The 57,426-nt window shown below is 71.8% G+C and carries 55 protein-coding genes (2 of these 55 running past the window's edge); 36 read left to right on the plus strand and 19 right to left on the minus strand.

Annotation, left to right across the window (positions count from 1 at the left end; all coding sequences use genetic code 11):
* The 10 genes from MED01_RS14765 to MED01_RS14810 form a co-directional block, all read left to right on the plus strand.
* Positions 1-96: the 3' portion of a glycosyltransferase family 4 protein gene (locus tag MED01_RS14765; protein WP_238669135.1), read on the plus strand. 951 nt of this gene lie to the left of the window's left edge; only the last 96 of its 1,047 coding nucleotides appear in the window; its start codon lies off the left edge, out of view; it ends in the stop codon at positions 94-96.
* Positions 93-911 (plus strand): class I SAM-dependent methyltransferase, encoded by an 819-nt coding sequence (locus tag MED01_RS14770; protein WP_238669136.1) that lies wholly within the window; start codon positions 93-95, stop codon positions 909-911. Before MED01_RS14765 ends, MED01_RS14770 begins: the two co-directional genes overlap by 4 nt.
* A gap of 66 nt (positions 912-977) precedes the next feature.
* A complete protein-coding gene (locus MED01_RS14775; RefSeq protein ID WP_238669137.1) occupies positions 978-1,916 on the plus strand; it encodes a lysylphosphatidylglycerol synthase transmembrane domain-containing protein in 939 nt (312 codons plus the stop codon).
* 58 nt (positions 1,917-1,974) lie between these two features.
* Positions 1,975-2,676, plus strand: coding sequence for a GTP cyclohydrolase II (locus MED01_RS14780; RefSeq protein ID WP_238669138.1), 702 nt, complete (start codon positions 1,975-1,977; stop codon positions 2,674-2,676).
* Positions 2,673-3,398 (plus strand): RibD family protein, encoded by a 726-nt coding sequence (locus MED01_RS14785; RefSeq protein WP_238669139.1) that lies wholly within the window; start codon positions 2,673-2,675, stop codon positions 3,396-3,398. The genes MED01_RS14780 and MED01_RS14785 overlap by 4 nt, the downstream gene beginning before the upstream one ends.
* Before the next feature lie 119 nt (positions 3,399-3,517).
* Positions 3,518-4,069: a DinB family protein gene (locus MED01_RS14790; protein WP_238669140.1), complete on the plus strand. Its 552-nt coding sequence runs from the start codon at positions 3,518-3,520 to the stop codon at positions 4,067-4,069.
* Positions 4,070-4,111: 42 nt separating this feature from the next.
* The gene (locus MED01_RS14795; protein ID WP_238669141.1) at positions 4,112-4,924 is read left to right on the plus strand and encodes a TetR/AcrR family transcriptional regulator; all 813 of its coding nucleotides are present in this window, start codon (positions 4,112-4,114) and stop codon (positions 4,922-4,924) included.
* A 10-nt stretch (positions 4,925-4,934) separates the two neighbouring features.
* Entirely contained in the window at positions 4,935-5,393 is a 459-nt protein-coding gene (locus MED01_RS14800; RefSeq protein WP_238669142.1) for a GNAT family N-acetyltransferase, read from the plus strand.
* 102 nt (positions 5,394-5,495) lie between these two features.
* On the plus strand, positions 5,496-8,186 hold the full coding sequence (locus MED01_RS14805) for an Hsp70 family protein (protein WP_238669143.1): 2,691 nt from the start codon (positions 5,496-5,498) through the stop codon (positions 8,184-8,186).
* Between the two features lie 37 nt (positions 8,187-8,223).
* Positions 8,224-8,796: a nucleosidase gene (locus tag MED01_RS14810; protein ID WP_238669144.1), complete on the plus strand. Its 573-nt coding sequence runs from the start codon at positions 8,224-8,226 to the stop codon at positions 8,794-8,796.
* Between the two features lie 10 nt (positions 8,797-8,806).
* Here MED01_RS14810 and MED01_RS14815 read toward each other — a convergent pair whose 3' ends face one another.
* Entirely contained in the window at positions 8,807-9,991 is a 1,185-nt protein-coding gene (locus MED01_RS14815; protein ID WP_238669145.1) for a low temperature requirement protein A, read from the minus strand.
* Positions 9,992-10,135: 144 nt separating this feature from the next.
* Positions 10,136-11,317: a low temperature requirement protein A gene (locus tag MED01_RS14820; RefSeq protein ID WP_238669146.1), complete on the minus strand. Its 1,182-nt coding sequence runs from the start codon at positions 11,315-11,317 to the stop codon at positions 10,136-10,138.
* 172 nt (positions 11,318-11,489) lie between these two features.
* Here MED01_RS14820 and MED01_RS14825 point away from each other — a divergent pair, with 172 nt between their 5' ends.
* The 4 genes from MED01_RS14825 to MED01_RS14840 all read left to right on the plus strand — a co-directional run bounded on the left by MED01_RS14825 (position 11,490) and on the right by MED01_RS14840 (position 18,160).
* The gene (locus MED01_RS14825) at positions 11,490-12,353 is read left to right on the plus strand and encodes a S1 family peptidase (RefSeq protein WP_238669147.1); all 864 of its coding nucleotides are present in this window, start codon (positions 11,490-11,492) and stop codon (positions 12,351-12,353) included.
* 163 nt (positions 12,354-12,516) lie between these two features.
* Positions 12,517-13,473, plus strand: coding sequence for a sugar kinase (locus tag MED01_RS14830; protein WP_238669148.1), 957 nt, complete (start codon positions 12,517-12,519; stop codon positions 13,471-13,473).
* A 67-nt stretch (positions 13,474-13,540) separates the two neighbouring features.
* Positions 13,541-14,149 (plus strand): bifunctional 4-hydroxy-2-oxoglutarate aldolase/2-dehydro-3-deoxy-phosphogluconate aldolase, encoded by a 609-nt coding sequence (locus MED01_RS14835; protein ID WP_238669149.1) that lies wholly within the window; start codon positions 13,541-13,543, stop codon positions 14,147-14,149.
* Between the two features lie 297 nt (positions 14,150-14,446).
* A complete protein-coding gene (locus MED01_RS14840; RefSeq protein ID WP_238669150.1) occupies positions 14,447-18,160 on the plus strand; it encodes a S8 family serine peptidase in 3,714 nt (1,237 codons plus the stop codon).
* A 60-nt stretch (positions 18,161-18,220) separates the two neighbouring features.
* On the opposite strand, the gene MED01_RS14845 is transcribed toward MED01_RS14840, so the two are convergent.
* The 4 genes from MED01_RS14845 to MED01_RS14860 are packed head-to-tail and all read right to left on the minus strand — an operon-like array spanning position 18,221 to position 23,266.
* A complete protein-coding gene (locus tag MED01_RS14845) occupies positions 18,221-20,278 on the minus strand; it encodes a penicillin acylase family protein (protein WP_238669151.1) in 2,058 nt (685 codons plus the stop codon).
* Entirely contained in the window at positions 20,275-21,099 is an 825-nt protein-coding gene (locus MED01_RS14850; protein WP_238669152.1) for an ABC transporter ATP-binding protein, read from the minus strand. Before MED01_RS14850 ends, MED01_RS14845 begins: the two co-directional genes overlap by 4 nt.
* 29 nt (positions 21,100-21,128) lie before the next feature.
* Entirely contained in the window at positions 21,129-22,157 is a 1,029-nt protein-coding gene (locus tag MED01_RS14855) for a FecCD family ABC transporter permease (protein WP_238669153.1), read from the minus strand.
* Positions 22,154-23,266 (minus strand): FecCD family ABC transporter permease, encoded by a 1,113-nt coding sequence (locus MED01_RS14860; RefSeq protein WP_372493666.1) that lies wholly within the window; start codon positions 23,264-23,266, stop codon positions 22,154-22,156. The genes MED01_RS14855 and MED01_RS14860 overlap by 4 nt, the downstream gene beginning before the upstream one ends.
* A 73-nt stretch (positions 23,267-23,339) precedes the next feature.
* Here MED01_RS14860 and MED01_RS14865 point away from each other — a divergent pair, with 73 nt between their 5' ends.
* From MED01_RS14865 to MED01_RS35730, 6 genes are all read left to right on the plus strand, one after another.
* On the plus strand, positions 23,340-24,371 hold the full coding sequence (locus MED01_RS14865; RefSeq protein ID WP_238669154.1) for an ABC transporter substrate-binding protein: 1,032 nt from the start codon (positions 23,340-23,342) through the stop codon (positions 24,369-24,371).
* Positions 24,372-24,451: 80 nt separating this feature from the next.
* Entirely contained in the window at positions 24,452-25,990 is a 1,539-nt protein-coding gene (locus tag MED01_RS14870; protein ID WP_238669155.1) for a pyridoxal phosphate-dependent decarboxylase family protein, read from the plus strand.
* A gap of 35 nt (positions 25,991-26,025) precedes the next feature.
* Positions 26,026-27,303 (plus strand): lysine N(6)-hydroxylase/L-ornithine N(5)-oxygenase family protein, encoded by a 1,278-nt coding sequence (locus tag MED01_RS14875; protein WP_238669197.1) that lies wholly within the window; start codon positions 26,026-26,028, stop codon positions 27,301-27,303.
* Positions 27,300-27,908 (plus strand): GNAT family N-acetyltransferase, encoded by a 609-nt coding sequence (locus tag MED01_RS14880; protein ID WP_238669156.1) that lies wholly within the window; start codon positions 27,300-27,302, stop codon positions 27,906-27,908. Before MED01_RS14875 ends, MED01_RS14880 begins: the two co-directional genes overlap by 4 nt.
* A complete protein-coding gene (locus tag MED01_RS14885) occupies positions 27,905-29,752 on the plus strand; it encodes an IucA/IucC family protein (protein WP_238669157.1) in 1,848 nt (615 codons plus the stop codon). Before MED01_RS14880 ends, MED01_RS14885 begins: the two co-directional genes overlap by 4 nt.
* A 48-nt stretch (positions 29,753-29,800) precedes the next feature.
* Positions 29,801-29,932 (plus strand): hypothetical protein, encoded by a 132-nt coding sequence (locus MED01_RS35730; protein ID WP_274525736.1) that lies wholly within the window; start codon positions 29,801-29,803, stop codon positions 29,930-29,932.
* Between the two features lie 34 nt (positions 29,933-29,966).
* Here MED01_RS35730 and MED01_RS14890 read toward each other — a convergent pair whose 3' ends face one another.
* Complete coding sequence (locus MED01_RS14890; RefSeq protein ID WP_238669158.1) at positions 29,967-30,440, minus strand: MarR family winged helix-turn-helix transcriptional regulator; 474 nt, start codon at positions 30,438-30,440, stop codon at positions 29,967-29,969.
* 137 nt (positions 30,441-30,577) lie between these two features.
* Here MED01_RS14890 and MED01_RS14895 point away from each other — a divergent pair, with 137 nt between their 5' ends.
* The gene (locus MED01_RS14895; protein WP_112672976.1) at positions 30,578-31,138 is read left to right on the plus strand and encodes an NADPH-dependent FMN reductase; all 561 of its coding nucleotides are present in this window, start codon (positions 30,578-30,580) and stop codon (positions 31,136-31,138) included.
* Between the two features lie 55 nt (positions 31,139-31,193).
* On the opposite strand, the gene MED01_RS14900 is transcribed toward MED01_RS14895, so the two are convergent.
* Positions 31,194-32,132, minus strand: a complete 939-nt coding sequence (locus tag MED01_RS14900; protein WP_274525737.1) for an SDR family NAD(P)-dependent oxidoreductase — start codon at positions 32,130-32,132, stop codon at positions 31,194-31,196.
* Positions 32,133-32,284: 152 nt separating this feature from the next.
* Between MED01_RS14900 and MED01_RS14905 the strand changes: the two genes are divergently transcribed.
* Complete coding sequence (locus MED01_RS14905; protein WP_238669159.1) at positions 32,285-33,190, plus strand: LysR family transcriptional regulator; 906 nt, start codon at positions 32,285-32,287, stop codon at positions 33,188-33,190.
* A 16-nt stretch (positions 33,191-33,206) separates the two neighbouring features.
* Here MED01_RS14905 and MED01_RS14910 read toward each other — a convergent pair whose 3' ends face one another.
* Together MED01_RS14910 and MED01_RS14915 are read right to left on the minus strand one after the other, a co-directional pair.
* Positions 33,207-34,124, minus strand: coding sequence for an RNA polymerase sigma-70 factor (locus tag MED01_RS14910; protein ID WP_238669160.1), 918 nt, complete (start codon positions 34,122-34,124; stop codon positions 33,207-33,209).
* Positions 34,121-35,323 (minus strand): NAD(P)/FAD-dependent oxidoreductase, encoded by a 1,203-nt coding sequence (locus MED01_RS14915; protein WP_238669161.1) that lies wholly within the window; start codon positions 35,321-35,323, stop codon positions 34,121-34,123. The genes MED01_RS14910 and MED01_RS14915 overlap by 4 nt, the downstream gene beginning before the upstream one ends.
* A 125-nt stretch (positions 35,324-35,448) precedes the next feature.
* On the opposite strand from MED01_RS14915, the gene MED01_RS14920 reads away from it, so the two are divergent.
* Entirely contained in the window at positions 35,449-36,732 is a 1,284-nt protein-coding gene (locus MED01_RS14920; RefSeq protein WP_238669162.1) for an MFS transporter, read from the plus strand.
* 151 nt (positions 36,733-36,883) lie between these two features.
* Here MED01_RS14920 and MED01_RS14925 read toward each other — a convergent pair whose 3' ends face one another.
* Entirely contained in the window at positions 36,884-37,369 is a 486-nt protein-coding gene (locus MED01_RS14925; RefSeq protein WP_238669163.1) for a GNAT family N-acetyltransferase, read from the minus strand.
* 133 nt (positions 37,370-37,502) lie between these two features.
* Between MED01_RS14925 and MED01_RS14930 the strand changes: the two genes are divergently transcribed.
* Positions 37,503-38,165 (plus strand): fasciclin domain-containing protein, encoded by a 663-nt coding sequence (locus MED01_RS14930; protein WP_238669164.1) that lies wholly within the window; start codon positions 37,503-37,505, stop codon positions 38,163-38,165.
* Between the two features lie 52 nt (positions 38,166-38,217).
* Here MED01_RS14930 and MED01_RS14935 read toward each other — a convergent pair whose 3' ends face one another.
* Both MED01_RS14935 and MED01_RS14940 read right to left on the minus strand, forming a co-directional pair.
* Entirely contained in the window at positions 38,218-39,237 is a 1,020-nt protein-coding gene (locus MED01_RS14935; RefSeq protein WP_238669165.1) for an aminoglycoside phosphotransferase family protein, read from the minus strand.
* Entirely contained in the window at positions 39,234-40,307 is a 1,074-nt protein-coding gene (locus MED01_RS14940) for a LacI family DNA-binding transcriptional regulator (protein WP_238669166.1), read from the minus strand. Before MED01_RS14940 ends, MED01_RS14935 begins: the two co-directional genes overlap by 4 nt.
* A 93-nt stretch (positions 40,308-40,400) precedes the next feature.
* Here MED01_RS14940 and MED01_RS14945 point away from each other — a divergent pair, with 93 nt between their 5' ends.
* The 9 genes from MED01_RS14945 (at position 40,401) to MED01_RS14985 (ending at position 48,731) form a co-directional block, all read left to right on the plus strand.
* A complete protein-coding gene (locus tag MED01_RS14945; protein WP_091398731.1) occupies positions 40,401-40,745 on the plus strand; it encodes a cupin domain-containing protein in 345 nt (114 codons plus the stop codon).
* Positions 40,738-41,454 (plus strand): cupin domain-containing protein, encoded by a 717-nt coding sequence (locus MED01_RS14950; RefSeq protein ID WP_238669167.1) that lies wholly within the window; start codon positions 40,738-40,740, stop codon positions 41,452-41,454. The genes MED01_RS14945 and MED01_RS14950 overlap by 8 nt, the downstream gene beginning before the upstream one ends.
* A gap of 169 nt (positions 41,455-41,623) precedes the next feature.
* Positions 41,624-42,592 carry an ABC transporter permease gene (locus tag MED01_RS14955; RefSeq protein ID WP_238669168.1) on the plus strand — a complete coding sequence of 323 codons (969 nt, stop codon included), beginning with the start codon at positions 41,624-41,626 and terminating at the stop codon, positions 42,590-42,592.
* Between the two features lie 23 nt (positions 42,593-42,615).
* The gene (locus MED01_RS14960; protein ID WP_112672984.1) at positions 42,616-43,620 is read left to right on the plus strand and encodes an ABC transporter substrate-binding protein; all 1,005 of its coding nucleotides are present in this window, start codon (positions 42,616-42,618) and stop codon (positions 43,618-43,620) included.
* 43 nt (positions 43,621-43,663) lie between these two features.
* Positions 43,664-44,419: an ABC transporter ATP-binding protein gene (locus MED01_RS14965; protein ID WP_247669117.1), complete on the plus strand. Its 756-nt coding sequence runs from the start codon at positions 43,664-43,666 to the stop codon at positions 44,417-44,419.
* 38 nt (positions 44,420-44,457) lie between these two features.
* The gene (locus MED01_RS14970) at positions 44,458-45,609 is read left to right on the plus strand and encodes a Gfo/Idh/MocA family protein (protein WP_238669170.1); all 1,152 of its coding nucleotides are present in this window, start codon (positions 44,458-44,460) and stop codon (positions 45,607-45,609) included.
* Positions 45,606-46,757, plus strand: a complete 1,152-nt coding sequence (locus MED01_RS14975) for a dihydrodipicolinate synthase family protein (protein WP_238669171.1) — start codon at positions 45,606-45,608, stop codon at positions 46,755-46,757. The genes MED01_RS14970 and MED01_RS14975 overlap by 4 nt, the downstream gene beginning before the upstream one ends.
* A complete protein-coding gene (locus MED01_RS14980; protein ID WP_238669172.1) occupies positions 46,754-47,557 on the plus strand; it encodes a sugar phosphate isomerase/epimerase family protein in 804 nt (267 codons plus the stop codon). The genes MED01_RS14975 and MED01_RS14980 overlap by 4 nt, the downstream gene beginning before the upstream one ends.
* Entirely contained in the window at positions 47,550-48,731 is a 1,182-nt protein-coding gene (locus tag MED01_RS14985; RefSeq protein WP_238669173.1) for a purine-cytosine permease family protein, read from the plus strand. Before MED01_RS14980 ends, MED01_RS14985 begins: the two co-directional genes overlap by 8 nt.
* Here the strand turns inward: MED01_RS14985 and MED01_RS14990 are convergent.
* Both MED01_RS14990 and MED01_RS14995 read right to left on the minus strand, forming a co-directional pair.
* The gene (locus MED01_RS14990; RefSeq protein ID WP_238669174.1) at positions 48,728-49,252 is read right to left on the minus strand and encodes a hypothetical protein; all 525 of its coding nucleotides are present in this window, start codon (positions 49,250-49,252) and stop codon (positions 48,728-48,730) included. The two genes, MED01_RS14985 and MED01_RS14990, sit on opposite strands and share 4 nt — an antisense overlap.
* Positions 49,239-49,676 (minus strand): MarR family winged helix-turn-helix transcriptional regulator, encoded by a 438-nt coding sequence (locus MED01_RS14995; RefSeq protein WP_196923344.1) that lies wholly within the window; start codon positions 49,674-49,676, stop codon positions 49,239-49,241. Before MED01_RS14995 ends, MED01_RS14990 begins: the two co-directional genes overlap by 14 nt.
* A gap of 126 nt (positions 49,677-49,802) precedes the next feature.
* Here MED01_RS14995 and MED01_RS15000 point away from each other — a divergent pair, with 126 nt between their 5' ends.
* Positions 49,803-49,985: a hypothetical protein gene (locus MED01_RS15000; protein ID WP_238669175.1), complete on the plus strand. Its 183-nt coding sequence runs from the start codon at positions 49,803-49,805 to the stop codon at positions 49,983-49,985.
* 292 nt (positions 49,986-50,277) lie between these two features.
* A complete protein-coding gene (locus tag MED01_RS15005) occupies positions 50,278-53,349 on the plus strand; it encodes a S8 family serine peptidase (RefSeq protein ID WP_238669176.1) in 3,072 nt (1,023 codons plus the stop codon).
* 161 nt (positions 53,350-53,510) lie between these two features.
* Here the strand turns inward: MED01_RS15005 and MED01_RS15010 are convergent, their stop codons facing one another.
* The 3 genes from MED01_RS15010 to MED01_RS15020 are packed head-to-tail and all read right to left on the minus strand — an operon-like array spanning position 53,511 to position 55,130.
* Positions 53,511-53,882, minus strand: a complete 372-nt coding sequence (locus MED01_RS15010) for a hypothetical protein (RefSeq protein ID WP_238669177.1) — start codon at positions 53,880-53,882, stop codon at positions 53,511-53,513.
* A 34-nt stretch (positions 53,883-53,916) separates the two neighbouring features.
* Complete coding sequence (gene pyrE, locus MED01_RS15015; protein ID WP_238669178.1) at positions 53,917-54,441, minus strand: orotate phosphoribosyltransferase; 525 nt, start codon at positions 54,439-54,441, stop codon at positions 53,917-53,919.
* Positions 54,442-54,485: 44 nt separating this feature from the next.
* Positions 54,486-55,130: an alpha/beta fold hydrolase gene (locus MED01_RS15020; RefSeq protein ID WP_238669179.1), complete on the minus strand. Its 645-nt coding sequence runs from the start codon at positions 55,128-55,130 to the stop codon at positions 54,486-54,488.
* A gap of 190 nt (positions 55,131-55,320) precedes the next feature.
* Between MED01_RS15020 and MED01_RS15025 the strand changes: the two genes are divergently transcribed.
* Positions 55,321-55,788 carry a nuclear transport factor 2 family protein gene (locus tag MED01_RS15025; protein ID WP_238669180.1) on the plus strand — a complete coding sequence of 156 codons (468 nt, stop codon included), beginning with the start codon at positions 55,321-55,323 and terminating at the stop codon, positions 55,786-55,788.
* 196 nt (positions 55,789-55,984) lie between these two features.
* On the opposite strand, the gene MED01_RS15030 is transcribed toward MED01_RS15025, so the two are convergent.
* Positions 55,985-57,426 carry the final stretch of a ThuA domain-containing protein gene (locus MED01_RS15030; protein WP_238669181.1) on the minus strand. It continues 2,017 nt past the right edge of the window, so only the last 1,442 of its 3,459 coding nucleotides appear in the window; the start codon falls outside the window, past its right edge — the gene reads right to left on this strand; its stop codon occupies positions 55,985-55,987.

Here is a 57,426-nt window from a genome sequence, read left to right on the forward strand (position 1 = left end):
CTGCGGCGTGCCGCTCTCGCCCGGCGCGACACCCTGACCGACTGGCCGGTGACCACCGCGTTGCTGGCCGGCGTGCTGAAGGAGGTGGCGGAATGACCGCCGAGGAGACCCTGCCGTTCGCCGACTGGCTGCGGTTGCGTGAGCCGGCCGACGCGGCGGCACGCGCCGAGGACCTGCTCGATGCCGTCCGGGCCCGGCTGACCGGTGACGGCCCGACGGTGATCCACGACCTGGGCAGCGGCACCGGGTCGATGAGTCGTTGGCTGGCCGCCCGGCTACCCGGACCACAGCACTGGGTGCTGCACGACCGGGACGCCGACCTGCTGGCCCGTGCCGCCGAGGGCATGAGGGGGGTGACCGCCGCCGACGGCGCCCCGGTCACCGTCCACACCCGCTGCGGCGACCTCACCCGGCTGACCGCCGCCGATTTCGCCGACGGTTCCCTGGTCACCGCGTCCGCGCTGCTGGACATGCTCACCGCGGAGGAGATCGAACGGGTGGCGGCGGCCTGCGTCGGCCGACCCGCCCTGTTCGCCATCTCGGTGACCGGGCGGGTCCGGTTCACCCCGGCCGACCCGCTCGACGAGGCGGTCGAGGCCGCGTTCAACGACCACCAGCGGCGTACCGTCGAGGGCCGGCGGCTGCTCGGCCCGGATGCCGTCGCCGCCACCGCCGCCGCGTTCGTCCGGCGCGGCGTCGACGTGCGGGAACGGCCCAGCCCGTGGCGTCTCGGCCCGGAGCAGGCCGACCTGACCGCCGAATGGTTTCGAGGGTGGCTCGCGGCGGCCTGCGAGCAGCGCCCCGACCTGGCCGACCCCGCCCAGGCGTACGCCCGCCGTCGGTTGGATGACGCGGCGGCCGGACGACTCACAGTGCTTGTCGAACACACTGACCTCCTCGCCGGTGGATGAACCGTTCACGCCCTGGGTACGTGCACTAGGGCAAGTGGACGATCTTCAAAGGGGAGGCCGGCGCCGATGTTCTGGGCCTGGGCACGAGTGGTCGGCGGGGTGGGTCTGCTCGCCGTCCTGCTGTGGCAGGTGGGCAGCGGCCCGTTCCTCGCCGGAGTGCGACTGATCGACGCGCCGGCGTTGGCCGCGGCGCTGGTCATCGGGGTGCTCACCACCGTCTGCGCGGCGTGGCGGTGGAGCCTGGTCGCCGGCGGCCTCGGCGTACGCCTGCCACTGGCGACGGCTGTGGCGCACTGCTACCGGGCCGTGTTCCTCAACGCCACACTGCCTGGCGGGATGCTCGGCGACGTGCACCGGGCGGTACGCCACGGCCGCGACGCCGGTGACGTGAGCCGGGGCATCCGCGCGGTGGTCTGGGAGCGTGCCGCCGGGCAGGTGGTCCTGGTCGGGGTCGCGCTGGTGGTGCTCGCCGCCTTCCCGTCCCCGGTACGGCGGTACCTGCCGGTCGCCGCCGCGCTGCTCGTCGCCGGCGGGTTGGTCGTCGTGCTGGTGGCCAGGGTCCTTCCCAACGGTGGCGGGTCGCGTTGGGCGACGGCGCTGCGTACCGCCGTGGCGGACGTGCGGTCGGGGCTGCTGGCGCGGCGCACCTGGTTCGGTGTGCTGGTCGCCTCGGCCGTGATGGTCGCCGGTCACCTGGCCACCTTCCTGGTGGCGGCGCGCACCGCCGGATCGGACGCCCCGCTGTCCCGACTGCTGCCGTTGACGCTGCTCGCACTGCTCGCCATGGGCCTGCCGCTGAACGTGGCCGGCTTCGGTCCTCGCGAGGGGGTGGCAGCATGGGTGTTCGGTGCAGCCGGTCTCAGCGCGGCCGAGGGCGTCGCCACCGCCACCGTCTACGGTGCACTGGTGCTGGTGGCCAGCCTGCCCGGGGCCGCCGTGCTGCTGGCCCGGCGGCGTCGAACTCCGGTCGCCGCCCGGGAAGCCGCCTCCGGCGGCGGATGTTGAGTCGGTTGTGAGACGGTACGCGTCGCCGGACGACGGTGACGCCGGACGAAGGAGTCCCATGCCCGAAGCATTGCCGGTTGCCACGATCCGCACGCAGGTCACGGTGCCGCTGGCGTTTCCGGATGGCTACACCACCACCGCCCGGGTGTTCACCTTCAAGGGCCTGGTGGACGGTCGGGAGCACCTGGCCCTCGGCCTCGGCGACTGGGCGGGCGCCCTGGACCGGCTGGCCGCCGGGGGAGCAGCCCCGCTGGTCCGTCCGCACAGCGAGTGCCTGACCGGCGACGTGTTCGGCAGCCAACGCTGCGACTGCGGGCCGCAACTGCGCGAGGCGGTGCAGCGGATCGCCGAGACCGGCGGTTTCCTGCTCTACCTCCGGCAGGAGGGCCGTGGCATCGGCCTGTACGCCAAACTCGACGCGTACGCGTTGCAGGACGCCGGGTTGGACACCTACCAGGCCAACGTCGCGCTGGGCCGGGGCGAGGACGAGCGGGACTACACGGCCGCCGCGCAGATGCTGGCCACGTTGGGCGTGCCGCGGGTTCGACTGCTGAGCAGCAACCCGGACAAGGCCGAGCAGTTGACCCGGCTGGGCGTGGACGTTGTCGAACGGGTGCTCACCAGCGTCTTCCTCTCGCCGGCCAACGCCGACTACCTGGCTGCCAAGGCGGCCAAGGCGGCGGAGGTCGAGGCGGCCGAGGCGGTCGAGGCGGCGGATGTGCTCGCGGGTCGTGCTCCTGAGCGGCCCGTCTCCCGATGAGTTGGCGGCCGGGGCCGGCGCGGCCGTACGTGCTGCTGAGTTGTGCCGCCTCCATCGACGGGTACATCGACGACGCCTCCGAGCAGCGGTTACTGCTGTCCAACGAGGAGGACCTGGACCGCGTCGACGCGGTCCGGGCCAGCTGCGATGCCATCCTGGTCGGCGCCGGCACCGTCCGACGAGACGACCCTCGGCTGCTGGTGCGCTCCCCGAGTCGACGGGCCGAGCGGGTGGCGGCCGGTCGGCCGGCCTCGCCCACCAAGGTCACCCTGACCGCCCAGGGTGACCTCGATTCGACCGCCCGCTTCTTCACCGCCGGTGATTCGGCCCGGCTCGTGTACTGCGCCACGGGCGCGCTGGAGAAGACCGAGGAGCGGGTCGGCCGACTGGCCACAGTGATCGACGCGGGTGAGCCCGTCGACCCGGGGTGGATGCTGACCGACCTGGCCGCGCGGGGTGTTCAGCGGTTGATGGTGGAGGGCGGCGGGACGGTGCACGCGCAGTTCCTCGCCGCCGGTCTCGCCGACGAACTGCACCTGGTGGTCGCCCCGTTCTTCGTCGGCGACGGCCGGGCGCCCCGGTTCGTCGGCGAGGGTCGCTTCCCCTGGCACCCGGGCCGCCGCGCCCGCCTGGCCGAGGCCCGCCAGATCGGTGACGTGGTCCTGCTCCGTTACGCCCTCTCCGCCCGCTGCCCGGCCGACCCTGCCCGCCCTATCGGTTGATCATGGGTTTGGCGGGTGATTCGATTTCCGCGGAACCCGCCAACCCGGGATCACCCCGACCGCTGGGTGGGTGGGGTTATTTCGTGGACGGCAGTGCCGTGCCCCGACAGAATCTCCGGATGTCCGTAGCGCCCCTGGCCATCCTGCGCTCGCAGTTCGACCTGACGTGGTCGCTGTTCGAGTACCACCTTGAGCGACTCGATGCCGCTGACTTCCTCTGGGAGCCGGCCGACCACTGCTGGTCGGTGCGGCAGAGCACCGACGGCACGTGGACCCCGGACTGGGCCGACACCGAACCCGACCCGGTCCCGGTGCCGACGATCGGCTGGCTCACCTGGCACGTCGGCTGGTGGTGGACAGTGGCGATGGACCATCTCCGGGGTGGACCAGTCCGGCAGCGCACGGCCGTTGTCTGGCCCGGCCCGGGCGAGCCGAGTGTCGTCTGGCTGCGGGGCCTGCGCACCGAGTGGCTGGGTCTGCTCGACCAGCTCGGTGACAGCGACCTCGACCGCATCGCGACGTTCCCCTGGCCGGACGGGACCGACCACACGGTCACGCACACGGTCGGTTGGGTCAACTCGGAGCTGATGAAGAACGTCGCGGAGATCGGTCAGCTCCGGCTGCTCCGCGCCGCACGGACCGATCGGGGCGGCCCGGCTGCTCGCCCGTAGTACCTTCGTCACTGGCAGTGCCGTGACGAGGCTGGAGGCGGCGTGCTCAGTGTCCGGTGTGTCGAGTGCGAGGCGGAGCTGCCCGCCGGCGCCGGCCGGGGGCGCCCACGCCGCTACTGCTCCCGGCGCTGCCAGGCCCGCGCGTACCGCAGGCGTCGTGAGCACGGCCCCACCAGCACCCCGCGTCGATTGCCGGACCTGCCCGCGCCGACCGGCGGCGACCCGCGTCACCGGTTTGTCGCCCTCGCTGTCGAGCTGGCGGACGCCGGCGGCCTGGACGCCGTCTCCCTGCGGGTCCTCGCCCAACGCGCCGGCCTGCCCGCCCACGCCGTGTACCGGCACGTCCGGAACCGGGCCGACCTCCTCGCCGCCATGGCCGAGCAGATCACCGCGACCCGCCCGCCGGGCGCCGCGCCACTACCGCCTGATCCTCGACAACGGCTCGAACGGCTGGCCGAGGACGAGTGGGCGATGTACCGCCGCCATCCCTGGCTGCTGGCCATCCTCGCCACCGACCGACCGCCGACCGGGCCGGCGGTACTCGCCATGGTCGACCGGGTGGTCGCAGCGTTCAGCAGCGCCGGATACGACCCGGCCGAGGCGTTCCGTGCCTACCTGGCGCTCAGCGGCTACATCCAGGGCATGGCCCTGCTCATCCGGCGCGATCCCGTCGACAGCACCTACCACGCCTGGTGGTCGGCGACCCGCACCCGGCTGGAACGGACCGGTCGTACCCGCAACCGACAGTGGCTGGTCGCGGCCGGGCAGACCAGACCCGACACCGACCTGGACGCGTGGTTCCAGTTCGGCCTGCGCGGGCTGCTCGACGGCCTGTTGCGCGGCCCGTCTCGGTAGGGTTGCCGGCGTGCCGCGACTGGTGAAGGTCACGCAAGACAATGTGGATGCCGCGTGCCGGGTGAGCGTGCGGCCCGACCAGGAGAAATTCGCCTCTCCGGTCGCCTGGTCCCTCGCCGAGGCGTACGTGCAGCCCGAGATCGCGTGGCCGCGTCTGATCGTCGAGGATGACGAGATCGTCGGCTTCCTGATGGGCTTCTTCGACATCGTGTGGGATCCCGCCCACCCGGACGACAGGCGCTCGGGGCTGTGGCGGCTGAACATCGCCGCCGAGCACCAGGGTCGGGGGTATGGCCGCTTCGCGGTGCAGGCCGTCCGCGACGAGGCCCGCCAACGTGGGCACTACCGCGTCTACACGACCTGGAAGCCGGGGCCGGACGGCCCGGAGCGGTTCTACCTGAAACTCGGGTTCCAGCTGACCGGGGAGACCAGCGAGGACGAGGTGGTGGGCGTCCACTCCACCCACTGATCGGACGCCGTCGACCACCCCGGACCGAGTGATCAGCAGTGCGGCGGGGCCTGCGTACGATGCGGGGTCGAGTTCCCCTCGTCGCGGCGGAGGTATCGGGCAATGGCAGGCCAGCACGAGGGTTTCGCTCTCGGCATCGACCTCGGTACGTCCAACACGGTCGCGGTGCTGCGCTGGCCGGACGGGCGGACCCGTCCGCTGCTGATGGACGGTCAACCGCTCAGTCCGTCCGCTGTCTACGCCGACCCGGACGGCACCCTGCACACCGGCTGGGACGCGCGCCGGTTGGCGCAGGCCGACCCGGCCCGGTTCGAGGCGAACCCGAAGCGTCGGGTGGACGAGCCGACAGTGCAGCTCGGCGACCGCGCGTACCCGCCGGCCGACCTGCTCGCCGCGGTGCTGGCGACGGTCGGCCGCGCGGCGGTGGGCGCTGTGGGTTTCCTGCCGCCGGCCGTGGTGACCTGCCCGGCCGCCTGGGACGCGACGCGGCGGCAGGTCCTCGCCGACGCGCTGCTGCGGGCGGGCTGGCCGCAGGCGGCCGAGCACACCCTGGCCGGGCCGACGCCGCCGGGCACCCGGTTGCTGCGGGAGCCGGTGGCCGCCGCCCGCTACTACACGCAGGTGCTGCACCGTCCGGTGCCGGTCGGCGGGGCGATAGCGGTCTTCGACTTCGGTGGCGGGACGCTCGACGTCGCGGTGCTGCGCAACGAGGGCGCCGACCCCTGGGGGGACTCCGGCTTCAGCGTGGTCGCCGACGGTGGCCTGCCCGACCTGGGCGGCCTGGACCTCGACGCCGCGTTGGTGCGGCGGGTCGGTGAGTTGGTCGGGGAGCGGCACGCCGCGCAGTGGGCCCGGCTCACCCGGCCGGTGGATCCGGCACAGCGCCGCGACCAGGTCCGGCTCTGGGACGAGGTACGTGGTGCGAAGGAGACCCTGTCCCGGTCTGCTGTCGCCCCGGTGGCGATGCCGGGAGTGGCCGAGACGATCCAGCTGACCCGGGCGGACGTCGAGCGGGTGGCCACACCGCTGCTGCGCCGGGCGGTGCAGCGGGCCCGGGAGGTCATCGCCGCCGCCGGGCTGCGCCCCGATCAGCTCGACGGGCTGTTCCTCGTGGGCGGGTCGTCGCGAATCCCGCTGGTGGCCCGCATGCTGCACGCCGAGCTGGGGATCGCGCCGACGGTGCTGGACCAGCCCGAGTTGCCGGTGGCCGAGGGCGCCCTGACCGACCTGCCGCTGCGCAAGCCGCTGCCCGCCCCGGCGTACGCGGGATCGCCACTCGCACCACCCGCGCCTGCTCCGGTGAGCCCGCCGGCCCCGGCCGGAGCGCCCGCGCCGGTGGTACCGTCGCAGCCCTGGCCGGGATCCACCCCGCCGGCGGGCCCGCCCCCCGGGCCGGGCCTGGCTGGCGCCACCCCGACGCCACCTGTCGGTGCGACCCGCTGGCGGAGGGCGCGCTGGGTGGTGCTCGGCGCGGTGCTGGCCCTGGCCGGGGTGGCCACCGCGGCGACGCTCTACCTGACCCGGGACCGCTACCCGGATCTGGAGTTCGCCTCGCTGCGCGAGCTGTCCCGGCTGTCGGCCGGCGCCGAACGGCCGGTCGGCATGTGGACTGCGGTGCTCGACGACCGGGCCTACCTGGCGTTTCCGCTGCCCGACGACCGGCTCGAGGTGGTGGCCGTCGACGCGGGCAACGGCCGCGAGGTGTGGCGCGAGCAGACCGACGTGCGGGCCGACGACTGGGAGGCGATCATCGCCGTCCCCGGGGCGGTGGCGGTCCTCGCCGACGCACCGGGCGACAGCACCCCCCGACCGCTGGCCGTCCTCGACGGTCGTAGCGGCGAGCAGCGCTGGCAACGCGTTCTGCGTGGTGACGACGACGTCTACTTCAGCGACGACACGGCGGTGGTGGTGGACCGGGCCGCTGACGAACTGGTCGGCCTGCGCCTGACCAACGGCTCGGCGAAGTGGAAGCAGCCCAACCCCCGCGGCCAGTACGTCGGTGGCCGTACCGTGGTCCGGCCGGTCGGCACCGACGCGGCGGCGGGCGGGCCGGCCTTCCTCGACGGCACGCCCCGCAACCCGTGGGTGAGCAAGGGGCGGCGACTGGTGCAGGTGGGTGCGGACCGGTCGGTGCGGCTGCTCGACATGGCGTCCGGCGCGGTGCTGCGCCAGTGGGGCAGCGTCGCCGACCTCGACGACCTGGTGGTCGCCCACGAGGACCGCCTGTACGTGGCCGCCAACGAGGGTGGTTACCAGCTGCTCTCGTACGACCTGGGCTCCGACGCCGAGCCGGTGGTGCTGCACCGTTCCGGCAACGACGCGTTCCGCCCGAAGGAGCTGGTCGCCTGCGGTGAGCGGCGGGCCTGCCTGTTGCAGGTGCCGGACAATGACGTCGCGCGCACCGAGGTGGTCGCGGCCACCGAGGGCGAGCGCATGATCAGGTGGTCGGCGCCGGGCGTGACCGGCCTGGTCCCGTTGGGTGAGCAGGTGCTCGCCCAGCGGGAGTTGCCGGAGCCGACGGTCACCGTCTTCGACGCCGCCGGCGAGCCGGTGCTGCGGGACCGGGGCGGGGTGGCTGTCCGTCTGGACGCCGGCAATTTGCTGGTCTTCGCCAAGGCGCCCAGCGTGGTCGCTGACAACCGGGTGCTGGCCGGGGTGTGGGCCGAGTCCGGGGAGGTCGACGAGTTGGGTGAGCTGAAGGACGTGCGCAGCTCGTCCTGCTCGTGGAACACCCACGTGATCGCCTGCGGCGCGGAGAAGGACTTCGTGCTGTACCGCTTCTCCGACGACTGACGTCAACTGCCCACCGGTCGGCTCGTACGATGCTCCGGTGAATCTTCGAGGTACGGTCCGCGCCGATCGTCCGTTGGTGGTTCTTGCCGTGGGGGAGGAGGCCCGCTACCTGCCGCCCGAGCTGCCGGTCCTGCTCACCGGCATGGGCAAGGTGAACGCCGCCAGCGCGGTGGCAGCGGTGCTGGCCGCCGGGCCGCGCCCCACCCTGCTGCTCAACCTGGGTACGGCGGGCGCGTTGCGTCCCGGCTGGGCCGGCATCCACGAGGTCGCCACAGTTCTCCAGCACGACCTGGACACCGACCTGCTGCGCACGCTCACCGGCGAGACCTACGGGGCGCCGCTGTCGCTGGCCGCCGAGGGCGCGGTGCTGGCCACCGGTGACACCTTCGTGGCCGACGACGCGGAGCGGGACCGGTTGGCGCAGCGCGCCGACCTGGTCGACATGGAGGGGTACGCGGTGGCCTGGGCTGCGGCGCAGGCCGGCGTGCCGTGCCGGCTGGTCAAGCAGGTCAGCGACGAGGCGGGGGAGGGCGCGGCCCGGACCTGGCAGGAGTCGGTGGACGCGTGCGCCCGGGACCTGGCCGACTGGGCCGGTCGATACTTCGGCTGAGCCTGGCGGGTCAGTCGTCGGGTTGCCGCAGCCGCAGGTCCGGTGTGGTCTCCCGGGCCGCTCCGGGAATCAGGATGTGCGCCGCCAACGTGAGCGCCACGACTGTGGTGACCAGCAGCGGCGGCCAACGGCCGGCCCACGGCAGCGTCAGCAGCGGCAGGGGGAGGCAGAGCATTCGCCGCCACGGCAGGAGCCTGGACACCAGCAGGGTGAACAGGGCGCGGCCGATCACGAACAGCGCCGGGCCGCCCAGGATCAGTAACAGCCACCCCACCGGCGTGGTGCCGGTCGGCCGGGTGACGACCAGGTCGAACGAGGCCGCCGTGGCGACGACCCCGGCGAGCATCACCAGATGGGTGTACGGAGCCACTCGCGCTGGCCGGCCCGACTTCGGCCCGGCCCCGGCCTCCAGCAGCTCGCCGGCGCGGAAGACGTAGATCTGCCAGAGCAGCAGCATGATGGCGAACGCGCAGAACAGCGCGCTGACCCGGAGCCCGGCCAGCGGGCCCCGGCTGACCTGCAGCGTGGGAACCAGGATGATGTCGCCGAGGGCCAGGATGATGAACTGCTGGTACCGCTCGCCCAGATGTGCTGTGGTTCGCTCGTACTGTTCGAACGGCACCCGGCCCAGCCAGGGCGTGGGGTAGCGGGCCGCCGCGGAGATCAGGTCGATCATGATGGCGATGGTCCAGAGGGCCCAGTTCACAGTGCCGGACACCGCGCCGGTGACCCAGAAGACGCCGGACACCACGAACCAGAAGAAGAACCGGGTGGCCCGGACCATGGCCAACCGATGTCGCTTCCGGTACAACGTCGTCACCAGGATGACGCCGCGGATCACGTGCGTGCCGACGTAGGAGATCGCGAAAACCATCGCGTGCCCGTCGGAGACCATCGGCAACGATGCCGCCATCCCCACCGAACCGACCATGGCGACCATCAGGATGGTCTGGATGGGGCGCTGCTGCGGGTCGTAGAACTCGGTGGTGGTGGAGGTGACCGACCAGGTCCACCAGATCGCTGTCAGCATCAGCAGGACCATCGCCGCGCCGGACCAGTTGTGGACGTTCGCGAGCAGGGTCGAGGTCAGCGCGAGCGAGGCCACGAAGACCACGTCGAAGAGCAACTCCAGCAGCGTGGCCCGCGTGGAACCGTCCGGCCGGCGTACCAGTGCCGCGGTGCCTCCGGTGGTCATGCCCGGCCTCCCGCCGTGTCTCCGAAAATTATCGGCGGCGCCGGCGCGGCCCGTCCCCGGATCGGCGATTCCCGCCGCCCGGGGAAGGCGGCTGGAGGCTCCCACGGCGAGCACCGGTCGACACGTCGGCCGAACAAGCGGGGGTCAGTCGTCGGATTGCCGCAGCCGCAGGCCGGGCGTGGTCTCCCGGGCTGCTCCGGGAAACAGGATGTGACCGGCCAACCCGAGCGCCACGATCGTGGCTACCAGCACCGGCGGCCAACCGCCGGCCCACGGCAGCACCAGCAGCGGCAGGAACTGCCAGGCAACTCGCCGCCACGGCATGACCCACGACACCACCAGGGTGAAGAGGACGCGGCCGACCACGAAGAGCGTCGGGCCGGCGATGATCAGGACGAGCCACGGCACCGGCGTCGTTCCGGTCGGCCTGGTGACGACCAGGTCGAAGGTGGCGGCAGTGCCGGCTACGCCGGCCAGCATGACCAGATGGGTGAACGGGGCCAGTCGCGTTGCCCGGCCCCCGTGGGACCCGGCCGCCACCAGCAACTCGCCGGCGCGGAAGACGTAGATCTGCCAGAGCAGCAGCATCGTGGCGAAGGCGCAGAGCAGGGAGACGAGCCGGAGGTGGTCGAGATGGCCCCGGCTGACCTGTAGCGTCGGCAACAGGATGATGTCGCCGAGGGCCAGGATGATGAACTGTTGGTACCGCTCGCCCAGGTGCTCGGTGGTCCGCCCGTACTGCGCTATCGGCACCCGGCCCAGCCACGGTGTGGGGTAGCGGGTCGCTCCGGCGACCAGGTCGATGGTTATGGCGATCGCCCAGAGCCCCCAGTTCGGAGTCTCTGACAGCGCGCCGAGGACCCAGAGGGCGCCGGACACCGTGAACCAGAAGAGAAACCGGGTGGCCCGTTCCCGTGCCGTCCGGTGCCCCTGCCGGTGCAGGGCGGTGACCAGGATGATGCAGCGAACCACGTGCGTGCCGACGTACGAGATCACGAAGAGCAGCAGATGCGCGATGCTGACCATCGGCAGCGATGCCGCCATCCCCACCGACCCGACCATGGCGATCATCAGGATGGCCTGGATCGGGCGTTGCTGCGGGTCGTAGAACTCGGTGGTGGTCGTGGTGACCGACCACGTCCACCAGACGGCGGTCAGCATCAGCAGCAGCTTCGCGCCGCCGGACCAGGAGAGCTCTTCGGACAGCAGTTTCGATGTCAGTGCGAGGGCGGCCACGAAGACCACGTCGAAGAGCAACTCCAGCAGTGTCGCCCGGGTCGACTGGTCCCGCCGACGTACCAGCGCCGCATTCCCTTTGGTGGTCATGCCTGGCCTCCCGCCGCGTCTCCCGAGGAATTATCGGCGGCCCCGGCACGGGTCGTCCCCGGATCGGCGATTCCCGCCGGTCGGGGAAGAGGGCGGCCGGAGGTTGCCACGACGTCGGGCACCGGGCGATGCTTTTCTGCATCCATTAATCTCGATCTCTTCGGAGGTTCGGATGCGCCGCTCCCCACTGGCCGCCCTCGTCCTGACCACCCTGCTGCTCGTCGCGCCCGGCGCGGCGCAGGCCGCCGTCCCCGACCGGGCCGCCGCGCCCGCCGCCGACCCGACGGCCACGCTGACCGGGGTACGCACCACGGGCACCGCCTGGGGTCTGGACCCCGCCACCGGCCGGATGACCCTCACCGTCGACGACACCGTGACCCCGAGCGAACTGGCCGCACTGCGGGCGGTGACCGACCGGGCCGGCGTGCTGCTGCGCCGCGAACCCGGAACGCTGCGCCCCCTGATCGCCGGGGGGCAGAGCATCTACGGCGGCGGTGGCGCGCGTTGCTCGCTCGGCGCGAACGCCCGCAGCGGCAGCACCTACTACGTGATCACCGCCGGGCACTGCACCACCGCCGCCGCCACCTGGTACGCCGACAGCGCCCAGACCACAGTGCTCGGCACCCGCACCGCCACCAGCTACCCCACCAACGACTACGGGCTGATCCGCTACACCGGCCGGATCGCCCACCCGAGCGCGGTCTACACCTACCCCGGCCTGCTGACCATCAACGGCCCCGGCAACGCGTACATCGGTCAGGCGGTGTGCCGCAGCGGCAGCACCACCGGCGTGCGCTGCGGCACCGTCACCGGCCTCAACCAGACGGTCAACTACGCCACCGGGGTGATCTACGGCCTGATCCGCACCAACATCTGCGCCGAGCCGGGGGACAGTGGCGGACCGCTCTACGTGGCCTCCACGGGCAGGATCCTCGGCATCCTCTCCGGTGGCACCGGCAACTGCACCGCCGGTGGCACCACCTACTACCAGCCGATCGCTGAGGTGCTGGCCGCGTACGGGCTGACGTTGCCCTGAGCGTAGAGGTGTGACGTACGACGGGTTGCCCGTCCCGCGCGGGACACCTAGGCTCGGCGACGCCCAGCACCCCCGCCGCGAGGACGTGTGCCCGATGCCGACCGCCCCCCGACCTGACCGGCCGAGTGTTCCGGCAGGCCTCCCGTCGATCGAGGTGGCCGCCGTGGGGGAGACGATGGTGGTGCTCTGCCCCGCGCCGGGTGAGCCGCTGGAGCACGCCGAGCGGGTCGCCGTCTCGGTCGGCGGGGCCGAGTCCAACGTGGCCGGTTACCTGGCCCGCCTGGGACACCTGACGACCTGGGTGAGCCGGGTCGGCGACGACCCCTTCGGCCGGGCCGTCATCCGGCACGTCGCCGCCGCCGGCGTCCGCGTCGACCAGGTGTGCGTGGACCCGGCCGCCCCCACCGGCCTGTACGTCAAGGACCCTGGCCCGGAGGGGACCGCCGTGCACTACTACCGGGCCGGGTCGGCGGCCGCCCGGATGGACCCCGCCACGCTGGCCGACCCGGCGTTGGCCGGTGCCCAGGTGCTGCACCTGTCCGGAATCACCCCGGCGCTGTCCGCGTCCTGCCGGGCGCTGGTCGAGCACGCGGTGACCGACCGGCCGCTGGCGCAGGCGTTGGTCAGTTTCGACGTCAACCACCGGGCCCGGCTGTGGCCCGCCGAGCAGGCCGCGCCGGTGCTGCGCGACCTCGCCAACCGCTGCGACCTCGTCTTCGTCGGGCAGGACGAGGCGGAGACCCTGTGGGGCACCACCGACCCGACGGCCGTACGCGAGCTGTTGCCCGATCCGGAGACGGTTGTGGTCAAGGACGGCGCGGTGGGCGCCACCGCACTGGTCCGCGACGCCGAACCGGTCTTCGTGCCCGCGCCCCGGGTGACTGTGGTGGAGCCGGTCGGCGCCGGAGACGCCTTCGCCGCCGGCTACCTGGCCGGGCTGCTACGCGGCCTCGACCCGGTGCGGCGTTTGCGCCTCGGTCACCTCGTCGCGGCGCAGGCGTTGACCAGCAGCGGCGACAACGCCCCGGTCCCGCAGTGGGCCTGGTTCGAGAAACTCCTCGACGCCCCCGCCGACGCCTGGTCGCCACTCGACCTGACCGACCCGGGCGCGACGACCTGAGTCGGGTCGTCGGGTTGCGACCCGACCAGCAGCAACAGTCCCACCGCGACCTCGGATGGAGTGCACCATGACCACACCGGACTTCGACCACATCTTCGGCGGCGCCCGGGTGATGGCGATCCTGCGCGGCCTGCCGGTCGCCGAAACCGTTCGGCTCGCCGAGCGTGCCTGGGATCTCGGCATCGACGTGGTGGAGGTGCCGGTGGCCACCGCCGACGCGGTGCCGGCGCTGCGGGCCGCCGTCGAGGCGGGCGCCGAGCGCGATCGGATCGTCGGCGCCGGCACCGTGCTCGACGTCGAACAGGTCGCCGCGGCGGCCGACGCGGGCGCCCGGTTCACCGTCGCGCCCGGCCTGGACCTCGCGGTCGCCGACGCCGCCGCCGCGCGTGGCCTGCCGCACCTGCCCGGTGTGGCCACCCCGACCGAGGCCCAGCAGGCACTGCGGCACGGCCTCACCTGGCTCAAGGCGTTCCCCGCGATCTCCCTCGGGCCGGCCTGGTTCAAGGCCGTCGCCGGTCCGTTGCCACAGTTGCGCTTCGTCGCCACCGGCGGCCTCGACGCCAGCAACGCCGGCGCGTTCCTGCAAGCAGGTGTACGTGTGGTGGCCGTCGGCTCCGCCCTCTCCGACCCCACCCAACTCGACGCCCTAGCCAAGCTAACCCGCCCCGCCCTCTAACCCGCCCCGCCCCGCCCCGCCCCCGCCCCGCCCCGCCCCCGCCCCGGCCCCGGCCCCGCCCCGCCCCCCGCCCCGCCGATCTTGCACTTACGGTCGCCGATGCGTCCTGATTCGCCACGTTGGTCGCGACACAAAGTGCAAGATCGGCGCGCGAGGTGGGTGGTGGCGCGCGGGGAGGAGGCGGGGTCGTGGCGGGGTTGTGCCATGGCGTAAGTGCGTCGGGGTTGGGGGCGGGGTTGGGGTGGGGTCTGCGTCGATGCTGTGGTGCGTACCACTTCTCGACACAAAGAGGTCATCGTGGCTCTGTCTCACCGGCGTCGCCGATCCGGGCTGATCGCCCTCGGCGCCGCCCTCACCCTGGCGGCCGGGTTCACACCACCCGGCACGGGAGCGGGCGCCGCCCCGCCGAACAACCCCGACCGCCCGGCGGGTCAACCCCCGGCCACCGCCGGGCGCGCGTCCACCGTCACCCTGATCACCGGTGACACGGTCACCGTCACCACAGCGGCGGACGGCAGCACGGTGTCGACGGTGCGCCGGCCGGACGGCAGCACCCCGAGCTTCCACCGCACCGTGCGCGACGGCGACACCTACGTCTACCCGGACGCCGCGCTGTCCTATGTGACCAGCGGCGTGTTGGACCGGCAACTGTTCAACGTCACCGACCTCATCGCCGACGGTTACGACGACGCGCACACCGACGCGCTTCCGTTGATCGTCACGATGACCGACGCGGCGGCCCGCAACCGCACCCGCCCCGCCGTGGACGGCGCCAAACTGGTCCGCCAGTTGGACAGCGTGCAGGGCGCGGCGCTGACCCGCCAGCGGGCCACCGCCGACCGGTTCTGGACCGCGCTGACCGCCGGTTCGACCCGGCGTACGGGTGACGCCCCGACCCTGGCAGGCGGCATCGCCAAGGTCTGGTTGGACGGTCGGGTGCACGCCGACCTGGCCGAGTCGACAGCGCAGATCGGCGCGCCGAAGCTGTGGGCCGAGGGCAACACCGCCTCCGGTGTCGACGTCGCGGTGCTCGACTCGGGTGCGGACGCCGAACACCCTGATCTCGTCGGTCAGATCGCCGAGTCCAGCAGCTTCGTGCCCGAGGAGCCCGACATCCTCGACTACAAGGGCCACGGCACGCATGTCGCCTCGACGATCGCGGGCACCGGCGCCGCGTCCGGTGGCGCCGAGCGGGGTGTGGCCCCCGGTGCCCGGCTGCACATCGGCAAGGTGCTCAACAGCGAGGGCAGCGGGCAGGACTCCTGGATCATCGCCGGCATGGAGTGGGCGGCCCGGGAGCAGAAGGCCCGGGTGGTCAGCATGAGCCTGGGTGGCGAGTCCACCGACGGCAGCGACCCGATGAGCCAGGCGGTCGACCGGCTCAGCGCCGAGACCGGTGCCCTCTTCGTGATCGCCGCCGGCAACAGCGGCCCGGCGAGCATCGGCAGCCCGGGTGCGGCCAACTCCGCGCTCACCGTCGGTGCCGTCGACAGCACCGACCACCTCGCCGACTTCTCCAGCCAGGGGCCACGCGCCGGCGACGGCGGGCTCAAGCCCGAGATCACCGCCCCCGGCGTGGACATCCTGGCGGCCCGCTCGCACCTCGTGCGGGGCGGCGCCGGTGACTACACGCTGATGAGCGGCACGTCGATGGCCACCCCGCACGTTGCCGGCACGGCCGCGCTGGTCGCCGCCGCGCACCCGGACTGGACCGGTCAGCGGATCAAGGAAGCGCTGGTCAGCACGGTCAAGGCCACCCCCGAGTACACCCCGTACCAGGCGGGTGCCGGTCGGGTCGACGCGGTCGCCGCCGCGCACGCCACGGTCTTCGCCACCCCGAGTGCCTACTCCGGTTTCCAGGCGTGGCCGCAGCAGCCGGGCGCTACCGTCGACCGTACTGTCACCTACACCAACCTCGGCAGCGCGCCGGTGGCCCTGAAGCTGGCAGTCGATGCGGGCACCGCGCCGGCCGGACTGTTCGCGCTCTCCGCCGACCGGGTCACAGTGCCCGCGGGCGGCACCGCCACCGTGACGGTGACCGCCGAGTACGACAAGCTGCCGGTGGAGAAGCAGGTCAGCGGCATGGTCGTCGCCACCGACGACACCGGTGCGGTGCGTGGCCGCACCCTGATCGGGGCCGGCAAGGAGGGTCAGCGGCAGAACCTGACGCTTGTCGCCAAGGATCGGGACGGCAAGCCGCTCGTCGGCAAGGTCATCCTCACCGCCGACACCCTCTTCACCGCCGTGGACCTGCCCGAGAGCGGCACCGCCACGCTGCGGCTGCCGGTGGGAAGCTGGAACGGTTGGATCTCCGCGGACGTGCGCGGCGCGCACGGACCGCACTCCAAGGGCATGGCGATGCTCAGCTTCACCGACGTGAACCTGGACCGCGACCGCACCGTCACCCTGGACGCGCGCGCCGCCCGACAGGTGCAGGCCCGGGTGCCGCAGGAGGCCACCGCCAGCGCGCTGCGGATGGACATCCACCGGTCCACGAAGAACGGTCTCACCGAGAGTCAGGTGCTGCCCGACGACTCGTACGACAGCATGTGGGCGTTGCCGACGAGCCGTCCCGTGACCGACGGCGAGTTCGAGTTCGGTGCCCGGTGGCGGCTGGAGCAGCCGGCCCTGACCGTTTCGGCGGGCGGTCGCTCGTACGACGATCTGTTGGTGAAGCGGGCGACCCCGGCGCTGCCGGCCGGTCGTCGCCAGCTGGACGCGGTCTACGTCGCCGACGCGTCGGCGGCGGGGCTGGCCAAGCGTCCGGTCCGGGACCGGGCCGTAGTGGTACGCCGCAGTGACAGTGTGGACATCGCCACCCAGGCGCAGGCCGCCGCGGCGGCCGGCGCGAAGCTGCTGCTCGTGGTCAACGACGGTGTCGGTCGGCTCCAGCCCTGGGACGAGTTCGCGTGGAGCCCGGAGAGCCCGGCCCCGGTTACCGTCGCCACCCTCGGCGCCGACGAGGGTGGGCAGCTCATCGCCGCGCTGGAGCGGGGCGCGGTGCGGCTCACCGTCGAGTCGCACCCGCAGACCGACTACCTGTACGACGTGGCGCACCACTGGACCGGCACGGTGCCGGCCGACCCCACCTACCGGCCCACGAAGCGGCAGTTGGCCCGGGTCGACGTGGAGTTCCGCAACTACCGGCAGGGCAAGGCGCTGGAGTTCCGCACCGACGTCTGGCGCGGCTGGGCGTCGAGCAACCAGGAACCGGCCCCGGCGCAGGGCCGACGCACCGACTGGGTGAGCGCCGACCAACTGTGGATCGACGACGCGTTCATCGCCGGCGAGACCGGGCAGCACCTGATGGCGGCGACCACGTACCCCGCCGGCAAGCCGAGCACCGTCACCTGGTTCGGGCCGATCCAGCGACCCCGGATGGGCGGCAGCTACGTGCCGGTCCGGTACCTGGACACCGTCTACCTGCCCGCGCCCGGGTGGGGCGACGGGGGCGGTCACATCGGTGAGGCGTACGCGAACTACGACATGGTCAACCGGACCACCCTCTACCAGGGCGACAAGGAGCTGAACTGGGGCAACGCCGAGTACCTCCAGGTCTCCGGGCTGGCGTCTCAGCGACTGCCGTACCGGCTTGTGGTGGAGAACGACAGGGCCGCGTGGACCAACCCGTACTCCCGGCAGACCCGCACCGAGTGGGGTTTCCACTCGGCGGTCACCGGGGAGGAGTCGGCCGAGGCGCTGCCGATGATCCAGCTGGACTACCAGGTGGCCATCGACTCCGCCGGCACTGCGTCGCGGCGGGCGCCGCTGACAGTTGTCGCCTCCCACCTGCCCGGCGTCACCGGCACCATCAACGCGGTGACCGTCGAGGTGTCCTACGACGACGGGGCGACCTGGCAGAAGCAGCGGCTGACCCGGCACGGCGACGGCTGGCGTACCTCACTGGCCGCGCCGGCGAAGGCCGGTTTCGTGAGCCTGCGCGCCACGGCGCGGGACAACGCCGGCAACACCGTGAGTCAGAGCATCAGCCGGGCGTTCGGCCTGCGCTGACAGCACTGCGGCCGGCCGTCGCTCGGGGTGCCTCGCGCACCCCGGCGGCGGCCGGTGCCGTCAGCCCCGTTCCTCGGCGAGCTGGTCCCAGTCCGTGATGACCGGCAGCAGGTCGCCGGCCAGCCAGGCGGCGCTCTGGTCGTCGTGGTGCCTGTCGCCGGGCACCCCGCAGGTGCCCAGGGGGACCACCCAGCGGCTGTCCGAGCGGTGGGCCAGGTCCCAGACGAAGCGCGCCGCCGGCCCCCGGAAGCACCAGTGGGTGACCCCGGGCACGCTGGAGGTGGCCAACACGCAGTCGTGGTCACCGTCGAGCCGGGGGCCGGGCCCGGTGTCCGAGCCGGGCAGGGCCCGCCACGGCGCCAGCCGGTGCAGGTCCCCCCAGGGCACCTGCCGGGCTGCCGCGTCGGCGACCTCCTCGGCCGCCGCGCCCACCAGCGCGGCGATGTCCACACCGGGCATCGGGGTCGCGCCGAGCAGGTGCTCCAGCGCGTGACCGACCCGCGGCGTCAGCGCCAGCCAGGGCGCGAACACCTCGGGGTACGCGGGCGACTCGGCCAGCGCGGCCAGCGCCGGGTGGGCGGCGATCCGACGTACGACAGCCGCCCGCAGGATGGCGTAGGCCGCCGCGTCCGTGCTGTCGGCGGCCATCCGGCGGTCCCAGCGCAGCAGCCGTTCACGCAGCGCGGCGGCGGCCGGACCGAGCCCCGTCGACTCGGCGAGGACCGCCAGCAGCGGCCCGGCCGCGCCCAGGTACGTGTCGGTGTGCACCGAGGCCATCTCGTCGGCCGTCCAGGCCGAACGGGCGTCGAGCAGCTCGGCGATGCGATGCGCCCGGTGCGGTGGGGCGAACTCCACACCGAGCGGTGCCGCCAGCCCGCGCTCGTTGGCCATCACCGACCTACCGACCACCTCGGCGCTGGGCATCGGCGCGTGCCAGCCCTGCCAGGCGTACGCGGTGTCCCATCCGGGGACCACCCGCCGACCGTTTTCCGGGTGCCGTACCGGCACCGCGCCGGCGACCCGGTGCAACAGCCCTCCGGCGGTGTCCGCCGCCTGCACCACGTTGACCGGCTCCACCCAGTGCCGCAGGGCGTGGTCGACATCGGCCACGGTCCGGGCGCGCAGCAGCTCCGGCAGCGTCGCGAAACCGAGGTCACCCCGGACCCGGGGCGGGTAGCGCAGGCTGACGGCACTCTCGTCGTCCGGCCCACCGGCGATCACCGGACCACGATCGGTCTCCACCACCTCGACCTCGACCGGGTCGGCCCCAGCCACCTCGATCGTTTCGACGTGGCGGTGCGCCGGTCGCCAGCCGTCCGGGCCGAGCGCCTGCACCCGGGGGCCGTCGCGGCGCAGCCGCTCCGCGTACACGTCCTGGTAGTCGGCCATCGCGTTGGTGATCGCCCAGGCCACCTGACCGGTGTGCCCGAAGTGCGCGATGCCCGGCACACCCGGCACCGCCAACCCGACCACGTCGTACTCCGGGCAGGCCAGCCGGATCTGCTGGTAGACGCCGGGATCCTCGATGAACCGGTGCGGATCGCCGGCGAGCAGCGCCGCCCCGGTGCCGGTGCGCTCGGTGGCGAGCAGCCACCCGTTGCTGCCGGCCACGGCGGGCCCGTCGGTGGCGAACCTGTCGACCGCGTCCGGCCCGAGCCGCTGCGCCACGTGCTCGCGCCAGAGCTTGCCGGGGAACCCGGCGAACAGGATGTGGTGGCCCAGCCAGACCGCGAGTGGCGTCCACGGCTCCCACCGACCCGGGCGCAGCCCGGTGGCGGCGAACTCCGGTGACCGGGCCGCCCCGGCGGCGAGGCTGGCGTTGACGCCGTCCACGTAGGCGCCCACCCACTCGGCGGTCGCCGGGTCCAGTGCCGCGTGGCAGCGGCGTGCGGTGTCGTCGAGCCGGACCTGCCGGACGAAGCGGTCCCAGCCGAGCGCGTCGGGGCCGAGGAACGCCGCGCTGGTGCCCTGGGCGCGGTGCCGTTCCACCTCGATCTGCCAGGCCCGGTCGTACGCGGTCACCCGGCCCTGTGCCGTGGCGAGGGCGAGCGGGTCGTCGGCCCGCAGGTGCGGAACTCCCCACGGGTCACGGAAACGCCGGGCGCTGCGCTCGCTCACGCCGGCTCCGGTGCCAGGGTGGTGGCCCGGCGTCGGGCCGCGGGGACGACCAGCGGGGTGCCCGTCTCCGGGTCGTCGATCACCCGGCAGGGCAGCCCGAACACCTCCGCCACCAGGTCGGCGGTGACCACCGACGCCGGCTCCCCGGCGGCCACCACCCGTCCGTCGCGCATGGCGATCAGGTGGGTGGCGTAGCGGGCCGCGTGGTTCAGGTCGTGCAGCACCGCGACAAGGGTGCGGCCCTGCTCCTCGTGCAACCGGGCGCAGAGGTCCAGGATCTCGATCTGGTGGGCGATGTCGAGGTACGTGGTCGGCTCGTCGAGCAGCAGCAGGGGCGTCTGCTGGGCCAGTGCCATGGCGATCCAGACCCGTTGCCGCTGCCCGCCGGACAGTTCGTCCACCGCCCGGTCGGCGAGGTCGTCGACACCGGTCGCGGCCATCGACTCCTCGACCACCCGTTCGTCCTCGCGGGACCACTGCCGCAGCAGCCCCTGGTGGGGGTAGCGACCCCGGGCGACCAGTTCGGCGACGCTGATGCCGTCCGGTGCGATCGACGACTGCGGCAGCAGGCCGAGTGTCCGGGCCACGGTGCGGGCCGGCAGATCGTGAATGTCGCGTCCGTCCAGCAGCACCGCACCGGCGCTGGGGCGCAGCATCCGGGACAGCGCGCGCAGCAGCGTCGACTTGCCGCACGCGTTCGGGCCGATGATCACCGTGAAGGACCTGTCGGGCACCGCCACTGTCAGGTTCTCGGCGATGGTGCGCTGGTCGTAGGCGAGGGTCAGCGCGGTGCCGCCGAGTCGGGAATCGCCGGGTCGCATGGGTGCTCCTTCGAGGGCGTCACTGGTGTTCACAGCCGGCCGGCCCGACGTTCCATCGCCAGCAGCCAGACCAGGTAACCGCCGCCGATCACGCCGGTGACCACGCCGACCGGGAGTTGGTGCCCGGCGAACGCGCGCTGCGCCGCAAGGTCGGCCCCGACCAGCAGCGCCGCGCCGACGGCCATGGACGGCAGCAGGTTCGGACCCGGGGCCCGGGTCAGTCGTTTCGCCACGTGCGGGGCGACGAGCGCCACGAAGGACACCGGCCCGGCGGCGGCCGCCGCGAACGAGACCAGCAGCACGGCGGCAGCGAGCAGTACCAGGCGCAGCCGGCGTACCGGCACCCCCAGGGCGCTGGCCGCGTCGTCGCCCAGCTCCATCATCCGCAGCGCCGGAGCGCAGCCGACGAGCACCAGCGGCGCCAACAGGACCAGGACGGCGAGCAGCGGCCCGGCGTTTGCCCAGCCCCGTCCGTCCAGGCTGCCGGTGAGCCAGAGCACCGCGCGGGCGGCTTCCATCAGGGGCGCCCGGGTCAGCAGGTAGCCGTTGACGCCGGTCAGGATCGCGGCCACCCCGATGCCGACCAGGATGAGCCGGTAGCCGTGCACTCCGCGCCGCCAGGCGAGCGCGTAGATCACCAGACCGGTGCCGAGGCCACCGACGACCGCCGCGCCGGCCAACGCCAGGCTGCTGCCACCGAGGACGACCACCACCAGCGCGCCGGTCGACGCGCCCTGGGTGAAGCCCAGAATGTCCGGGCTGCCCAACGGGTTGCGCACCAGCGACTGGAACACCGTGCCGGCGAGAGCCAACGCCGCGCCGACCAACACTGCGGTGACCAGCCGGGGCAGGCGCAGTTCGAGCACGATGAACTGCTCCGCCACGGTGCCACCGCCGGTCAGCGTGCGTAGCACGTCGGCCGGCCCCATCGGGTAGTCACCACTGCCCAGGGCCACCAGACCGAAGCCGGCCGCGAGCACCGCCGCGCCGGCACCGACGCCCAACGCGCGGGGTCGGAACCGCAGCGACAACCCCCATGAAGTACGCAGAACTGTCACGGTTGCGCCACCGGTCGGCGGCTGACCAGCCACAGGAAGAGCGGGCCGCCCAGCACGGCGGTCACCATGCCTACCTGGAGTTCTCCGGGGCGGCCCAGCACCCGGCCGAGCACGTCGGCGCCGAGCAGCAACGCGGGTGCGAGCACCGCGCAGTACGGAAGCAGCCAGCGCAGGTCCGGGCCGGTCAGGGCACGGACCAGGTGCGGCACGAGCAGACCGACGAAGACGATCGGCCCGCACGCGGCGGTCGCCGCGCCGCAGAGCAGGGTGACGGCGACGATGACGGCGGCGCGGATCAGCGCGGGTCGAGCGCCGAGGGCTCGCGCCGCGTCGTCGCCGAGCGCCAGTGCGTTCAGCGGACGGGCGGCACCGAGCGCGACCAGCAGCCCGATGAGGATGAACGGCAGCACCCTGGTGACGGTCGCGGAGTCCGCGCTGGCCAGCGAGCCGACGGTCCAGAAGCGCAGCCGCTCCAGCGACGCGGTGTCCAGCAGCATCACCGCGCTCACGTAGGAGTAGAGGGTGGCGTTGAGCGCGGCTCCGGCCAGCGCGAGTCGGGCCGGTGTGGCGCCGCGTCCGCCGCCGACGGCGTAGACGAGCGCGGTCACCGCCGCCGCGCCGAGCAGCGCGAACCAGACGTACCCGCCGACGGCGGTGACGCCCAGGAACGCGGCGGCGGTGGCGACGGCCGCGGACGCGCCGGCGTTGATGCCGAGTAGCCCGGGGTCGGCGAGTGGGTTGCGGGTGAGGGCCTGCATGACCGCGCCCGCCACACCGAGGGCGGTGCCGGCGAGCAGCCCGAGCAGGGTGCGGGGCAGGCGCATCCGGTGCACCACCGCGTACTCGGTGGCGTCGCGGTGCAGCAACCCGGACCAGACGTCGGCGAGCGGCATGGCCTTCGCGCCGACCGCGATGCTGAGCACCACGATCACCGCGAGCAGTGCCACGGCGGTGACCAGCCCGGCGGCGCGGGCCGCCCGACGGCCACGCCGGCTCGGGGGTGCGGCCGCTTCCCTGACCGGCACGGGTGGTGCCGGTCGGGTGACTGTGGGTGTGGCGTCCAGTGTGGGCTCCGGGGTGGTGGCGACACGGCGTACCGCTGTTGACAATGACCGAGGTTAGGCTAACCTAACCCCGCTGCCCTGGTCGACCCCGGCCAACCCTTGATCGAAAGACAACACCATGCCCGATGCCCTGTCCGCCCGCCGCCTCTCCCGCCGTGGCCTGCTGGCCGCCGGTGGCGCTGCCACACTGGCCACCCTGCTCGCCGCCTGTGGCACTGACGACGCCGCGAAACCCGCCGCAGGCAACGGAAACGGCCCCTGGTCGTTCACCGACGACCGGGGCACGAAGGTGGCAGCGGCGGCCCGTCCGACCCGCGTGGTGGCCTTCACCGGCGTGGCGGCGGCACTGATCGATTTCGGTCTCGACAAGCAGCTCGTGGGCGTGTTCGGTGAGACCAAACGCGCCGACGGCACCGCCGAGCCGCAAGCCGGTGACCTGAACGTCGAGGGCGTCGAGATCCTCGGCAATGTGTGGGGCGAGTTCAGCCTGGAGAAGTACGCGGCGCTGCGCCCCGAACTGCTTGTCACCCACATGTACGACCCGGACGCGCTCTGGTACGTGCCGGACGAGAGCAAGGCCAAGATCCTCCCGCTGGCGCCCAGTGTGGCGATCACCACCGCCCGGGTGCCGATGACCAAGCCCATCGAGCGGTACGCGGCGCTGGCCGAGTCGCTCGGCGCGGACCTGTCCGCGAAGAAGGTCACCGACGGAAAGGCCCGCTTCGACGCCGCCGCCGAGGCGGTCCGGCAGGCGGTCAAGGCCAACCCCGGGATCAAGGTTATGGCCTGCTCCGGCAGCCCCGACCTCTTCTACGTCTCCAACCCGAAGGTCAGCACCGACCTGATGTACTTCGCCGAGTTGGGCGTCGACATCGTGGTCCCCACCAAGCTCGAAGCCGGCGACTACTTCGAGGCGCTGAGCTGGGAGAGCGCCGGCAAGTTCCCAGCCGACCTGATCCTGCTCGACAACCGCAGCACCGCCCTGCAGGCCAAGGACCTCACCGCCAAGCCGACCTGGCAGCAACTGCCGGCGGTCAGGGCCAACCAGGTGAGCCCGTGGGACGCGGTGCCCCGCTTCTCGTACGCCGGCTCCGCGCCGCTGTTGGAGAACCTCGCCACCGCCATCCGGAACGCAGAGAAGGTCAGCTGACGGAAACCACATCCCGAGGCGCATCGCCGCGCCCGGGGTGGGTTCCGGCTGCCCTCGTGGAGAACGTGGAAGGACATTCCGTGACCGTGCCGACGTACCCAGTCGAGACCACCACGCCGCCACCGGCGTCAACCGCCGCGCGGGCCCAGCTGCTGCATGGCGGCTCGGTCGAGCAGTACCGCCGGACGATCGCCGACGGCGTCGACCGGGTCGCCCGTCGGGTGGCCACGGTGGACCGTCCCGGTACCGGAATCACGCCGGCCGAACTGGCCCCGCTTGTCGACCGGGTGGACCTGGACCGTCCGCTGGGCGACGCCGGCGCCGCCCTCGACGAGCTGGAGGACGTCTACCTGCGCGACGCCGTCTGGTTCCACCACCCCCGCTACCTGGCCCACCTCAACTGCCCGGTGGCCATCCCGGCGCTGCTCGGCGAGTCGGTGCTGACCGCCGTGAACTCCTCGCTGGACACCTGGGACCAGAGCGCCGGGGCCACCCTCATCGAGCGCCGGCTGATCGACTGGACAGCCGAGCGGATCGGACTCGGTCCGCATCCGGACGGGATCTTCACCAGCGGCGGCAGCCAGTCCAACCTCCAGGCGCTGCTGTTGGCCCGGGAGGAGGCGTGCGGCGACGCCATCGGCCCGGCGGCGCGGGCGGAACTGCTGCCCCGGCTGCGCGTGATCACCTCCGCTGCCGGTCACTTCAGCGTGCAGAAGTCGGCCAAGCTGCTCGGCCTCTCCCCGGACGCGGTCATCGCGGTGGCCACCGACACCCGGCGACGGATCAGCGCGGCCGCGGTCAGTGCGGAGATCGTGCGGTGCCGTCAGGCCGGGCTCGTGGTGATGGCCGTCGTCGGCACCGCAGGCACCACAGACTTCGGCTCGATCGACCCGCTCACGGAGCTGGCCGGGATCTGCGCGGCAGCCGACGTCTGGCTGCACGTGGACGCCGCGTACGGGTGCGGTCTGCTCGTCTCACCGACGCGCCGGCACCTGCTCGACGGCATCGAGCGTGCCGACTCGGTGACAGTGGACTTCCACAAGTCGTTCTTCCAGCCGGTCAGCTCCAGCGCGCTGCTGGTCCGCGACCGGCGGACGTTGCGGCACGCCACCTACCACGCCGACTACCTCAACCCGGCCCGGATGGTGGAGCAGCGCATCCCCAACCAGGTCGACAAGAGCTTGCAGACCACCCGCCGCTTCGACGCGCTGAAGCTATGGCTCACCCTGCGGGTGATGGGCCCGGACGCGCTCGGCGGGCTCTTCGACGAGGTCGTCGACCGGGCCGCCGACGCCTGGCAGCTGGTCAGCGAGGACCCGCGCTTCGAGGTGGTGACGCGCTCGGAGCTGAGCACTGTGGTGTTCCGTTACCTGCCCACCGGCCCCGGCCGGGAGTTGGCCGACGCCGCCAACCTGCACGCCCGGGAGGCCCTCGCGGCGTCCGGTCTCGCAGTGGTCGCCGGGACCCGGGTGGACGGCCGGCACTTCCTGAAGTTCACACTGCTCAACCCGGAAACCACAGTCGACGACGTCGGGTACGTGCTCGACCTGATCGCCACCCACGCCGGCCGGTACGTGCACGACCACGTCGACGCCGACCTGACCTGCCACGTCGGCTGACGCCGGTGACAACGAACCCGCGCCTGGAGACCCCGATGTCCACCCACGACTTCGTCGCCATCGGGTTGGGCCCGTACAACCTGGGCCTGGCCTGCCTCACCGCGCCCATCGACGAGCTCGACGGCGTGTTCCTGGAGGCGCGGCCGAGCCTCGCCTGGCACCCCGGCATGCTGCTGGAGTCGGCCCGGTTGCAGACCCCGTTCATCGCCGACCTGGTCAGCCTCGCCGACCCGACGTCGCCGTACTCCTTCCTCAACTACCTCAAGGAGATCGGCCGGCTGTACCCGTTCTACATCCGGGAGAGCTTCTACCCGCTGCGCAGCGAGTACGACGCGTACTGCCGGTGGGCGGCGGCGAAACTGCCGAACCTGCGATTCGGTCACAGCGTGACAACTGTGGAGTACGACACCGCCGACGAGCGGTACGTGGTGCGCGCCAGCACCGGCACGGGCGAGACGGTGGCATACCGGGCCCGGCACCTGGTGCTCGGCACCGGCACCCCGCCGCACCTGCCCCCGGCCGTGGCCGAGTTGCCCGGTGACGCCGTGCACAACTCCCACTACCTGGAGCACCGTTCGGCGCTGCGCACCAAGCGCAGCATCACAGTGGTGGGCAGCGGGCAGAGCGCCGCCGAGATCTACCACGACCTGCTCGGCGACATCGACCGCTACGGCTACCAGCTCAACTGGGTGACCCGGTCGCCGCGGTTCTTCCCGCTCGAATACACCAAGCTGACGCTGGAGATGACCTCGCCGGACTACGTGGACTACTTCCACGCGCTGCCGGAGGCGACCCGCTACCGGCTGGAGTCCGAGCAGAAGGGCCTGTTCAAGGGGATCAACGCGGACCTGATCAACGACATCTTCGACCTGCTCTACGCGCACAGCGTGGACGGGCCGGTGAACACCCGCCTGCTCACCAACACCGAGCTGGTCAGCGCCGAGCACCGGGACGGGCAGTACACGCTGGGTTTGCGGCAGGTGGAACAGGAACGCGACTTCGCCCTGCGTACCGAGGGCCTCGTCCTGGCCACCGGCTACCACTACCGGGTGCCGGAGTTCCTCACGCCGGTGCGGGACCGGATCCGCTGGGACGCGCACGGCCGCTTCGACGTGGCCCGCAACTACAGCATCGACCACAGCGGGCGGGGCATCTTCCTACAGAACGCGGGCACCCACACGCACAGCATCACCTCACCGGACCTGGGCATGGGCGCCTACCGCAACTCCTGGATCATCAGGGAGTTGCTCGGCCGGGAGCACTACCCGATCGAGAAGAGCATCACCTTCCAGGAGTTCGGGGTGTCGTCGTGACCACCGTCTTCACCCACGTCGACGAAAAGCTCGGTGAGTTCGCGCTGCGGCCGCTCCATCCGGACGCCGACGCGGCGCTGCTGCACACCTGGGTGACCCACCCGAAGGCGGCGTTCTGGATGATGCAGGATGCCGACCTGGCCCAGGTCACCGAGGAGTACCGGCGCATCGCTGCGCACCCGCACCACGACGCGTACCTCGGCCTGTGGCGGGGGAGTCCCGCCTTCCTGGCGGAGCGCTACGACCCGGCCCACGTCGAGCTGGTCGGCCTGTACGACCACCAGCCCGGTGACGTGGGCATGCACTTCCTCTGCGCGCCGGTCGACGCGCCGGTGCACGGCTTCACCCGGGCGGTGATCGGCACCGTCATGGCGTGGCTCTTCGCCGACCCGACGACCCGGCGGGTGGTGGTCGAACCGGACGTGCGCAACACCGCTGTGCATGCGCTGAACGCCGGCGTCGGCTTCACCGTCGTCGGCCCGATCGTCAAGCCCGAGAAGGACGCGCTGCTCAGCGTCTGCACCCGGGCCCAGTCCCAGGCCGCCGCCGATCGCGCCACGGTCGACAACGCCGCTGCCACCCGAACCGAAGGAGCCCCGGCGTGACCACCACCGCCGTCCCCACCCACACGCCAGTCGCCACCGCGCACAGCGCCTCCGGCGACCCGGTCGGGCACCTCACCCCGCAGCGCTGGGCCCGGGCCAACCGGCTGCTGGTCCGCAAGGCTCTCGCCGAGTTCACCCATGAGCGGTTGCTCACCCCGGAGGCCGTGACCGGCCCCGACGACCGGCAGTGGTACGAGGTCCGCAGCGACGACGGCACTGTCACCTACCGGTTCGCGGCGCGGGTGCTCGCCCTGGCGCACTGGCAGATCGACGCGGACAGCATCACCCGACACCGCGATGGCACGCCAGTGGCCCCCGACGCGGTGGACCTCATCGTCGAACTGCGCGACACCCTCGGGCTCTCCGCGCGGGTGCTCCCCGTCTACCTGGAGGAGATCACCTCGACGCTGGCGGGTACGGCGTACAAGCTGGCCCAGGCCGCGCCGAGCGCCGCCGAGCTGGCCGAGGCGGACTTCCAGACCATCGAGACCTCGATGACCGAGGGCCACCCGTGCTTCGTGGCGAACAACGGCCGGCTCGGCTTCGGCGTCGACGAGTACCACCGGTACGCCCCGGAGGCCGCCGCGCCGGTGCGGCTGGAGTGGCTGGCCGCGCACCGGGACCACTCGACGTTCAGCAGCGCCGCCGACCTCGACTACGACACGCTCATCGAGCGCGAGTTGGACGCCGAGACCCGGGCCCGGTTCGCGGCCACCATGGCCGATCTCGGGCTGGACCTCGCCGACTACCACCTGATCCCGGCGCACCCGTGGCAGTGGTGGAACAAGCTGGCTGTCACCTTCGCCGGCGAGTTGGCCCAGCGGCGGCTGGTGCACCTCGGGCCCGGGCCGGACGTGTACCTCGCCCAGCAGTCCATCCGTACCTTCTTCAACGTCAGCGAGCAGGGGCGGCACTACGTCAAGACCGCGCTGTCGGTGCTGAACATGGGCTTCATGCGGGGGTTGTCGGCGGCGTACATGGCGGCCACCCCGGCGATCAACGACTGGCTGGCCGACCTGATCGCCGCCGACGAGGTGTTGACCGGCACCGGCCTGACCGTCATCCGGGAGCGAGCCGCTGTGGGTTACCGGCACCGGCAGTACGAGGCGGCGACCGAGCGCACCTCCCCGTACCGCAAGATGTTGGCAGCCCTGTGGCGGGAGAGCCCGGTGCCCGACCTGGCGCCAGGGCAGCGGCTGTCCACCATGGCCGCGCTGCTGCACGTCGACGACGAGGGCGGGTCACTGGCGGCCGCGCTGATCGCCCGGTCCGGCCTGACGCCCGAGGTGTGGCTGCGTCGCTACCTGGACGCGTACCTGACCCCGCTGCTGCACAGCTTCTACGCCCACGATCTGGCCTTCATGCCGCACGGCGAGAACGTCATCCTGGTCCTCGACGAGCAGGACACCGTCCAGCGGGTGATCTTCAAGGACATCGCCGAGGAGATCGCGGTGATGAGCGACAGGGTCGAGCTGCCGGCGGCGGTGGAGCGGATCCGCGTCGAGGTGCCCGACGACACCAAGCTGCTGAGCATCTTCACCGACGTGGTGGACTGCTTCCTGCGGCACCTCAACGCCGTCCTGGTCGAGGCCGGCGTGCTCGCCGAGGACAACTTCTGGCGCACTGTCGCTGCCTGCGCCGCCGACTACTTCGACCGGGTGCCGCACCTGGCCGAGCGGGTCCGCCACTACGACCTGTTCGCCCCGGAGTTCACGCTGTCCTGCCTCAACCGGCTGCAACTGCGCGACAACCAGCAGATGATCGACCTGGCCGACCCGTCCGCGGCGCTCCAGTTCGTCGGCACCCTCACCAACCCGCTCGCCGCCCACGCTCCGGCCCGGTGACCGCTGTCGCGTCTGGTCGGCGCGCACGCCAGCGGGTGCAATAGGCGAATGGGAGTTCTGAGTACCGCCAGCCTGTTCGCCGCCACGCTGACCACCGGCCTGACCACCGGCCTGACCGCCGGCCTGACCGCCGGCCTGACCGCCGGGCTGTTCGCCGCCTTCGGCCGGCTGCTCGGCTGAGGCCGGTTGGCCGACCGACCGGGCCGGCGCTGGCTCAGTCGGTCGGCTCCGCCGTGCCGGCTTGCTGGAACGCGCGGGCCAACGCGGCGAGGTCGAGGCCCTCGAAGTGCTGGAGGAACCGGCGCCGTACGGCGGCCAGGTGACTCGGCCAGGATTCCTCCAGGCGGGCGTAGCCCGCGTCGGTGAGGACGGCGTTCCAGCCGCGCGCGTCCTCCTCGCACCGTTCCCGACGGACCAGGCCCTGCGTCTCCAGCCTGATGATCGTGCGGGTCATGCCGCTGAGGGAGAGGTGGCAGAGCGCGGCGAGCTCGTTCATGCGCATCCGCCGGTCCGGTGTCTCGGAGAGGTTCATCAGCGCCGTGTACTCGGTGAGCGGTAGCTGACGGTCACCGACCATGTCCGCGTCGATCGCGCGGGGCAGCACGTGCATGACCTGACCCAGGGCGCGGACCAGCGCTTCCTCGTCTGGGGTGAGGGGTTGCGGAGTCGCTGCGGAGGTGTTGGACATCCTCCTATCATACTTGTTTGACCGAGCAAGTGCTCACCCTCCGTGTGACCACGCCCATAGGCCACATATTTGCTTGACCAATCAAGCACCGGTTAGCGTTCCGGTCGTCAGGCAAGGACCTCTGAAAGGCGCCACACATGACCAGGATCGGGATCATCCTCGGAAGCACCCGCCCGGGGCGTAACGGCGAGGCCGTCGCCCGCTGGGTGCTCGAGATCGCCAAGCAGCGCTCCGACGCGGAGTACGAGCTGATCGACCTGCTCGACTACCAGCTGCCGCACCTCGACGAGGCGTACCCGCCCTCGATGGGCCAGTACACCCAGCCGCACACCAAGCGGTGGGCCGAGACGATCGCGTCGTTCGACGGGTTCGTCATCGTCACCCCCGAGTACAACCACTCGACCTCGGGCGCCTTGAAGAACGCGATCGACTTCCTCTACGCCGAGTGGAACAACAAGGCCGTCGGCTTCGTCAGCTACGGCTCGGTCGGCGGGACGCGCGCCGTGGAGCACCTGCGTCTGATCTCCGGTGAGCTCCAGATGGCCGACGTGCGTTCGCAGGTCGCCCTGTCGCTCTTCACCGACTTCGAGAACTTCAGCGTCTTCAAGCCCAACCAGTTCCACCAGGACTCGCTGACCGCCACCCTCGACCAGGTGGTCGCCTGGAGCACGGCGCTCGCCCCGCTGCGCAAGGGCTGAGCGATTCGCGTCGTCCGGAAACGGCCGCCGGGGATCCCACGGCCGTTTCCGGACGTCAGGCACGCTCCGCGTCGGCGAACAGATCCAGCGAGAGCTGCCACAGTCGCGCCGCCGCCGCGGGGTCGATCGCGTGGTCGGCGACGCCGCGCAGCGGGTCCGCCGGGTCGTGGCGCACCGCCTGCGCACAGTCCTCGAAGTATCGACCGCCGATGCCCTCCACCTGCGGCCCGGCGGCGAGCAGCACGGACGTCGCGGCTCCCTGCTGCGGGGTCTTGAAATCGAATGCCGGAAGCTGCGCGTAGTCCTCCTCGGTGAGGCGCCGTCCCAGGTTGGTGGCGACCGCGCCCGGATTGGCCACGTTGACGGTGATGCCGTCGCCGGCCCAACGCCGGTTCGCTTCGACAGCGAACAGCGCGGTGGCGGTCTTCGACTCGCCGTAGGCGAGCAGACGGTCATACCGGCGTTCCCGGAAGTTGACGTCCTCGAAGACCATCGGGGCCTGAACGTGGGCGATGGAACTCAGCGACACCACGCGGGCCCGACCGGCCGCGACGAGCGCCCGGTGCAGGCCGTTGGCGAGCGCGAAGTGGCCGAGGTGGTTGGTGGCCAACTGCAACTCCCAACCCTCCGCCGTGCGCATCTCCGGGGTCGCCGACACCCCGGCGTTGTTGACCAGGATGTGCAGGGGCCCGTCCCAGGCGGCCACGAACTCGGCGACCGACCGCTGGTCGGACAGGTCCAAGGGCGCGACCCGGAGCAGGCGGTTCGCGGTCCCGGCGCCGATCTCCCGCGCGGTCCGCTCGCCGGCCCGCACATCCCGTACCGCCAGTGTCACCTCGGCGCCCGCCATGGCCAGCGCCCGGGCGGTCTCCACCCCGATGCCCGACGAGGCGCCGGTGACGATGGCGCGTCGCCCGGTCAGGTCGACACCGGCCACGACGTCGGCGGCGGTGGACCGGGCGTTGAACGGCGTGCTGACGCGTGATTCCGACATGATCGATTTCCTTCGGTAGGTGTCCTCGCGTGGCAGTGGCAGCTCGCCGTACAGGCGTACGGTGTGCCGGTACCGCCCTCCGCACCGATCGTGCGCGGAGGTCTGCGCGGACGGCCAACACGCTCTTCCTGGCGTGGCTACAGTCTGTTCCTGTGGCCACGCCTGAGCTGCGACAACTGCGGTACTTCCTGGTCCTCGCGGAGGAGCTGAGCTTCACCCGGGCCGCCGCCCGCCTGATGATCGCCCAGCAGTCGCTGTCGCAGCAGATCACCGCCCTGGAACGCGCCCTCGGGGCGAAACTGTTCGACCGCGACAGCCGCGGCACCACCCTCACCGACATCGGCGCCCTGTTCGTGCCCGAGGCGCGCGCCGTGACCGAGCGCGCCGAGCAGGCCATCGCCGTCGTGGGGCGGGCCCTGCGGGGTGAGGTCGGCACCCTCCGGCTCGCCTTCCTGACCACAGTCGCCAACCACCTGCTGCCCCCGGTGGTCCGGGCAGTCCGCCACCACCTGCCCGACCTGCACCTGACCACCGAGTCCACAAGCATCGCGCCCCTGGTCCAGGGCGTTCTCGACGGGAAGTTCGACGTCGCCTTCACCCGGACCCCGCTCGTTCCCGGCCTGGAGTCCAGGAGACTGACCACCGAACCGGTCTGCGCGGTGCTGCCCGAGGGCCACCCGCTCGCCGGGCGCGACGAGTTGACCCTCGCCGACCTGGCCAACGAACAGTGGGTCATGACGCCGCGTAGCTCCTGGGAACCCTGGCACCGTGCCTACGAGGACCAGTTCCGGGAAGCGGGCTTCGTACCGACAGTCGTTCAGGAGGAGGCCGGCGTGCAGAGCCTCCTCGGCCTGGTCGCCGCCGGACTCGGCGTCACCCGGCTCGCCTGCTCGGCGGCGAGTCTCCGCCGCACCGGCGTGGTGTTCGTCCCGCTGGCCGGCGCCTACGCGTACACCGAGATGGTGTGGTTGGGGGGCAACACCGCGCCTGGGCTGCGCCGGCTCCTGGACGTGGTCACCGACCTCGCGGCGACGACCGACCTCACCAGCACCGGCTGACGGGGGGTCGGCCGGCTCAACGCGTCGCGAGGTGGTGGGTGGTGCCGTCGGCGACGGCGCGAAGCTTGTCGGGGTTGGCGACGTTGTGGATGGCGGTGATGCGACCGTCGGCGTCGATGTCGAAGGAGACGGTGGCGACCACCCGACCCGCACCGCTGAACACCAGACCCGGCCCCCGGTTGATCTCGACCAGGGCGGCGCGCATGTCGTGCGGCGCAACGCCCTGGTAGGTGACGGTGCCGATGGCCGCGAACCACGCGGCGACAGTTCCCGCACCCCTGACGGGACGCAGTGCCTGCCGGACCTTACCGCCACCGTCGGTCCACAACGCGACGTCGGGGGACAGCAGCTCCAGCAGGGTGTTGATGTCGCCACCGGTCGCGGCGGCGAGGAACCGCTCGGTGACCCCCCGTTGCTGCGACCGGTCCGCCGTGAAACGTGGTCGCTGGCCCCGCACGTGCTCGCGGGCACGGTGGGCGGTCTGGCGGACCGCGGCCTCGGAGCGCTCCACCGCCGCCGCGATCTCCGCGTGGCTGAAGTCGAAGACCTCCCGCAGGACGAACACGGCGCGTTCGAGTGGGCTGAGAGTCTCCAGCACCACCAGCATCGCCATCGACACCGACTCGGCGTCGGTGACGGCGTCGGCGGCGTCCCCTTCGGTCAGCACGGGCTCGGGCAACCACGGCCCCGGATAGGTCTCGCGGTGGTGCCGGGCCGAGCGTAGGCGCTGCAACGCGAGGTTCGACACGACGCGGGCGAGGTACGCCCTGGGGTCGGCGACCTGGGAGCGGTCTGCCGAGGACCAACTGATCCAGGCGTCCTGCACCGCGTCCTCGGCATCGGCCGCGCTGCCGAGGATCCGGTAGGCCACCGAGAACAGCAGGTTGCGATGACTGTGGAACACCTGCTCGTCGGCGTCCGGCGGGTGCGTCACCGCGCGTCCCGCAGGCGGGTGAGGCGGCCGCCACGCGGCCAGAACGCGCCGGAGGAGGGCAACCGCGACATGCGACGGTAGGTCGGCCAGGGCGAAGCGCTCACGGTCTCCTTGTACCAGACCGCCATCCGCCCGGTCAGGCACCCGCGGCGAGGGCTGTCGTCGGGGCGGGTGAACTGCACTACCGCGTCGTTTCGACCCAGGCTCACCGGCGTGTGGTAGTAACCGAACCGGAACGGCCTGGGCTGCCTGCCCCGCAGCGAGCGGGCGATCGACACCGCCGCGTGCACGCCGGTCGGCATCCCGCTCTGGCAGGTGCCGTGCAGCACCCCGTACCCCTGCCGGATGGCTGCCGCATCGCCGATCGCGTACACCTCGGGGTGCGACACCGACCGCAACGCGAAGTCGGTGACGACGCGACCGCGTTCGTCGACGGTCAACCCGGCGGCGGCGGCCAGCGGCGCCACCCGGGTACCACCCGTCCAGAGCACGACATCGGCCGCCACGGTCTCCGCGCCGGCCAGTTCGACAGCGTCGGGCCGGACCCTGGTGACCGCCGCTCCGGTGATCACCTGGACGCCGAGGCGGGTCAGCGCGCCCCGCAGGTACGCCCGGGCCTTCGGGTTCATGCCCGCTCCCGGGTCCTGCCGGCCCACCAATGTGACACCGACCTCCGGGTGCCGTTCCGCGATCTCCGCGGCCGCCTCGACCCCGGTCAACCCGCTGCCGACCACTACGACAGTGCCGGCGCCGAGCCGGGTAAGCCGGTCCGCCAGCGTGGTCGCGCCGCTCGGAGCGTCCAGGGCGTACGCGTGCTCCTCGACGCCAGGGACCGCCGCCGTGTCGGTCACGCTGCCCAACGCGTAGACCAGGGTGTCGTAGCGCAGCACCCGGCTGTCGTCGACGCGGACGGTCTTCGCGTTGGCGTCCACAGCGGTCACCCAGCCGCGCACGAACTGCGCACCCGTCCCCGCCAGCAGCTCAGGGATGTCCATCTCGGCGAGCCGCTGCCCGGTCGCCGTCATGTGCAGCCGGAGACGCTCGGTGAACCGCTCCTGCGCGTTGACCAGCGTCACCTGCACGTCGGCCCGCCTGGTCCGGGCCGCGAGCTGGGTCGCCGCGGCCAGGCCCGCGTAGCCCGCGCCGAGGATCAGCACGTGGTGTGTGCCCGTCGGGACCTGCCGTTGCGATGTGCTCATTGTTTCGCCTCTCTGATCGACGTGACGACCATGAGATGCGTGCCGCTCGTCGGTTCGTGACATGGCAGCCCTGTGGCGCCCGTCACGGCCAGCGTCGAACGAGCACTGTGACTACCCTTGGCGCGATGAGCCGATCTGCCACCAACGGTCGGGCTCCGCTCTGGAGGGACCGGACCTTCGGCACGTACTGGGTCGCGCAGTCACTCTCGGCGGCGGGTGACTCGTTCGCCTACCTGGCGGTGCCGCTGCTGGTGCTCCAGGCGACCGGGTCGGTGGCGAAGATGGGCCTGCTCACCGCCGTCGCGGGCGCGGCGTCAGTCATCGCCGGGATCTTCGGTGGGGTGCTCGTCGACCGGTACGACCGCCGCACCCTGATGATCGTGGCGGACCTCACCCGGCTGGTGCTCTACGCGGTGGTGCCACTGGCGTGGCTGGCCGGCCCGCAGGTCTGGCTGCTCTTCGTCGTGCTGCCGATCTGCGAGGCAGCCGGCATGCTGTTCCAGGTCGCCGCGGTGACCGCGGTCCGTAACCTCGTCGACTCCGATCGGATCACCGAGGCCAACGGCCGGTTGCAGGCGACGTACGCGGCGGCTGCCGTCCTCGGGCCGCTGCTCGCCGGTGTGGTGGCGGCCCGCTTCGGCCCGGCGACCGCCATCGCCGTCAACGCGGCGAGCTTCGCGCTCTCGGCTGCCGGCCTGTGGTTGATCCGACTGCGCCCCGTTCAGGTGGACGAGGGTGTGGTCCGGCAACGCCCGTTGGCTGAGTTCCTTGCCGGGGCGCGGTTCCTGTGGCGGCAGCCCGTGCTGCGCGCGCTGACAGTCCTGTTGTCGGTCTTCATCTTCCTCACCTACGGCTTCGTCGACGTGCTGATCTACCACGTCACGCACGACCTCGGCGGCTCGGAGGGCACCGTCGGCACGGTGCTCGGCCTGGCGGCGTTGGGCACTGTCGCCGGTGCGCTGCTGGTGGCCCCGCTGCGCCGCCGTCGTGGCTTCGGCGCCACCTGGATCGGCGCGCACGCGATCTGCGGTTTCGCCGTGGCGGGGGTCGGCGTCGCCAACACCGTGCCGGCGGTCACCACGCTGACCGCTGTGTACCTGTGCTGTCTCAGCGTCGGCGGGATCTGTTCGATGTCCCTGCGGCAGGAGATCACCCCCGATCACCTGCTGGGCCGGGTGACGTCGGCGTTCTGGAGCACGCACTACGCCCTCGGTCCGGCCGGCGCTGTCGTGCTGACCTGGGCCGCCGGGCGGTACGGGACTCCGACGGTCACGCTCGCGGCGGGCGCGGGATGCCTGCTGGTCGCGGTCGGCGGCCTCTTCACCCCGATCCGCCGTGCCGGTGCGGAGCCGGTCGCCGGGCAGCCCGGACTGCTGGGCCCGGCTCCGGCCGCCGGCACCGTTAGTTGAGACGCTTTGGAGCTGATGTCGTAAACGATTCAGGCCGTGGGGAAGATCCGGACGGCCCAACCAGCGGCCGATTCGTTTGTGACATCAGCTCCAAAGGCGCCGACCACCACAGTGGCCTCCCGCGCGAGCCGAGCGGGCGCGGAGGTTGGTTTCAGAACTCCTGGTACATCACGTGCAGGCCGACCCGGCCGAGGGTGGGGTGACGGAAGGCGCCCGGCACGGTGCCGACCACCTCGAAGCCCTCCCGCTGGTACAACCGCACCGCCGACCCGTTGCTCTCCGCCACGGCGTTGAACTGCATGCCGGCGTACCCCTGCCGGCGGGCCCAGGTCAGAGCGTCGCGGCACAGCGCGGCGCCCACGCCCCGGCCCCGCGCGTCGGCGGCGACCATGAAGCTGGCGGTGGACACGTGCGCGCCCGGCCCGGGCCTGTTGGTGCCCATCTTCGCGGTGCCGAGCACCCGCTCGCCGTCGACCGCGACGACGGTCCGCGCTGGCGCCGCCTCGACCCACATGCGGTACGACTGCTCGGCGGTCATCGCCGGGTCGTAGACGAAGGTCTCCTGTGCCCGGATCACCTCTTCGATGATCGGCCACACCTGCGACCAGGCCTGGTCGACGAACTCCCGAATCAGCACCCGGGGAGGTTAAGCCCCGGACGAGTCCCGGACAACGCGATATCGCGGGGTGCATCCGCGCGGCGTCCCCGGTGCGAAGCATGGGTCGTGACGAGACGTCACGGATCCGGTCGCTTCGACGAAAGGCCCGCTGATGAAGATCGCACGAATCACCGCCCGGATGGCGGTGGGCGCCGTGGCCACCGCGCTGGCCACCACCGCGGTCGCCGTACCGGCCGCCCAGGCCACCAGCAAGCCCAAGCCGCTCGGTACGACGTCACTCGCCCAGGTGCTCACCAGGGACAAGAGCGGCTTCGACAGCAACTCGCGTGACTTCGACGTCCTGACGGCGGCAGTGCTGGCCGTGCTGGAGGCCAAGCCGAACTCGCCGGTCAAGGTGCTCACCGACGGCACCGTGGCGCTGACCGCGTTCATCCCCACCGACGCCGCCTTCCAGCAGTTGGTCCGCGAGATCACGCAGGCCCGGAAGCTGCCGAGTGAGAGCGCCACCTTCACCGCCGTGGCCGGGCTGGGCATCGACACCGTCGAGTCGGTGCTGCTCTACCACGTGGTCCCGGGCGCCACCATCGACCGCAAGACGGCGGTCCGGGCCGATGGCACGGACCTGACCACAGCGCTCGGCTCGTCCGTCGAGGTCGACGTACGCACCTACCTGTACTTCTTCCGCCAGGTGCGGCTGGTCGACGCCGACACCAACGACCGCGACGCCCGGGTCGTCTCCTACGACGTCAACAAGGGCAACCGGCAGATCGCGCACGCCGTGGACCGGGTGCTGCGCCCGATCGACCTGCCCTGACCGAGGGCGGGTGGCGTTCGACCACGCGGCGGACGCCACCCGCGCCGGGCCGTCAGCCCGAGGCGAGCGCGGCGAGTTCCTCGTCGAGCAGGGCCGCCAGTCGGGCGTACCGCCCGGGATGGCTGTGCGCGGTCATCGCGCGGCTGGGCATCTCCACAGTCATCAGCAGGTAGAGGTGCAACCGGTAGAGGCCGAGCCGGCGGCGTGCCGAAGCGTTCAGCACCAACGGTTCGGGTGCGCTGGCCTGGTAGCCGCGCAGCACTGGGTGCTCCGGCTCGTCCTCGACACGTCGGAAGAGCAGCGGCGAGACCAGATCCAGCAGTGGGTCGCCGTAGAGGAACCGCTCGCCGTCCACCAGGCCGCGCAGCCGTAACCGGCCGTCGCCGTCGGGTGCCGCCAGCAGGTTGCCGTCCCAGCAGTCGAAGTGCAGCAGCGCCGGTCGACGCACCTCGTCGAGCACGTCGGCGTGCCGCCCCACCAGCGCGCGCAGATGTTGCGAGGTCACCGGCAGTTGGACGTCCCAGTCGACCGCGTCGGCCAGGAGCGCGTCGAGCATCGCCGTGAACGCCGCCCGCCAGGTCGGCCCGGAGGCCCGGTCGTCGTCGTACCCGAAACGCTCACCGGTGATCTGGTGCACCGCGGCGAGAGCCACCCCGAGGTCGTAGCGCGCCGGGCCGTCGTCGACCACGACACCGGCCTCGGCCAGGTCGGCCAGCGACCGGCCGGGCAGCATCGCGGTGACCAACCACTCGCCGTACGCCGGGTCGGCGCCGCGCCGGAGCACCGGGGGGACGGGCACCTGCGGCGCCCGCTGCGCGACGAGCCGAAAATACCGCTCCTCGGCGGCGCAGAGCCCGCGCTCGTAGCGCAGCAGCGGCGTTCCGGCCGCCGGGGCCAGCTTCAGCACCACTCGACGGTCGTCGTCGAGCTGCACCCACCAGACCGTCGCGTACCCGCCGCCGGCCAATGTACCGGCGTCCCGGACCCGGGTGTGTGGCCCGAACGACGCACCGACCAGGTACGCCACGTCGGCGCGCGTGAGGGGCCGCTGGGTCGGGCTGACAGTGGTCACGACGTGCTGTCACCTCGCCGTGCGCGGGGCGCGGAACCCGCCGTGGCGCGTGTGGATCGGGGAACGGGACCGGCGGTGTCGCGGCGGACCAGCTCGGCGGGGAGCACCTCGACCCGGGGAGTCGGTGCTCCGACGCCGAGCACCAGGGACATCGCCCGCACTCCCATGTCGACCAGGGGCAGTCGCACTGTGGTCAATGCCGGTGTCACGTCCCGGGCGATCGGCATGTCGTCGAAACCCAGCACCGAGATCTGCTGCGGCACTGCCAACCCACGTGCGCGCAGGGTGGCGAGCGCGCCGATGGCCATCGAGTCGTTGAGCGCCACGATCGCGGTCAGCTCCGGGTCGACGTCGAGCAGTCGGGCGGTGGCCTCCGCGCCACCGTCGCGGTCGAACTCCGCGTACCGGATGCGCGATTCGGGCAGCTCGCGGCCCTGCTCGGTGAGGGCCTGCCGGAGGCCGGCGAGCCGGTCGGTGGTGGTGGTCAGGATGCGCGGGCCGGCGACCACGCCGATCGCCCGGTGCCCCAGACCGCACAGCTCGCGCCCGGCGAGGTAGCCGCCGGTCCGGTTGTCCGGCATCACCGCGTCGCCGGAGTGCTCGTGTCGGCCGATCACCGCCACCCGCCCGCCGGTGGCCTCGTACGCGGCGAGCTTCTCGTTGAGTTGCCGGGTGAACGCTTCGTCGTGGTAGCCCGAGCCGGCCAGGATGAGCGCCGCCACCTGGTGGCCGCGCAGCAGCTCCACGTATTCCAACTCGCGGTCCGGGTCCCGGTAGCTGTTGCAGATCATCAGCAGCCGGCCCTGGTCGGTGGCGACCCGTTGCAGCCCTCGGGTGATCTCGGCGAAGTACGGGTCGGAGACGTCGTGCACGATCACGCCGACAGCGCTGCGGTGCGAGCGGGCCAGCAGTTGGGCGTGCGCGTTCGGCACGTACTGCAACTCGGCGACGGCGGCGAGCACCCGTTCGCGCAGGTCGTCGGTGACCGGCTTGCTGCTGCCGTTGATGACGCGGGAGGCGGTGGCGGGCGAGACGCCCGCTCGGCGGGCCACATCGGACAGGGTCGCCATGGCCCACCCCCTCGATCTGTTGACGACGTTTCGTCGCTCCGGCTAGCGTCACCGTACCGCAGAGAAAGCCCTTTCCCGCAGGGAGGCCCGGCCGTGTCCGATCGCTTCGCGGTACTTCAACTCGACGACCTGCCCGCCCGGCGCTGCTCGTGTGGAACCACCCGCCGCGGTTTCATCGCCGAGAGCGAGGGCCAGGCCAGCGTGCACCTGCTCCAGGTGCAGGACGCGGTGACCCACCACCACCGGATCGCCACCGAGTACTACGTCGTGCTCGCCGGTGAGGGCGAGATCGAGCTGGACGGCGTCCGTCACCCCGCTCGGCCGATGTCCGCTTTCCTGATCAAGCCGGGCTGCCGGCACCGGGCCATCGGCGATCTGACAGTGCTGCTGGTGTCCCTGCCGGCCGCTGACGACACCGACGAGTACTTCGATGCGTGATCGGCCGGCACCGCTGCCCGGCGGGGTCGGGGTGTCCCGGCTGCGCGTCTACGACACGGTGGCCCCGGACGGCCTGGTCGGCGGCACCCCGCACGTGCACCTGTGCTGCACCGAGGGGTACGTGGTGACCGACGGCGAGGGCGTGGTGCAGACCCTGACCATGGCCGGCTGTCGGGAGACGCCGCTGCGGCCGGGGGTGGTGGTCTGGTTCGAGCCGGGCACCGTGCACCGCCTGGTCAACGGGGGCGGGCTGAGCATCGTGGTGCTGATGCAGAACAGCGGCCTGCCCGAGGCGGGCGACGCGGTGCTGACCTTCCCACCCGAGGTGCTGGCCGACCCGGCCGCGTACGCCGTGGCGGCGGCGTTGCCCGACGGGGGAGCGCCGGGCGCGGACGTGCGCGCCGCGTACCGCCGTCGGGATCTGGCGGTGACCGGCTTCCAGACGCTGCGCTCCGGTGGTCCGGCGGCGCTGGCCGCGTTCCACGCCCACGCGATCGCCCTGCGCCAGCCGTTGCTGACGCGGTGGCGGCAGCGGTGGGAGGCCGGCGCGGGACGCGCCGCCGCCGACACCGCCGCGCAGCTCGACGCCCTGGAGCGGGGGGAGCCCGGGTACCTGGGCGACGCCGGCGTGTACGCGGTGAACGAGCCGCTCGAGCGGGGCCGGTTGGGTATGTGCGGCCTCCTCGACACCTATCCGGCGGCCGCCTGACAGTCCCTTCGGGACTGCTGTCGGGCGGCTGCCAGGCATCGGTGGAAACAGATCGAGGAAAGGCCTTGCCCGGCGTGAGGGGGCCGCCTACGCTCCAGGAAAGCGTTTGCCTGATCCGTCGACCGGCCCCGGTGAATGGGCGTCGTGCCGGGCCCCGAGGAGGTTCCGCGTGACCGAGAACTCTTTGGACACGGCGGGCCGGCAGGCCGCCGCCGACCAGGCCGGTGGTGCGCGAGCAACCGCTGCCGGGCCCGGCGGTGTCGGTGCGGACGGCCGCGACGGCACACCTTCGTCCACTGTGGTGAAGCCGCCGACCGGCGGCGGGCGTCCACCACGTCCCACGCTCGGTCGACGGGCGGTGACCTTCGCCGACTCGCTCTGGCGCCCGGCGTTGGTGCTCGCGGTCTTCTTCGCCGCCTGGTGGTTCGTGGCGGCCCGCGAGTACGTCCCGAACTACCTGGTGCCCACCCCGGGCCAGGTCTGGGAGACGATGACCACCCAGTGGTCCGAGCTGGCCCGGCACACAGTGGTGACCCTCTACGAGACGGTGCTCGGCTTCGTGCTGGCCGCCGCGTTGGGTCTGGTCACAGCGGTCGCCATCGCCTACTCCCGCACCCTGGACAAGGCGCTCTACCCGATCGTCCTGTTCGCACAGGTCATCCCGAAGATCGCCATCGCGCCGCTGCTGGTGGTCTGGTTCGGCCTCGGCCTCACACCGAAGATCATCCTGGCCGTGCTCATCGCGTTCTTCCCGGTGGTCATCTCCGGCGTGGCCGGGCTGCGCTCCACCGACCCGGAGCTGCTCGACCTCGCCGCCACGATGGGCGCCGGGCCGTGGCGCACCTTCCGCAAGATCCGCTTTCCGAACGCGTTGCCGCACCTGATGGCCGGCCTGAAGGTGGCCGTCACCCTCGCCGTGGTCGGTGCCGTGGTCGGTGAGTTCGTCGGCGCCAGCGAGGGGCTCGGCTACGTCCTGTTGCTGGCAAACGGCAACCTCGACGCCCCACTGCTGTTCGCCGACCTGATCCTGATGTCGGCCATCGGCATCGTCCTGTTCGTCCTGGTCGAGATCGCCGAGGCACTGCTCATTCCGTGGCACGCCAGCCGCCGGGCCGGCGTGTCCCTCACCACCTCCTGACCGACCCCATCACGGAGGCACCGATGAAACGCACCGCCACCACCATCCTGGCCACCGCCGCCCTGCTCCTCGCCGCCACCGGCTGCGGCGGGGACGATCCCGCCGGCAGCACCAACGCCGACGGCAGCAAGCAGGTCACCCTCACCCTCAACTGGGTGCCCTACGGCGAGCACGCGCCCTTCTACTACGGCCTGCAGAAGGGCTACTACTCCGCCGAGGGCATCGACCTGAAGATCCTGCCCGGCAACGGCTCGGGCAACACCGTCAAGCAGGTCGCCCAGAAGCAGACCGACTTCGGGTGGGCGGACAGCCCGGTGCTGCTGAAGTCGGTGGCCAGCGGCATGCCGGTGCGCAGCCTCGGCGCGTACCTGGAGAAGGGCCCCTCCTCCGTGGAGTTCTTCACCGAGGAGAACATCAAGACCCCGGCCGACCTCAAGGGAAAGACCGTCGGCGGCACCCCCGGCGACGCCCTCTACGCGACCTTCCCGGCCTGGCTGGAGAAGAACGGCCTCAAGAAGGACGACGTCAAGGTGGTCAACGTCGACGCCGCCGGCAAGATCGCCGCCCTGGCCGAGGGCAAGGTCGACGCCATCATGGGCTTCTTCCACGACCAGGCGCCCACCATCGAGAGCAAGACCGGCAAGAAGGTCGACGTGCTGCTCTTCGCCGACTACGGGATGAACCTGCTCGGCACCGGCCTGATCGCCAACACCCAGACCCTGCAGAAGGACCCGGAGCTGGTCCGCAAGTTCGTCCGGGCAACCCAGAAGTCCTGGGCCGACGCCGCCCGGGACCCGGCCGGCGCGGTGAGCGCGATGACGGCTCTGGCCGAGAACGAGCCGGCGCCCGAGGTGCTCACCAAGCAGCTCACCCTCAACATGCCACTGATCGGCGCGGACGGCCCGCCCGGGGTGAACACCGAGGCCCAGTGGAGCGAGACCATCGACCTGATGTCGCGCTACGCCGAGCTGAAGGACCCGGGAGCGCCCAGCGCGTACTGGGACTCCTCGTACGCGGCGCAGGGGTGACCCGGTGACCGCCGCGCCGGCAGCCACCGGCACCGCCATCGGGATGTCCGGGTTGACAGTCCGGTTCACCACCCGACGGTCGCAGACCACAGCGTTGGACGACGTGTCGCTGGACATCGAGCCGGGCGAGTTCGTCACGATCGTCGGCCCGTCCGGCTGCGGCAAGTCCACCCTCCTGAAGATCGTCGCGGGGCTGGTCAAGCCGACCAGCGGTGACGTTTCGCTGCTGGAACGCCCGGTGCGCGGCCCGCAGAAGGAGATCGGCTTCGTCTTCCAGAAGGCCGCCCTGCTGGAGTGGCGCGGTGCCCGAGCCAACATCCTGCTCCAGGCCGAGATGCGCGGCATGGACCGGGCGCAGGCGGCCCGCCGCGCCGACGAGCTGATCGAGATGACCGGCCTGACCGGCTTCGAGAAGGCGTTGCCACACGAGCTGTCCGGCGGCATGCAGCAGCGGGTGGCGCTCTGCCGCGCGCTGCTGCACTCCCCGCCGGTGCTGCTGATGGACGAACCGTTCGGTGCCCTGGACGCGCTGACCCGCGAGCAGATGAACGCCGAACTGCACCGGATCTGGCGGGAGACCGGGACCACAGTGGTGCTGGTCACCCACTCCATCGCCGAGGCGGTCTTCCTCGGCACCCGGGTCGTGGTGATGAGTCCCCGGCCCGGCCGGATCATCCGCACCTTCCCGGTCGAGCTGCCGGCGCACCGCGACTACGCGCAGGTGATGTCGGATCCCCGCTTCGACCGGCTCGCCACCGACCTGCGTGGGTTGCTCGGCAGCGCGGCCGCCAACCACTGAGCGCGGATCGGCACGACCAGCACGACGGAAGGAACACCATGACCCGCAGGTCGATCGGCATCATCGTCAACGGCGTGACCGGACGGATGGGCTACCGGCAGCACCTCGTCCGGTCGCTGCTGGCCATCCGCGAATCCGGTGGTGTGGCGTTGGCCGACGGCACCACCATCTGGCCGGAACCAGTCCTGGTCGGGCGCAACGAGACGAAGCTCCGGGAGCTCGCCGAACGGCACGGGCTGACCGACTGGACCACCGACCTGACCTCGGCGCTGGCCCGCGACGACGTCGAGATCTACTTCGACGCGCAGGTCACCCAGCAACGGGAGAAGGCGATCCGGCAGGCCATCGAGGCCGGCAAGCACATCTACACGGAGAAGCCCCTCGCCGAGGACACCGCGGCGGCCCTCGACCTGGCCCGGGCGGCGGACGCGGCCGGCGTCCGCACCGGTGTCGTGCAGGACAAGCTCTTCCTGCCCGGTCTGCGCAAGCTCAAGCGCCTCATCGACGGCGGCTTCTTCGGCCGGATCCTCTCGGTGCGCGGCGAGTTCGGGTACTGGGTCTTCGAGGGCGACTGGCAGCCCGCTCAGCGGCCGTCGTGGAACTACCGGGCCGAGGACGGCGGCGGCATCGTCGTCGACATGTTCCCGCACTGGCACTACGTGCTGGAGGAGCTGTTCGGCAGGGTCACGGCCGTCTCCTGCGTGACCGCCACCCACGTGCCCGAACGGGTCGACGAGGCGGGTCGCCCGTATGCCGCCACTGCCGACGACGCCGCGTACGCCACCTTCGAACTCGACGGCGGAGTGATCGCGCAGATCAACTCCTCCTGGGCGGTGCGGGTGTACCGCGACGAGCTGGTGGAGTTCCAGGTCGACGGCACGGAGGGCAGCGCGATCGCCGGCCTGCGCAACTGCCGGGTGCAGCACCGGGCGGTCACCCCGAAGCCGGTGTGGAACCCGGACCTGCCGGCCACCGAGGACTTCCGCGCCCAGTGGGCCGAGGTGCCCGACAACGAGGAGTTCGACAACGGCTTCAAGGTGCAGTGGGAGGCGTACCTGCGGCACGTGGTGGCCGGTGAGCCGTTCCGGTGGGACTTCCTGGCCGGCGCGCGCGGCGTGCAGCTCGCCGAGCTGGGGCTGCGCTCCGCCCGCGAGGGTGGTCGCGTCGAGGTGCCGGAGCTGCGCTCATGACGGCCGAGGTGGTGCTGCCCGGTGGACGGCGGCACCGGTTCGCCGGGGGTGGCGGCTTCGCCCGGCCGGGTGCGCCGGCGACCAGCCGGATCGCGTACGCCGCGGCGCACGTGGTCGCCGATCCGGGCGCGGAGAACGTGCCGGGTGCACCGGCGGCGGTGGACTGGGACACCACCCTCGCCTTCCGGCGGCATCTCTGGTCGTACGGGTTGGGGGTCGCCGAGGCGATGGACACCGCCCAGCGGGGGATGGGGCTGGACTATCCGGCCACCCGGGAGCTGATCCGGCGCAGCGCCGCCGAGGCCCGCGCGGTCGACGGGCGGATCGTCGCCGGGGTCGGCACCGACCAACTGCCGGTCGGCCCGGCCACACTGGCGGCGGTCACCGCCGCGTACGCCGAGCAGCTCGACGACGTGCGCGCCGCCGGAGCCCGGCCGGTGCTGATGTGCAGCCGGCACCTGGCCGCCGCCGCGCGCGGCCCGGAGGACTACCTGCGGGTGTACGACGAGCTGCTGAGCGCTGCCGACGAACCGGTGGTGCTGCACTGGCTGGGTCCGATGTTCGACCCGGCGTTGACCGGCTACTGGGGTGCTGCCGACCTGGACCTGGCCGCCGACACGGTGAGCGAGCTGATCAAGGCACATCAGTCCACCGTGGACGGCATCAAGGTGTCGCTGCTGGACGCCGACCGGGAGGTCGCGTTGCGCCGTCGCCTGCCGGCCGGGGTACGCCTCTACACCGGTGACGACTTCCACTACCCGGAGCTGATCCGGGGCGACGAGGTGGGTCACTCCGACGCGCTGCTCGGGGTGTTCGCGGCCATCGCGCCGGCCGCCGCCGCGGCGCTGGCCGCCCTGGACCGGGGGGACCTGACGGCGTACGACGAGATCTTCGGGCCCACCGTGCCGCTGGCCCGGCACCTGTTCGCGGCGCCGACCTGGCACTACAAGACGGGGATCGTGTTCCTGGCCTGGTTGGCCGGGCACCAGGACCATTTCACGATGGTCGGTGGCGCGCAGTCCGGCCGGTCTCCGGCGCACCTGGCCGCACTGCTCACCCTGGCCGACGCGGCAGGGCTGCTGCCCGACGCCGACCTGGCCGCGGCCCGCGCCCGAGCGCTGTTCACGGTGGCGGGGGTGGAGCAGTGAGCCTCGCGCGGTTCTCGTTCAACCAGGCGACCGCCCAGCGTTGGCCGCTGCCCGACGCGGTGGCCGGGTGCGTGGCGGCCGGCGTACCGGGCATCGGCCTGTGGCGGGAGCCGGTGGCCGAGTACGGGTTGGCCCGCTCGGCGAAGCTGGTCCGCGACGCCGGCCTCGCCGTCACGTCGCTGTGCCGGGGCGGGTTCTTCTCCGCCGACGACTGGCGCGCGGAGAATCTGCTGGCCATCGAGGAGGCGGCTGCCCTCGGTGCCCCGGAGCTGGTGCTGGTCTCCGGTGGGCTGCCGGCCGGCAGCCGGGACATCGACGGCGCGCGGCGTCACGTCGCCGACGCGATCGGCGAGCTTGCCCCGCACGCCGAGGCCGCCGGGGTACGGCTGGCCATCGAGCCGCTGCACCCGATGTTCGCCGCCGACCGGTGTGTGATCGCCACCCTGGGCCAGGCGCTGGACATCGCCGAGCGCTTCGACCCGGCGGTGGTCGGCGTGGTGGTCGACGCGTACCACGTCTGGTGGGACGACACGGTGTACGCGCAGATCGCGCGGGCCGCCGCCCGGATCGCCGCGTTCCAGGTCTGCGACTGGGTGACCCCGCTGCCCGAAGGGGTGCTGCTCGGCCGGGCGTTGCCCGGTGACGGCTGCATCGAGCTGCGTCGGCTGCGCGAGGCGGTGGACGCCGCCGGCTACGTCGGCCCGATCGAGGTGGAGGTCTTCTCCGCCGAGGTGTGGGCGCGTCCGGGCGCGGAGGTGCTCGACGCGGCGATCGCCGGCTACCTGCGCCACGTTGCCTGACAGCCCGGAACGGCGGTGGCCGGCGGCGGTCGGCGCCTGGCTGGGCATCGGCACCGCACCCGCCACACTGGTGCTCGGCGCGGCGATGGCCGCCCGACACGGCGGCGCGGTGCCGGTGGCGGGGCTGCTGGTCGGCGGGGCGCTGATGACGGCCCTGCTCTGGGGGCAGGGTCGGATCGGGCTGCGCCGACCGCTCGGCGACGGCGGGACGTTGACAGCGGTACTGCCCGCGTACCTGGGGGACACCTCGCGGTTGCTGCTGGCGGCGGTGCTGGCCGTGTCGATGGTCGGTTGGAACGGGTTCAACGTCGGCCTTGGCGGGGCCTCGCTGGCCGCGCTGACCCACCTGCCGGGCTGGACCGGGCCGGTGCTGCTGGAGGTGGCCGTCCTCGCCGTCTCCTGGGCGCCGGCCCGGCTCGGCAACCGGGTCGCTGTGGTCACCACGCTCAGCGCGGTGGTGCTGGTCGGCTGGTGCCTGACGGTGCTTCCACCACCCGGCGCGCCGGTCCGCCTCGCCGGCGGCGGGCTCGCCGACGCCGCCGCGCTGATCGGGTACGCGGCCGTGTTCGCGCTGCGCGCACCGGACTTCAGCGTGGGCCTTTCCCGAAGGCGGGACCTGGCCTGGTGCGTGGGGCTGCTGATCGGGCCGGCGTTGCTCGGGGTGCTCGCCGGGGCCGGCCTGTGGCTGCGGACCGGCTCGGCCGACGTGGTCGCGCTGCTCGCCACCGGCACGGGGCTGGCCGCGTACGCGAATCTGTTCGTCGCGGTGGCGGTCTTCGCGGCGGCGCTGACCACCACGTACTCCGGTTCCCTGGCGTTGCGTGGCCTGGCTCCCCGCCTGCCGGCGCGGGCGGCGATGCTGCTCGTCGCGGTGCTCGGCGGGATGCTGGCGGTGGCGCGGTTCGACCGTCTGGTGCTGCCCTGGCTGACTCTGCTGGCGGCCGCGTTGCCGGTGCTGGTGGTGCCGATGGCGGTGGAAGCGGGGGCCCGTCGGCGCGGTCGCGTCCCGCGTACCGTGCCCGCCTGGTGCTGGATGCCGCCGGCGCTGCTCGCGGTCGCCTGCACGCTCGCCGGGGTGGCTGTCGCCCCACTGCTCGGGTTGGCCCTGGCCGCGACGTGCACAGTGCTCTGGCGTCGTCGGGGCGCGGCTCGGGTGGCCCGTGGTGGGGCCTAGCGGGTGGCGTGCGGGCCGTGGTCGCTGACCTGGGCGTCGAACCAGTGGTGGAGGGCATCGCGAAGCCCTGCGTCGTTCGTGGTGTAGGTGGCGCGCGCGCCGTCGGGGATGGCCTCGTACTCGATGGTGATCCGCCCGCCGTGTGCCCGAAGCGTTGCCAGGCCGGGCATTCCGGTGCCGTGGATGCGGGCGGGATCGCTGAAGTCGCCGCGCCGGAACCGCTCAACCTCCGCCGTCAGATGCTGTTGGACGAGGGTGATCTGGGTGGTGTCCTGCGGGTCGTCGGCGACCACGGTCTGCACCCCGCCGGTGTCGGTCCCGGTGAAGCGGTGCGTGGTGCGGTCCAGGTCGAACGGCATGACCGACGCGCCTCGCTCGGCGACGTCGGCCTGTCGACTGGAGGTCGTCGTTGTCGGTGTCGACGGTGCGGGCTCGTCGGCGCAGCCGCTGCTCAACGCGGTGACAGCGATGGCTGCCAGGAGCAGAGCCCGTTGGGAACGAGGGCGGTCAGAACGGTTCACCGGTGGCCTCCGCGAGGGTCTGGAGCGCACGCACCACTGCCGAGCGCTGGTCGTCGGGGACGCGATCGAGCAGGGCGGTGAGCCGGTCCCGGCGGGCGTCGGCCTGCCGCGCGGCGGCAGTGGTGCCCGCGGCGGTCAGCAGGAGCAGAACACCGCGACCGTCACCCTCGGCTGCTTCCCGGTGCACCCAGCCTCGGTTGACCAGGTTGGCGACCAGGCGGCTGATGCTGCTCTTCTCCAGCCGCAGCCGGCGGGCCAACTCCACCTGCCGGAGCTGCCCCTCCCGGGCGATCTCCACCATGGCGTGTGCCTCCGACACCGGCAACTGTTGTCCGCAGGGAGTCCGGTCGGGCTGATGGAGGCCGAAGTTGCGGACGAACCGCATCAGTGCCTCCTGAGCCGCGTCGAGCTCACCATCCTGCATGGTTCGACGGTACAACCAGGTGGTTCGGCCGTGCAACCATTATGGAGAGAACCCGCATTCGAGCCAGGTCGAGCTGGTCGGCAGGGCACCGGAGAACCGCGGCAACCCGCTCACACCGGTTTCCCGATGCTCCAGGCCTTGACTCCGTACGGCGATGCGGTCTTCAACCAGCGGCAAGTACCGCTGCTGTTGGCGGAACTGGACCGGCTTCCCGCCGTCCGGGGTGGCGACTCGGTCGGTCAGGCCCGCGAGTTGTGCCGGGTCGTCGAGAGGGAAACACACCTCTATCTGTGGTTCATCGGCGACTGACTACGCCTGAACGGCGTCAAGTGATGGGGCGTAGGTGCTGCTCGATCCTGTCTCGGCGGGTCGGCGGCGCCCCGCTGCTCGGGCTGGCCCTGCTGGGGTGTCCGCCCTGCTCTGGCGGCCTCTGCAAAAAGTGATCTAGGCGCGGCCGGCAGAACGTGATCTTATACGCACCGGCGATCCGTAACACCGTGCAAACCATCGATTAACCATCGGCGGCTTAGGTGGGGGAGCGCTCCCATCAGCGGATCGCGATCGTGAAGAGCTCCACAAGGGAGCAATCGAAAGGAGCCTCGTGGCTACAGGCACGAGCGGAAACAGGCTGCGAAGACTAGCGATACCTACGCTGGTCGTCGCCCTGATCACCGGTACCACCGGTGTCGCGGGAACGGCGTCGGCGGCACCCGCAGGTTCGCCGGGTAACGGCAGTGGCGCCGGTTACTTCACCGCCGGGTCCGACCAGAAGGTCACCCTGACCGACGGGGCCGACCGCCGACCAGGCGGCAACCGTGCGGCCACGCCGAAGGCAGCCGTCGACGAGACCGGCTCCGGCATGTACGTCGTCGAGTTGGCCGAGGACCCGCTGACCACGTACACCGGTGGGGTGTCCGGTCTGGCCCGGACCCGCCCGGCGGCGGGCAACCGGCTGGACGTGACGTCGACGCCGTCGCGGGCGTACCGCCGGCACCTCGACACGCAACGGGCCGCCGTCGCGGCCGCTGCCGGGGTCACTGTCAACGCGGTCTACGCCACCGCCTTCAACGGGTTCTCGGCGAAGCTGACCGCCCAGCAGGTGAGCACGTTGCGGGCGGACAAGCGCGTCCGCGCCGTCACCGCGTCGCGGGCGCTCGGCACTCCGTTGACGCCGCCTCCCGCGACCACCCCGACGCCCGCCAACCCGACGCCCGACGCCCCGAGCGGCGCGGACCAGTCGGCGCCGACGGACCTGGCCGGCCGGCCGGCCAAGCCCGGCCCCGGCACGGGCGCGGGCATGGTGATCGGCGTCCTGGACACCGGCATCTGGCCGGAGAGCGCGTCGTTCGCCAAGAAGATGCCCGCTCCCGCGAACTGGCACGGCACCTGCCAGACCGGTGTGGCCTTCGTGGCCGAGCACTGCAACGGCAAGATCGTCGGCGCCCGCTACTTCGCCGACTCGTGGCTCGCCGGCGGTGGCTCGGTGCCCGAGGGTGAGTTCCTGTCCCCCCGCGACGCGGCCGGACACGGCACCCACACCGCCTCCACGGCGGCCGGCCTGCCGATTGCGAACGTCACGATCGACGGACGCCGCTTCGGTCCCGTCTCCGGCGTTGCGCCGGATGCTCAGATTGCCGTCTACAAGGTGCTCTGGGGTGGCATGGGCTACGACGCCGACATCATCGCCGGCATCGACGCGGCCGTCGCCGACGGCGTGCAGGTGATCAACTTCTCGATCGGCTCGCAGCTCGGCGACTGGGAGGCCAACACCCCCATCGGCATCGCCTTCCTCAACGCCACCCTGTCCGGGGTGTTCGTGGCGGCGTCGGCCGGCAACACCGGCATCGTGAGCGGGGCCATCAGCAACGCGGCACCCTGGGTGACCACCGTCGGCGCGGCGGTGACCAACCTCGACGAGGCGACCATCAAGCTCGGCGACGGCACCAAGCTTGTCGGCGGCTCCCTGGACGCGTTGCCCGGTGGCGACGCACGACCGATGGTCTTCGGCGACCAGGCCGGATCGCCGGACCTGGGCGCTGTGTACTGCGAGCCGGGCAGCCTCGATCCCGCCAAGATCAAGGGCAAGGTGGTGGCGTGTGCGCTGTCCGACACCTTCGCCTCTGCCGCCGAGGTGAAGGAGAAGGGTGGGGCGGCCATGGTGCTGTTCGACCCGGTCGGCAACTACCGGGTCAACTCCATCTACAACTTCCCGGTGGTCTACCTGCCGACGGAGAAGCAGGCCGGCACGCTGTTCAACTACCTGATGCGCCACCCCACCGACGCGAAGGCGTCCGTGCGCACCGGCGGTGACGGTTCCAGCGTCCCCGGCGTACCCAGCGTCGCCGACTTCTCCTCCACCGGCCCGGACAAGGTGACCTACGGCGTCTTCAAGCCGGACCTTGTCGCCCCGGGGTCGGACATCATCGCCGCGGTCTCACCGGCCGGCAACTTCGGGCGACAGTACGACGCGTACTCCGGCACCTCGATGGCCTCGCCGTACGTGGCCGGCGCGGCGGCGATCCTGCACGCCACGCACCCGGACTGGTCGCCGGGCAGGATCGCCTCCGCGCTGCGGACCACCGCCACCGACACCGTTGGCACCAGCAACCCCCTGGACCAGGGCAGCGGCTTCATCAACCTGGCCGGGGCCACCGACCCGGGACTGGTCATCGAGCCGACGGCGGCAGAGCTGACCAAGTTCAGCGAGACGGCCGCGCCCGACGGCAAGGAACTCAACCTGCCGGCCATCTCGTTGCGCGAGTACGACGGGACCCAACCGGTGACCCTCACCCGCACCCTGACCAACGTGGGCGAGGCCCGGGAAACCTACCGATCGTCGGTGTCCGGCCTGCCCGGCATGAAGGTCACCGTGTCGCCGGCATCGGTGACGCTGGCGCCCGGCAAGTCCGCGACGGTGACCATCACCGTGCGTCGGGGCAGCGCCCCCTGGGACCGGTACGTGACCGGGTCCATCACCTGGCACGGCAGGACCCACACCGCCCGCATCCCGGTCGCCGCCCGTCCGTGGGGGATCACCGCCCGGCCGTACGGTGACGATGGGGAGGAGTTCGGCCGGATGGCCAACGGCGCCTTCGGTCTGGTCCAGCCGGGCTTCACCGGGCCACTCACCGGCCGCAGCACCGGTTACACCCCGATGCAGCGGGAGTCGTACTCGATTCCGGCCGGCGTCTACGGCGGGGTGTTCGACCCGAAGGCATCCGGCGTGAAGAAGATTGACTTCACGGTGCCGGCGAACACCGCCGGCATCGTCGTCGAAGCCAACACCGACGACCCGAACACGAACCTCGATCTGTACCTGTACAAGGGCGACACCCTGATCTACAGCAGTGACAGGTTCTGGACCAGCGCGGAGCAGGCGTACAAGTTCCTGCCCGAGCCGGGGCGCTACACCGCCTACGTCTTCGCGCAGGTGCCCGGTGGTCCGGTGGTCGATTTCGATCTGGGCTACGCCATCATCGGCCGTAACGCCAAGTACGCGGGTGCCACGCTGACGATGCCCCCCACGGCAGAGCGCGGTCAGGGCTTCAACTTCACGCTGAAGCCGAAGAAGCCGCTGGCCGAGGGTGACTTCTGGGCGTACACCGAGTACCGCACCAACGGCACTGTGGTCCCCGGCAACCTCGTCTACACCCAACAGAGTTCCTGGCAGTAACCGTTCAGCCGGGTGTGGGGCGGTGCCGCGTGCACCGCCCCACACCCGCGAAACGAGGCAGGCCTTATCGCCGTGCCCGCCTTCGTCGGATCCTCGCAGCATCCGTGCCAGGCATGGGCGCCAGCGCACCCGCGGCCACGATGTCGGTGCACTCCGAGAACTTATTCGCCCCAGTCGAGTTGATGGCCGGGTACGCCGACCGTCCGGCCGTACTCCACGGCGGCGTCTCTTCCCGCGCGATCACCTTTGGTATAGCGGAAGACCCGACCGGGAAAGACGACGACGTGATCATCACCCACCTCGAAGTCCGCGTACCAGCCTTGATCGCTAGCCAAGGATCCAGCCAGCGCCGCTGCTACCTCGTCGGCTACCTCGTCGGGTGCCTCGAAGTCCAGAAAAGTCCAGACACTCGGCTGGTCAGCCGACGTTGACGTTGATACATCGTGCCGGCCGACTCGGACGACGCGTAGCGAAGGTACACGCACGTCGACGCCAACGCGCAGGCTCTCGGTCAGTAATCGTCCACGCAACATCAACCGACCTTCTCATGGAGCGGCACCAGAGCTGTCACGCGATCAGGGAAGCTTCGAGGTCGCGGCGGGTGAGGGCGGCGTGGAGTTGTAGCGCCTCGGCCGCCAGATTCTCACGACCGCCCTGCTCGCGGTCGATGGCGCAGACCACCGTCTCCACCTGGGCACCGATGGACCGTAGCTGTGCGCACGATGCCAGTAGTGCTCCGCCTGTGGTGACGACGTCCTCGATCAGTACGACACGCCGCCCATTCACCGGACCGCCCTCGGCGGCCTTGTTGGTGCCGTACTCCTTGGCATGTTTGCGCACGAAGACTGTCGGCAGCCCCGTCAGCTGCGACATCACCGTGGCGAGAGGGATGCCGCCCATCTCCATCCCCGCCAGCACATCGCACTCCGGCAGCATGGCCACCATCGCTTCGGCGACCTCGCGCAACAGGTCCGGCTGCCCTTCGAACAGGTACTTGTCGAAGTACTCCTCGCTGACCTGCCCGGATCGTAGACGGAAATGTCCGGTGAGATGGCAGGTGTCGTAGACGCGGCGCGCGAGCGGGTGAGTCACCTGCTCAGCCTCGCATCTCGCCCGGATCAAGCAATCATGGGCCTTCAGTGCAGCGGGTACGCGATGAGGCGGTCGGCGAGTTGCTTCGGGTGGCTGAGGGGGACCGCGTGGCCGCCCTCAATGTCGTCCGGGACTGTGCCGAGCCGGTCGGCGGCCACCCGGCGCTGGAAGTCCGCTGGGAAGAACCGATCCTCACGTGCGATGAGCACCGTCGTCGGCACGTCTGGCCAGGCGTCCAGGGGCCACGGCTCGTTCCCCTCCGCGCTGACCTGGTCCCGGCTGTGTGTCGCTGCCTCCGCTACGACCTCGGCGGGCACGCCGTTGTAGAACTGCTGCTCCTCGCTGAGCCCTTTCGGGCTCCGGTAACCGGTGTTGGCCCACCAGTCGCCGGGTCTCTCACCGGGCTTAGGGATCATCGGTGTGAGTAGGACGATCCGCCGCACCGGCAGCTTGTCGGCAATGAGCGGCGCGGTGAACGCGCCGTACGAGTGTCCGACGACCACGAGATCTCTCCGGTCGCCGATCGCGTCGACGACCGTCTGGCAGAACTCGGGGAACCCCGCGGAGCTGTCCTCGATCGGCAGTTCCGGTACGACCACGTCGTGGCCGCGGCCGGTCAGCTCGGGGACAAGGAGATGCCAGTCCCAGGCGCTGCCCCCGCCGCCGTGGATCAGAACGAAAGTCGCCATGCCGGGGAGCCTCACACACAGGTACGACAGCCACTGCTCGCGGCCTTGCCGATGCGGCTGACGAGAGCGCTTCGGAGCAGTCACATCGAGGCTGAGGTCGGTAGGGTGCCGTCGATGGGATACCGGCCACCCCCGGAGGTCGTCCTCGGCGTGGCCCAGGCGCAATCTACTGATTCGAAGGAAGCCCGGCATGAGCAGCCCACGCGAAACTTTCCTCCGGCTGGTGAACGGTGTTTGCGACGGTCCGTACGAAGACTTGGCCGACCTGTACGCCGAACAAACCCATGTCACGCATCCGTTCCACCCGCTCAAGCCGCCGCCGCTGCGTAGCCGCAACGAACTGCACGAGCACTTCACCGCGCCGCCTCCGGTCGCCCGGACGCTGATCCGTAAGCCGGTCGACGTGACGATTCATGAGACTGCGGACCCGGAGGTGATTGTCGCCGAGTTTGCCTATCAGGGGCGGGTGGTCGAGACAGGTGAGGCATTCACGGTGCCATGCGTCTTCGTGATGCGTATCCGCAATGGGCTCATCATCGAGTCCCGGGATTACATCGACCCCATCGCCAGCGCGCGGGCCTGGGGTCAACTCGACAGCCTCTTGACCGCGCTCCGTCCACAAGACAGCACCACCATCGAGGGCACAGCCCGACCCTGAATCGCGCCCGACGCCCTGGGTGCGACTACCGCTGCCGGACGTCGCTGCTCTTCCCTTCCGTTGCGCCCTCTCCGCTCCGGGACGGCGGAACGGCCGCCGTCACCTCTCCAAGGACTGCGCCGAGGAACTCCGGGATCTGGGCGATCCGCATCGTAGCGCCGGCGGACGGGACGCTCCCGCCCGCCGGCGACCGGGTTCAGCTGACCGTGATGGTCAGGTTGAGCGAGCGGGTCTCCCCGCTGGTGTAGGTGACAGTCACCCGGGCGGTGAAGGTCCCCTTGCGGGGATAGGCATGGGTGGTCGACCGCAGTGTCGCCCCGTGTGTGATGGCGCTGTTGTCGCCGAAGTCCCACGCGTAGTCGGTGATGCTCTGCCCGGACGGCGCTGCCGCGGTGGCGGTGAGCGTGGTGGTCAGCGGTGCGGCGCCGCCGGTCGGGTTGGCGGCCAGGGACAACGTCCCGCCCGGCTCCTGTTTGACCCCGGCGCCGTTGAACCGCAGCCAGTCCAGGGCGAGCAGGTCCGGTGTGCCATTGACCTGGGCGGCGTTGACGAACTTCGCGTACAGGGTGGTCGTGCCGGTGGGCTTGTTGGTCAGCGTGACGGTGGGCGAGACCAGGTTGTCCCATCCGCCGGTGGAGCCGATGGTGGCAGTGCCGATCAGCGTGCCGGTGGGCGAGCCGGTGCGCAGTTCGATGGTGCCGCCGAGCCCGCCGTTGGTCACCCCGAGCGTCACCGAGCCGACGTTGCGCAGGTCCGCCGGACCGAACGCCACCCAGTCGTTGTGGTCGACCTCGCCGAGCCGCTTTCCGGCGCGGGCGGTGGCCCGGTCGTTGACAGTGACGCCGGACTGGGCGCTGAAGTGCTCGGCCTCCTTGCTCTTGGGCTGCAACTGGACGCGGGTCGAGCCGGTCAGCGCCGGTGCGCCGGCCGCGCCACCGTCGGTGTACTGCGCGGTGATCAGCGTGTAGAGGTTCTGCCCTGGCCCGTGGCCGTCACCGGCGTCCGCCTCGGTGGCGAGCAGCCCGGAGCAGCCGGTGTAGACGTCCAGCGGGTGGGCGTGCGAGTCGTGGCCGAGCTGCGTCTGCACTGTCACCTTGGCGCAGTCGATGCTGGTCTCCTCCGGGTCGGTGACCGTCACCGTGTACGGGATCTTGTCGCCGAAGTCGAAGAACCCGCCGTCGGGCACGCTGATGGTCACCGTCGGTCGGGTGTTGCCGACCACCACGTCGGTGACAGCGGTGGCGGTCAACCCGTTGCCGCTGTTGCGCACGGTCAGCCGGGCGGTGTGCTTGCCGGCCGTCGAGTAGGTGTGGCTCGGGTTGGCGGCGGTGGAGTCGGTGCTGCCGTCGTTTGTGAAGTCCCAGGCGTAGCTGAGCGCCGACCCGTCACCGGCGGACGACCCGGCCGAGGAGAACGTCACAGCGAGCGGCGTACGTCCGCTGTCCGGGCTGGCGGCGATCTTCGCGGTCGGTGGCCGCCCGTTGGCGACGTAGTCGATCCGGTAGATGCCCGCGCCGGCGTTGCTGCCGCCGCGACCGCTGCCGGTGCCCTCGCCGAAGTCGATGACGTAGAGCGAACCGTCAGGGCCGAACTCCGCCTCGAAGGGCTGGATCCAGCTCATGTTGTCGAAGATCCCGT

The sequence above is a fragment of the Micromonospora alfalfae genome (genome assembly GCF_022230925.1).
Taxonomy (GTDB): domain Bacteria; phylum Actinomycetota; class Actinomycetes; order Mycobacteriales; family Micromonosporaceae; genus Micromonospora; species Micromonospora alfalfae.

Coding starts and splice junctions, on each gene's coding strand:
- MED01_RS14915 (WP_238669161.1), bottom strand. CDS start 35,323: ATGAGCACATCGCAACGGCAGGTCCCGACGGGCACACACCACGTGCTG.
- MED01_RS14775 (WP_238669137.1), top strand. CDS start 978: ATGTTCTGGGCCTGGGCACGAGTGGTCGGCGGGGTGGGTCTGCTCGCC.
- MED01_RS14940 (WP_238669166.1), bottom strand. CDS start 40,307: ATGGCGACCCTGTCCGATGTGGCCCGCCGAGCGGGCGTCTCGCCCGCC.
- MED01_RS14970 (WP_238669170.1), top strand. CDS start 44,458: ATGACCCGCAGGTCGATCGGCATCATCGTCAACGGCGTGACCGGACGG.
- MED01_RS14805 (WP_238669143.1), top strand. CDS start 5,496: ATGGCAGGCCAGCACGAGGGTTTCGCTCTCGGCATCGACCTCGGTACG.
- MED01_RS14785 (WP_238669139.1), top strand. CDS start 2,673: ATGAGTTGGCGGCCGGGGCCGGCGCGGCCGTACGTGCTGCTGAGTTGT.
- MED01_RS14820 (WP_238669146.1), bottom strand. CDS start 11,317: ATGACCACCAAAGGGAATGCGGCGCTGGTACGTCGGCGGGACCAGTCG.
- MED01_RS14875 (WP_238669197.1), top strand. CDS start 26,026: ATGTCCACCCACGACTTCGTCGCCATCGGGTTGGGCCCGTACAACCTG.
- MED01_RS14780 (WP_238669138.1), top strand. CDS start 1,975: ATGCCCGAAGCATTGCCGGTTGCCACGATCCGCACGCAGGTCACGGTG.
- MED01_RS14920 (WP_238669162.1), top strand. CDS start 35,449: ATGAGCCGATCTGCCACCAACGGTCGGGCTCCGCTCTGGAGGGACCGG.
- MED01_RS14770 (WP_238669136.1), top strand. CDS start 93: ATGACCGCCGAGGAGACCCTGCCGTTCGCCGACTGGCTGCGGTTGCGT.
- MED01_RS14835 (WP_238669149.1), top strand. CDS start 13,541: ATGACCACACCGGACTTCGACCACATCTTCGGCGGCGCCCGGGTGATG.
- MED01_RS14825 (WP_238669147.1), top strand. CDS start 11,490: ATGCGCCGCTCCCCACTGGCCGCCCTCGTCCTGACCACCCTGCTGCTC.
- MED01_RS15020 (WP_238669179.1), bottom strand. CDS start 55,130: ATGGCGACTTTCGTTCTGATCCACGGCGGCGGGGGCAGCGCCTGGGAC.
- MED01_RS14965 (WP_247669117.1), top strand. CDS start 43,664: ATGTCCGGGTTGACAGTCCGGTTCACCACCCGACGGTCGCAGACCACA.
- MED01_RS14895 (WP_112672976.1), top strand. CDS start 30,578: ATGACCAGGATCGGGATCATCCTCGGAAGCACCCGCCCGGGGCGTAAC.
- MED01_RS14930 (WP_238669164.1), top strand. CDS start 37,503: ATGAAGATCGCACGAATCACCGCCCGGATGGCGGTGGGCGCCGTGGCC.
- MED01_RS14900 (WP_274525737.1), bottom strand. CDS start 32,132: ATGTCGGAATCACGCGTCAGCACGCCGTTCAACGCCCGGTCCACCGCC.
- MED01_RS35730 (WP_274525736.1), top strand. CDS start 29,801: ATGGGAGTTCTGAGTACCGCCAGCCTGTTCGCCGCCACGCTGACCACC.
- MED01_RS14790 (WP_238669140.1), top strand. CDS start 3,518: ATGTCCGTAGCGCCCCTGGCCATCCTGCGCTCGCAGTTCGACCTGACG.
- MED01_RS14865 (WP_238669154.1), top strand. CDS start 23,340: ATGCCCGATGCCCTGTCCGCCCGCCGCCTCTCCCGCCGTGGCCTGCTG.
- MED01_RS14960 (WP_112672984.1), top strand. CDS start 42,616: ATGAAACGCACCGCCACCACCATCCTGGCCACCGCCGCCCTGCTCCTC.
- MED01_RS15010 (WP_238669177.1), bottom strand. CDS start 53,882: ATGTTGCGTGGACGATTACTGACCGAGAGCCTGCGCGTTGGCGTCGAC.
- MED01_RS14850 (WP_238669152.1), bottom strand. CDS start 21,099: ATGCGACCCGGCGATTCCCGACTCGGCGGCACCGCGCTGACCCTCGCC.
- MED01_RS14815 (WP_238669145.1), bottom strand. CDS start 9,991: ATGACCACCGGAGGCACCGCGGCACTGGTACGCCGGCCGGACGGTTCC.
- MED01_RS15025 (WP_238669180.1), top strand. CDS start 55,321: ATGAGCAGCCCACGCGAAACTTTCCTCCGGCTGGTGAACGGTGTTTGC.
- MED01_RS14975 (WP_238669171.1), top strand. CDS start 45,606: ATGACGGCCGAGGTGGTGCTGCCCGGTGGACGGCGGCACCGGTTCGCC.
- MED01_RS14890 (WP_238669158.1), bottom strand. CDS start 30,440: ATGTCCAACACCTCCGCAGCGACTCCGCAACCCCTCACCCCAGACGAG.
- MED01_RS15000 (WP_238669175.1), top strand. CDS start 49,803: ATGCTCCAGGCCTTGACTCCGTACGGCGATGCGGTCTTCAACCAGCGG.
- MED01_RS14950 (WP_238669167.1), top strand. CDS start 40,738: ATGCGTGATCGGCCGGCACCGCTGCCCGGCGGGGTCGGGGTGTCCCGG.
- MED01_RS14995 (WP_196923344.1), bottom strand. CDS start 49,676: ATGCAGGATGGTGAGCTCGACGCGGCTCAGGAGGCACTGATGCGGTTC.